The organism is Saccharopolyspora indica (assembly GCF_027853965.1).
Taxonomy (GTDB): domain Bacteria; phylum Actinomycetota; class Actinomycetes; order Mycobacteriales; family Pseudonocardiaceae; genus Saccharopolyspora; species Saccharopolyspora indica.
Map to the genome: position 1 here is coordinate 56447 of NZ_JAQGLB010000006.1, position 56801 is coordinate 113247.

56 protein-coding genes and 1 pseudogene (2 of these 57 running past the window's edge) are annotated in these 56801 nt (G+C 72.0%); 27 read left to right on the forward strand and 30 right to left on the reverse strand.

Annotation, left to right across the window (positions count from 1 at the left end):
• Nucleotides 1–899: the 5' portion of an MFS transporter gene (locus tag OU416_RS15375; protein ID WP_270927638.1), read on the reverse strand. 289 nt of this gene lie to the left of the window's left edge; 899 of the gene's 1188 nt are visible here — the first part of the coding sequence; its start codon is at nt 897–899; its stop codon lies off the left edge, out of view.
• Between the two features lie 86 nt (nt 900–985).
• Here OU416_RS15375 and OU416_RS15380 point away from each other — a divergent pair, with 86 nt between their 5' ends.
• Nucleotides 986–1429, forward strand: a complete 444-nt coding sequence (locus tag OU416_RS15380) for a winged helix-turn-helix transcriptional regulator (protein WP_270927639.1) — start codon at nt 986–988, stop codon at nt 1427–1429.
• Nucleotides 1430–1559: 130 nt separating this feature from the next.
• On the opposite strand, the gene OU416_RS15385 is transcribed toward OU416_RS15380, so the two are convergent.
• The gene (locus OU416_RS15385) at nt 1560–2423 is read right to left on the reverse strand and encodes a class I SAM-dependent methyltransferase (protein ID WP_270927640.1); all 864 of its coding nucleotides are present in this window, start codon (nt 2421–2423) and stop codon (nt 1560–1562) included.
• 156 nt (nt 2424–2579) lie between these two features.
• Complete coding sequence (locus tag OU416_RS15390; protein ID WP_270927641.1) at nt 2580–5570, reverse strand: alpha-mannosidase; 2991 nt, start codon at nt 5568–5570, stop codon at nt 2580–2582.
• 153 nt (nt 5571–5723) lie between these two features.
• On the opposite strand from OU416_RS15390, the gene OU416_RS15395 reads away from it, so the two are divergent.
• The 3 genes from OU416_RS15395 to OU416_RS15405 all read left to right on the forward strand — a co-directional run bounded on the left by OU416_RS15395 (nt 5724) and on the right by OU416_RS15405 (nt 8399).
• Nucleotides 5724–5984, forward strand: coding sequence for a Prokaryotic metallothionein (locus OU416_RS15395; RefSeq protein ID WP_270927642.1), 261 nt, complete (start codon nt 5724–5726; stop codon nt 5982–5984).
• A gap of 703 nt (nt 5985–6687) precedes the next feature.
• The gene (locus OU416_RS15400; protein WP_270927643.1) at nt 6688–7500 is read left to right on the forward strand and encodes a putative protein N(5)-glutamine methyltransferase; all 813 of its coding nucleotides are present in this window, start codon (nt 6688–6690) and stop codon (nt 7498–7500) included.
• Nucleotides 7501–7544: 44 nt separating this feature from the next.
• A complete protein-coding gene (locus tag OU416_RS15405) occupies nt 7545–8399 on the forward strand; it encodes an NAD(P)H-binding protein (protein ID WP_270927644.1) in 855 nt (284 codons plus the stop codon).
• A 119-nt stretch (nt 8400–8518) separates the two neighbouring features.
• On the opposite strand, the gene OU416_RS15410 is transcribed toward OU416_RS15405, so the two are convergent.
• From OU416_RS15410 to OU416_RS15420, 3 genes are all read right to left on the reverse strand, one after another.
• Nucleotides 8519–9655 (reverse strand): hypothetical protein, encoded by a 1137-nt coding sequence (locus OU416_RS15410; protein ID WP_270927645.1) that lies wholly within the window; start codon nt 9653–9655, stop codon nt 8519–8521.
• A gap of 83 nt (nt 9656–9738) precedes the next feature.
• Complete coding sequence (locus OU416_RS15415; protein ID WP_270927646.1) at nt 9739–10977, reverse strand: MFS transporter; 1239 nt, start codon at nt 10975–10977, stop codon at nt 9739–9741.
• Complete coding sequence (locus OU416_RS15420) at nt 10974–11453, reverse strand: MarR family winged helix-turn-helix transcriptional regulator (RefSeq protein WP_270927647.1); 480 nt, start codon at nt 11451–11453, stop codon at nt 10974–10976. Before OU416_RS15420 ends, OU416_RS15415 begins: the two co-directional genes overlap by 4 nt.
• A 137-nt stretch (nt 11454–11590) precedes the next feature.
• Between OU416_RS15420 and OU416_RS15425 the strand changes: the two genes are divergently transcribed.
• Together OU416_RS15425 and OU416_RS15430 are read left to right on the forward strand one after the other, a co-directional pair.
• Nucleotides 11591–12022, forward strand: coding sequence for an Rrf2 family transcriptional regulator (locus OU416_RS15425; RefSeq protein WP_270927648.1), 432 nt, complete (start codon nt 11591–11593; stop codon nt 12020–12022).
• A gap of 87 nt (nt 12023–12109) precedes the next feature.
• Nucleotides 12110–12853: an SDR family NAD(P)-dependent oxidoreductase gene (locus OU416_RS15430; RefSeq protein ID WP_270927649.1), complete on the forward strand. Its 744-nt coding sequence runs from the start codon at nt 12110–12112 to the stop codon at nt 12851–12853.
• A gap of 18 nt (nt 12854–12871) precedes the next feature.
• Here OU416_RS15430 and OU416_RS15435 read toward each other — a convergent pair whose 3' ends face one another.
• The 4 genes from OU416_RS15435 to OU416_RS15450 all read right to left on the reverse strand — a co-directional run bounded on the left by OU416_RS15435 (nt 12872) and on the right by OU416_RS15450 (nt 16645).
• Complete coding sequence (locus OU416_RS15435; protein ID WP_270927650.1) at nt 12872–13915, reverse strand: HD domain-containing protein; 1044 nt, start codon at nt 13913–13915, stop codon at nt 12872–12874.
• 51 nt (nt 13916–13966) lie between these two features.
• The gene (locus OU416_RS15440) at nt 13967–15229 is read right to left on the reverse strand and encodes a carboxylesterase family protein (RefSeq protein ID WP_270927651.1); all 1263 of its coding nucleotides are present in this window, start codon (nt 15227–15229) and stop codon (nt 13967–13969) included.
• Between the two features lie 91 nt (nt 15230–15320).
• A complete protein-coding gene (locus tag OU416_RS15445) occupies nt 15321–15848 on the reverse strand; it encodes a gamma carbonic anhydrase family protein (RefSeq protein ID WP_270927652.1) in 528 nt (175 codons plus the stop codon).
• Nucleotides 15845–16645: a GntR family transcriptional regulator gene (locus OU416_RS15450; RefSeq protein ID WP_270927653.1), complete on the reverse strand. Its 801-nt coding sequence runs from the start codon at nt 16643–16645 to the stop codon at nt 15845–15847. Before OU416_RS15450 ends, OU416_RS15445 begins: the two co-directional genes overlap by 4 nt.
• A gap of 112 nt (nt 16646–16757) precedes the next feature.
• Here OU416_RS15450 and OU416_RS15455 point away from each other — a divergent pair, with 112 nt between their 5' ends.
• The 7 genes from OU416_RS15455 to OU416_RS15485 all read left to right on the forward strand — a co-directional run bounded on the left by OU416_RS15455 (nt 16758) and on the right by OU416_RS15485 (nt 23783).
• Nucleotides 16758–17975: a CaiB/BaiF CoA transferase family protein gene (locus OU416_RS15455; protein ID WP_270927654.1), complete on the forward strand. Its 1218-nt coding sequence runs from the start codon at nt 16758–16760 to the stop codon at nt 17973–17975.
• Between the two features lie 51 nt (nt 17976–18026).
• Nucleotides 18027–19004 (forward strand): tripartite tricarboxylate transporter substrate binding protein, encoded by a 978-nt coding sequence (locus OU416_RS15460; RefSeq protein ID WP_270927655.1) that lies wholly within the window; start codon nt 18027–18029, stop codon nt 19002–19004.
• Complete coding sequence (locus OU416_RS15465; RefSeq protein WP_270927656.1) at nt 19001–19483, forward strand: tripartite tricarboxylate transporter TctB family protein; 483 nt, start codon at nt 19001–19003, stop codon at nt 19481–19483. The genes OU416_RS15460 and OU416_RS15465 overlap by 4 nt, the downstream gene beginning before the upstream one ends.
• A gap of 16 nt (nt 19484–19499) precedes the next feature.
• The gene (locus tag OU416_RS15470) at nt 19500–21002 is read left to right on the forward strand and encodes a tripartite tricarboxylate transporter permease (protein WP_270927657.1); all 1503 of its coding nucleotides are present in this window, start codon (nt 19500–19502) and stop codon (nt 21000–21002) included.
• On the forward strand, nt 20995–21768 hold the full coding sequence (locus tag OU416_RS15475; protein ID WP_270927658.1) for an enoyl-CoA hydratase/isomerase family protein: 774 nt from the start codon (nt 20995–20997) through the stop codon (nt 21766–21768). The genes OU416_RS15470 and OU416_RS15475 overlap by 8 nt, the downstream gene beginning before the upstream one ends.
• Before the next feature lie 108 nt (nt 21769–21876).
• Nucleotides 21877–22788, forward strand: a complete 912-nt coding sequence (locus OU416_RS15480) for an aminoglycoside phosphotransferase family protein (protein ID WP_270927659.1) — start codon at nt 21877–21879, stop codon at nt 22786–22788.
• Nucleotides 22789–22988: 200 nt separating this feature from the next.
• The gene (locus OU416_RS15485; RefSeq protein WP_270927660.1) at nt 22989–23783 is read left to right on the forward strand and encodes an MBL fold metallo-hydrolase; all 795 of its coding nucleotides are present in this window, start codon (nt 22989–22991) and stop codon (nt 23781–23783) included.
• A gap of 232 nt (nt 23784–24015) precedes the next feature.
• On the opposite strand, the gene OU416_RS15490 is transcribed toward OU416_RS15485, so the two are convergent.
• Nucleotides 24016–24618 carry a TetR/AcrR family transcriptional regulator gene (locus tag OU416_RS15490; protein WP_270927661.1) on the reverse strand — a complete coding sequence of 201 codons (603 nt, stop codon included), beginning with the start codon at nt 24616–24618 and terminating at the stop codon, nt 24016–24018.
• Nucleotides 24619–24710: 92 nt separating this feature from the next.
• On the opposite strand from OU416_RS15490, the gene OU416_RS15495 reads away from it, so the two are divergent.
• The gene (locus tag OU416_RS15495; protein ID WP_270927662.1) at nt 24711–25493 is read left to right on the forward strand and encodes an MBL fold metallo-hydrolase; all 783 of its coding nucleotides are present in this window, start codon (nt 24711–24713) and stop codon (nt 25491–25493) included.
• Nucleotides 25494–25536: 43 nt separating this feature from the next.
• Here the strand turns inward: OU416_RS15495 and OU416_RS15500 are convergent, their stop codons facing one another.
• Nucleotides 25537–26100 (reverse strand): TetR/AcrR family transcriptional regulator, encoded by a 564-nt coding sequence (locus OU416_RS15500; protein ID WP_270927663.1) that lies wholly within the window; start codon nt 26098–26100, stop codon nt 25537–25539.
• A gap of 72 nt (nt 26101–26172) precedes the next feature.
• On the opposite strand from OU416_RS15500, the gene OU416_RS15505 reads away from it, so the two are divergent.
• The gene (locus OU416_RS15505) at nt 26173–27036 is read left to right on the forward strand and encodes an SCO6745 family protein (protein ID WP_270927664.1); all 864 of its coding nucleotides are present in this window, start codon (nt 26173–26175) and stop codon (nt 27034–27036) included.
• On the opposite strand, the gene OU416_RS15510 is transcribed toward OU416_RS15505, so the two are convergent.
• A complete protein-coding gene (locus OU416_RS15510; protein ID WP_270927665.1) occupies nt 27037–27495 on the reverse strand; it encodes a dihydrofolate reductase in 459 nt (152 codons plus the stop codon).
• On the reverse strand, nt 27492–28289 hold the full coding sequence (locus tag OU416_RS15515) for a thymidylate synthase (protein WP_270927666.1): 798 nt from the start codon (nt 28287–28289) through the stop codon (nt 27492–27494). The genes OU416_RS15510 and OU416_RS15515 overlap by 4 nt, the downstream gene beginning before the upstream one ends.
• Nucleotides 28290–28432: 143 nt before the next feature.
• Between OU416_RS15515 and OU416_RS15520 the strand changes: the two genes are divergently transcribed.
• Nucleotides 28433–29623: a glycoside hydrolase family 5 protein gene (locus tag OU416_RS15520; RefSeq protein ID WP_270927667.1), complete on the forward strand. Its 1191-nt coding sequence runs from the start codon at nt 28433–28435 to the stop codon at nt 29621–29623.
• On the opposite strand, the gene OU416_RS15525 is transcribed toward OU416_RS15520, so the two are convergent.
• The 4 genes from OU416_RS15525 to OU416_RS15540 form a co-directional block, all read right to left on the reverse strand.
• On the reverse strand, nt 29604–30059 hold the full coding sequence (locus tag OU416_RS15525) for an STAS domain-containing protein (RefSeq protein ID WP_270927668.1): 456 nt from the start codon (nt 30057–30059) through the stop codon (nt 29604–29606). The two genes, OU416_RS15520 and OU416_RS15525, sit on opposite strands and share 20 nt — an antisense overlap.
• Nucleotides 30060–30324: 265 nt before the next feature.
• Nucleotides 30325–32709: an ATP-dependent Clp protease ATP-binding subunit gene (locus tag OU416_RS15530; RefSeq protein ID WP_270927669.1), complete on the reverse strand. Its 2385-nt coding sequence runs from the start codon at nt 32707–32709 to the stop codon at nt 30325–30327.
• A gap of 173 nt (nt 32710–32882) precedes the next feature.
• Entirely contained in the window at nt 32883–33158 is a 276-nt protein-coding gene (locus tag OU416_RS15535; protein ID WP_235863565.1) for a hypothetical protein, read from the reverse strand.
• Nucleotides 33159–33627: 469 nt separating this feature from the next.
• Nucleotides 33628–34281: a phosphoribosyltransferase gene (locus OU416_RS15540; RefSeq protein WP_270927945.1), complete on the reverse strand. Its 654-nt coding sequence runs from the start codon at nt 34279–34281 to the stop codon at nt 33628–33630.
• Nucleotides 34282–34459: 178 nt separating this feature from the next.
• On the opposite strand from OU416_RS15540, the gene OU416_RS15545 reads away from it, so the two are divergent.
• From OU416_RS15545 to OU416_RS15555, 3 genes are read left to right on the forward strand one after another with little or no spacing between them, the layout of a single operon-like run.
• On the forward strand, nt 34460–34891 hold the full coding sequence (locus OU416_RS15545) for an SRPBCC domain-containing protein (protein WP_270927670.1): 432 nt from the start codon (nt 34460–34462) through the stop codon (nt 34889–34891).
• On the forward strand, nt 34881–35234 hold the full coding sequence (locus OU416_RS15550; RefSeq protein ID WP_270927671.1) for an ArsR/SmtB family transcription factor: 354 nt from the start codon (nt 34881–34883) through the stop codon (nt 35232–35234). The genes OU416_RS15545 and OU416_RS15550 overlap by 11 nt, the downstream gene beginning before the upstream one ends.
• Nucleotides 35224–35952, forward strand: coding sequence for a DUF899 family protein (locus OU416_RS15555; protein ID WP_270927672.1), 729 nt, complete (start codon nt 35224–35226; stop codon nt 35950–35952). The genes OU416_RS15550 and OU416_RS15555 overlap by 11 nt, the downstream gene beginning before the upstream one ends.
• On the opposite strand, the gene OU416_RS15560 is transcribed toward OU416_RS15555, so the two are convergent.
• Nucleotides 35953–37704, reverse strand: a complete 1752-nt coding sequence (locus tag OU416_RS15560) for an ABC-ATPase domain-containing protein (protein WP_270927673.1) — start codon at nt 37702–37704, stop codon at nt 35953–35955.
• A 311-nt stretch (nt 37705–38015) separates the two neighbouring features.
• Here OU416_RS15560 and OU416_RS15565 point away from each other — a divergent pair, with 311 nt between their 5' ends.
• Nucleotides 38016–38798 (forward strand): lysozyme, encoded by a 783-nt coding sequence (locus tag OU416_RS15565; RefSeq protein WP_372907204.1) that lies wholly within the window; start codon nt 38016–38018, stop codon nt 38796–38798.
• A 68-nt stretch (nt 38799–38866) separates the two neighbouring features.
• On the opposite strand, the gene OU416_RS15570 is transcribed toward OU416_RS15565, so the two are convergent.
• Nucleotides 38867–40012 carry an LCP family protein gene (locus OU416_RS15570; RefSeq protein WP_270927675.1) on the reverse strand — a complete coding sequence of 382 codons (1146 nt, stop codon included), beginning with the start codon at nt 40010–40012 and terminating at the stop codon, nt 38867–38869.
• 177 nt (nt 40013–40189) lie between these two features.
• Nucleotides 40190–41446 carry an aspartate aminotransferase family protein gene (locus OU416_RS15575; RefSeq protein WP_270927676.1) on the reverse strand — a complete coding sequence of 419 codons (1257 nt, stop codon included), beginning with the start codon at nt 41444–41446 and terminating at the stop codon, nt 40190–40192.
• Nucleotides 41447–41555: 109 nt separating this feature from the next.
• Between OU416_RS15575 and OU416_RS15580 the strand changes: the two genes are divergently transcribed.
• Nucleotides 41556–43037, forward strand: a complete 1482-nt coding sequence (locus tag OU416_RS15580) for an NAD-dependent succinate-semialdehyde dehydrogenase (RefSeq protein ID WP_270927677.1) — start codon at nt 41556–41558, stop codon at nt 43035–43037.
• A gap of 75 nt (nt 43038–43112) precedes the next feature.
• On the opposite strand, the gene OU416_RS15585 is transcribed toward OU416_RS15580, so the two are convergent.
• From OU416_RS15585 to OU416_RS15600, 4 genes are all read right to left on the reverse strand, one after another.
• The gene (locus tag OU416_RS15585; RefSeq protein WP_270927678.1) at nt 43113–43805 is read right to left on the reverse strand and encodes a GntR family transcriptional regulator; all 693 of its coding nucleotides are present in this window, start codon (nt 43803–43805) and stop codon (nt 43113–43115) included.
• A gap of 14 nt (nt 43806–43819) precedes the next feature.
• Complete coding sequence (locus OU416_RS15590; protein WP_456300277.1) at nt 43820–44569, reverse strand: maleate cis-trans isomerase family protein; 750 nt, start codon at nt 44567–44569, stop codon at nt 43820–43822.
• Nucleotides 44570–44712: 143 nt separating this feature from the next.
• Nucleotides 44713–45471 (reverse strand): maleate cis-trans isomerase family protein, encoded by a 759-nt coding sequence (locus tag OU416_RS15595; protein WP_270927680.1) that lies wholly within the window; start codon nt 45469–45471, stop codon nt 44713–44715.
• A gap of 13 nt (nt 45472–45484) precedes the next feature.
• Entirely contained in the window at nt 45485–45979 is a 495-nt protein-coding gene (locus OU416_RS15600) for a DUF3830 family protein (protein ID WP_093353239.1), read from the reverse strand.
• 260 nt (nt 45980–46239) lie between these two features.
• On the opposite strand from OU416_RS15600, the gene OU416_RS15605 reads away from it, so the two are divergent.
• Entirely contained in the window at nt 46240–47217 is a 978-nt protein-coding gene (locus OU416_RS15605; RefSeq protein ID WP_270927681.1) for a D-2-hydroxyacid dehydrogenase, read from the forward strand.
• Between the two features lies 1 nt (nt 47218).
• Nucleotides 47219–48622, forward strand: a complete 1404-nt coding sequence (locus tag OU416_RS15610; protein ID WP_270927682.1) for an amidase — start codon at nt 47219–47221, stop codon at nt 48620–48622.
• 299 nt (nt 48623–48921) lie between these two features.
• Here the strand turns inward: OU416_RS15610 and OU416_RS15615 are convergent, their stop codons facing one another.
• Together OU416_RS15615 and OU416_RS15620 are read right to left on the reverse strand one after the other, a co-directional pair.
• A complete protein-coding gene (locus OU416_RS15615) occupies nt 48922–49182 on the reverse strand; it encodes a hypothetical protein (protein ID WP_270927683.1) in 261 nt (86 codons plus the stop codon).
• A gap of 292 nt (nt 49183–49474) precedes the next feature.
• The gene (locus tag OU416_RS15620; protein ID WP_270927684.1) at nt 49475–50476 is read right to left on the reverse strand and encodes a YeiH family protein; all 1002 of its coding nucleotides are present in this window, start codon (nt 50474–50476) and stop codon (nt 49475–49477) included.
• A 137-nt stretch (nt 50477–50613) separates the two neighbouring features.
• Between OU416_RS15620 and OU416_RS15625 the strand changes: the two genes are divergently transcribed.
• The gene (locus OU416_RS15625) at nt 50614–51549 is read left to right on the forward strand and encodes a LysR family transcriptional regulator (RefSeq protein ID WP_270927685.1); all 936 of its coding nucleotides are present in this window, start codon (nt 50614–50616) and stop codon (nt 51547–51549) included.
• On the opposite strand, the pseudogene OU416_RS15630 reads toward OU416_RS15625, so the two are convergent.
• Both OU416_RS15630 and OU416_RS15635 read right to left on the reverse strand, forming a co-directional pair.
• Nucleotides 51515–52955: pseudogene (locus tag OU416_RS15630) on the reverse strand (aldehyde dehydrogenase family protein). The gene OU416_RS15625 and the pseudogene OU416_RS15630 overlap by 35 nt on opposite strands.
• A 99-nt stretch (nt 52956–53054) precedes the next feature.
• Nucleotides 53055–54326, reverse strand: coding sequence for an MFS transporter (locus OU416_RS15635; RefSeq protein WP_270927686.1), 1272 nt, complete (start codon nt 54324–54326; stop codon nt 53055–53057).
• Between the two features lie 70 nt (nt 54327–54396).
• Between OU416_RS15635 and OU416_RS15640 the strand changes: the two genes are divergently transcribed.
• The 3 genes from OU416_RS15640 (at nt 54397) to OU416_RS15650 (ending at nt 56442) form a co-directional block, all read left to right on the forward strand.
• Nucleotides 54397–55098, forward strand: a complete 702-nt coding sequence (locus OU416_RS15640) for a GntR family transcriptional regulator (RefSeq protein ID WP_270927687.1) — start codon at nt 54397–54399, stop codon at nt 55096–55098.
• A 131-nt stretch (nt 55099–55229) separates the two neighbouring features.
• Nucleotides 55230–56054 carry a helix-turn-helix domain-containing protein gene (locus OU416_RS15645; protein ID WP_270927688.1) on the forward strand — a complete coding sequence of 275 codons (825 nt, stop codon included), beginning with the start codon at nt 55230–55232 and terminating at the stop codon, nt 56052–56054.
• Nucleotides 56055–56058: 4 nt separating this feature from the next.
• Nucleotides 56059–56442, forward strand: coding sequence for a VOC family protein (locus OU416_RS15650; protein ID WP_270927689.1), 384 nt, complete (start codon nt 56059–56061; stop codon nt 56440–56442).
• Nucleotides 56443–56497: 55 nt separating this feature from the next.
• Here the strand turns inward: OU416_RS15650 and OU416_RS15655 are convergent, their stop codons facing one another.
• Nucleotides 56498–56801 carry the 3' portion of an AraC family transcriptional regulator gene (locus OU416_RS15655; RefSeq protein WP_270927690.1) on the reverse strand. It continues 566 nt past the right edge of the window, so only the last 304 of its 870 coding nucleotides appear in the window; its start codon lies off the right edge, out of view; its stop codon occupies nt 56498–56500.

Here is a 56801-nt window from a genome sequence, read left to right on the forward strand (position 1 = left end):
CCGCCTGCCAGCAGCCACAGCGACCACGGCAGCTGTGCGATGGCTGTCCAGGAGGCGAGGAGCAGGGCCAGTGCCAGGCCGGTGACCGGTGTCGCTCGTCCTGAGTCCGCCCACCGTCCGGCGCGGGCGGCGCCGAGCGCGCCGGCGAGCCCGGCGATGCCGAACAGTCCGATCTGGGCTTCTCCGAGGTGCCACGGTGCGGCGGCCAGGGGTAGGGCCATGCCGCTCCACAGGGTTGCGAAGGAGGCGAAGAGGAACAGCGCGATGAGTCCGCGGGTGAGCAGCAGGCGTTGCTGGAGCAGTCCGCCCAGCGATGCGATGACCTGTCGGTAGGTTGCCGGGTTTTCGGTGCGCTGGTCGGCGGGCAGCGCGGCGGGGACGAGGGCTGCGAGGCCGAGTGCGAGCGCGGCGAGGACGAGGTAGACGCTTCGCCAGCCCCACACTTCGGCGAGTGTGCCGGCGAGGATTCGTCCGCCGAGGATGCCCACGACCACGCCGGTGGTCACGCCTCCGATGTTCTTGCCGCGCTCGTCTGGTGCGGAGATCGATGCGGCGTAGGCGACGGTGGTTTGCACGACGACTGCGAACAGCCCGGCCACTGCCAGGCCGGTGAGTGCTGCCCAGGTGTTCGGGGCGGTGGCGGTCAGGAGGGTGCCGGTCGCGGTCAGTGCGAGGTGTGCGGTGATGAGCCGTCGTCGGTCGGCCACATCGCCCAGCGGTACCAGCAGCAGGAGGCCGGCGAGGTAGCCGATCTGGCCGGTGGCCACGAGCCATCCGGTGAGGTCGGCGGGGATGCCGAGGTCGCGGCTCATCGGTTCCAGCACTGGTTGTGCGGTGTAGATGCTGGCCACTGCTACGCCGCAGATCGTCGCGAGCAGCAGTCGTCGCCACGCGTTCATCGCGCGAGCTCCAATCAGTAGCATTTTGCAACTGTTCGGAGGCTAGGGCACAATGGTTTCAATACGCAACTCTTCTTGGGGGTGTGATGACCTCTCCGGACCCGGCCTGGACCGACCCCGACTGCCCGGTCGCCCGCACGCTCGACCTCGTCGGCGACCGGTGGAGCCTGCTGGTGATCCGCGACGCGATGGACGGGGCGCGCTCGTTCACCGAGTTCCAGCGCCGCACCGGCATCGCCCGCAACATCCTCACCGACCGGCTCCGCAAGCTCACCGCCCACGGGCTGCTCGCCCAGCGCACCGCACCCTCGGGCCGGCGCCAGGAGTACGCGCTCACCGACGCCGGACGCGACCTGTTCCCCGTCGTGGTCACCCTGCGCCAGTGGGGAGAACGCCACGCCTTCGCCCCGGACGAAGCCCACTCCACCCTCCTGGACCGCAACGGCGCCCTCGTGCCCGAGCTGCTGCCCACCGCCGCCGACGGCACCGTCCTGGACGTCGACAGCACCCAGGTGCACAAGCTCCGGTAGCCGGGAGGAACAGCCGTTGCGCCGGCCCGCTGGCAATAGGTCGTCGAAAGTCCTTCAGTCGCTGCCGAACGGCTCAGCGCTGCCCCGCCGACTGCCTTCCTCGTGACAGAGGTGGCGCGGCGGGCAATCCTCAGCGGCTCGCGCGCAGTATGCGGATCGCGCGCAGCGCGCTGGGCGGTTCGCCCGCGAACTCCGCGGATCCGTCGAGGTAGCCGGCGATGAGGTCGGGAGCGGAGTGATCTTCGACGCCGGTGAACCCCAGGGCGTGCAGTCGTGCTGCGATGTCGTCGGACGCGAAGTAGCTGAACACGGGTTCGCCGGCGCCTGCCAGCCGGTCGGCACGCGTCCGCTGGTGCGCACGGTCCTCGGCGGTGGCCGCTGGCTGCAGGTAGTCGAAGACCACCTCGACCGGCTGGGCTTGCCCAGCGATGTATTCGAGGGTGGCGTGGGCGGCGTTCGGGGTCAGGTAGAACACGACGCCGAGCCACACGAACACGGCCGGGTCCGTCCGCGTGAACCCGGCGGATTCCAATCCCGCTGACAGCGTTTGGGTTTCGAAGTCGACCGGCACGAAGGTCAGCGTCTCGGGGCGGTCGATCCCGGCCGCAGCAAGGCGTTCGCGTTTCCACGCTTGGGTGGCGGGGTGGTCGACCTCGAAGACGCGCACGTCCGGGCGCGGAGTGCGATAGGCGAAGGTGTCCAGTCCCGCGCCGAGGATCACGACCTGCCGCGCACCAGCGGCGATGGCCGCGGTCGCGGTGTCCTCGGCGAAGCGGGCGCGGGCGGCGAAGAACAGGCGGCGGGGCCGGGCGCTGGCCCCGGCACCGAGGAGATCGGTCGTGGGCGTGCCGAGTTCTGCCAGTTCCTCCGCGGTGACCCCGAGCAGACGTGCCGCCAGGGGGTCGGTGAAGATCGGTGGCCGGTCGGCGATCTGGTGGTAGGCGCGGGCGTAGGCGGTGATGAGCGCTGTCCGGCTGGGTCCGCCGTTCTCCATGTTCGAGAACCTACTCGCGAACGGGGCGCGGGCTCTGTGAACTCACTCACGCCCGCTCCGCGAAGGAGCACGCGAGCACGAGGCGCAGCGGTCGGTCCAGGCACCGCCGCCGCGCGCTCCTCCCCTGCCGTGCCGGGTTTTCCGCCGAGGTCGGTCTCAGGTGGTGCGGGTGAAGCGCAGGGTGCGGATCTCGAAGGGGCGCAGGCGGATGTCGAGGGCGTCGGTGGTGGCGTCGGGTTCGGCCAGCGGCCGCTCCAGCAGATCGGTGCGGGTGACGGCGGTGGCCGGGAAGGAGATCGTCAGCCGTGCGTGGGCGCGGCCGCCTCGGGATTCGTACAGGCGCACGACCAGGTCGCCGCTGCGGTCGTCGGCGAGCTTGACGGCTTCGACGACCACCGCGTCGTTGTCGACGGTGATCAGCGGTGCCACGGTGCGCGAGCCTTGGGTGGTGCGTTCGGGCAGGTTGAGCTGGTAGCCCTCGCGGACGGCGTCGCCGATGTCGGCGCCGACGAGCAGGGCGTAGCGCAGCCGGTGGCGGCCGTGGTCGGTGTCGGGGTCGGGGAAGCGCGGGGCGCGCAGCAGCGAGAGCCGCACGGTGGTGGTGGTGCCTTCGGAGCCGCTGTCGCGGGTGACGTCGTGGCCGTAGGTGGAGTCGTTGATCAGGGCGTGGCCGTAGCCGGGTTCACCGACGTGCAGGTAGCGGTGCGCGCAGATCTCGAACTTGGCGGCGTCCCAGGAGGTGTTGGTGTGGGTGGGGCGCATGACGTGGCCGAACTGGGTTTCGGCGGCGGAGCGGTCGGCGTGGACGTCCAGCGGGAAGGCGGCCTTGAGGATCTTCTCGGTCTCGTGCCAGTCGACGTCGGTGGTGATGTCGATGCGGCGGGCGTGCGCGGGCACGCTGATGCGCTGGTCGATGGTGGACTCGCCGACGCGGCGGCGGATGTGCACGGCGTGCTCGTCGAGGGTGATGTCCTCGGCGTCGGTGAGGTCGTGGACGTGGTGGCGGTAGAACCCGTCGAGGTCCCAGGCGTCCCAGGCGTTGGGGTGGTCGGGGTGCAGTTGCAGCAGGTTGGCGGGTGCGGCGAGCGCTTCGCGTTCGGCGGCGTGGTCGTAGACCGAGATCAGCAGGCCGCGCTGGTCGAGGGTGGCGCGCAGCAGCCCGTTGTCGATGGTGATGGTGCCGTCGGGGTGGCGGGTGGGGCTGGGCGGTGTGGTGTGCTCGCCGGTGGCCGCGCCCAGGGCGGGCACGCCGCCCCGGCCGTGGGGTGCGGCGTTGAAGGTGATCGGGTGCGCGGGCGGGCCGGCCAGGGCCTGCTGGGCCTGGGTGGTGATGGCCTCCAGTTCGCCTGCCACGTGCCGGTAGGTCTCCTGGGCTTCGCGGTGCACCCAGGCGATGGAGGAGCCGGGCAGGATGTCGTGGAACTGGTGCAGCAGCACCTGCTTCCACAGCCGGTCCAGGGCGTCGTAGGGGTAGTCGCGGCCGGTGGCGATGGCGGCGGTGGCGCACCACAGCTCGGCTTCGCGCAGGAGGTGCTCGCTGCGGCGGTTGCCCTGCTTGGTCTTGGCCTGGGAGGTGTAGGTGCCGCGGTGGAACTCCAGGTAGAGCTCGCCGGACCACACGGCGGGGCCGGTGTGGTCGGCTTCGGCGGCGGTGAAGAACTCCGCGGGGGTGTCCAGGCTGACTCGCGGTGAGCCTTCCAGGTCTGCGGTGCGGGCGGCGCGGGCGAGCATCTCGCGGGTGGGGCCTCCCCCGCCGTCGCCGTGCCCGAAGGGCAGCAGCGAGCGGGTGGCGCGGCCGTGCTCGGCGAAGTTGCGCTGGGCGTGGGCGAGTTCGCTGCCGGTGATCTCGGCGTTGTAGGTGTCGGCGGGCGGGAAGTGGGTGAACACCCGGGTGCCGTCGATGCCCTCCCACCAGAAGGTGTGGTGCGGGAAGCGGTTGGTCTGGTTCCAGGAGATCTTCTGGGTGAGGAACCAGCGGGAGCCGGAGGCGGCGATGAGCTGCGGCAGCGCGGCGGAGTAGCCGAAGGAGTCGGGCAGCCACACCTCGCGGGTCTCGATGCCGTACTCCTCCAGGTAGAAGCGCTTGCCGTGGATGAGCTGGCGGGCCAGGGCCTCGCCGCCGGGCATGTTGGTGTCGGATTCCACCCACATGCCGCCGACCGGCACGAACTGCCCGGTGTGGATGAAGGTGCGCACCCGGTCGTGCAGCTGCGGGTGGTGCTGCTTGATCCACGCCAGCTGCTGGGCCTGCGACATCGCGAAGTGGAAGTCGGGGTGGGTGGCCATCAGCGTGGTGACGTTGGCGGTGGTGCGGGCGACCTTGCGGACGGTTTCGCGCAGCGGCCACAGCCAGGCGGAGTCGATGTGGGCGTGGCCGACGGCGGAGAGGGTGTGGGCGCTGGCGTGGGCGGGCCGGGCCAGGACGTCGGCGAGCTCGGCGCGGGCGGCGGGTGCGGTGGTGGCGACGTCGTGCAGGTCGAGGCGGTCGAGCATGCGTTCCAGGGCGCGCAGGATCTCGTGGCGGCGGGGCGAGTCGGTGGGCAGTTCCCGCATCAGCTCGTCGAGGACTTCGGTGTCCTGGACGAGGTTCCAGACGTCTTCGTCGAGGACGGCGGCCTCGGCGCGGCGCAGCACGTACAGCGGCGGGCCGGGTTCGGCGGGGCGTTCGCCGAGTTCGGTGGGCTGGAAGCCGTTGGGGCCCAGGATGATGGGGTTGGCGGCGGCTTCGACGTAGAAGGTGCGGGTCTTGCCCGCGCTGTTGCGGCCCAGCGGCAGGTAGGTGTTGCGGGGGTGCAGGCCTTTGACCGGGGTTCCGTCGGGGGTGTGGGCGAGTCCTTCGCACTGGAATCCGGGGCGGTCGTCGTCGAAGCCGAGGTCGATGAGGACTTCGGCGGTGCGGCCGTCCCACTGCTCGGGGACGGTGGCGGTGATGCGGAACCAGCTGGTGCCCCACGCCGGGCCCCAGGGCTGGCCGACGGTGGTGGGCGTGTAGTCGGCGCGCAGGGCTTCGGTGACGGGCACGGGTTCGCCGGGGACGTGCCAGACGGCGATGTCGCAGGCGGCGGTGTGGCTGTGCTGGGCGGGGCGCAGTCGTTCGGCCAGGACGCGGTCGAGGCGTTGTTCGACGATGTGGCGGTCGTCGTGCATGGCTGCTCCCGGAGGGCTCGCGGGGTGTGACGGTGATCATGTTGGCACACCGGCAGGCGTGGTGGCACCGCCTCGGGCGGGCGCGGTTGCCGAGGTGGCCGCGGGCTCGCATGCTGCCGGTGCCAGAGGCGATTCCCACCGGGAGGCGACGTCATGGGGACCTGTGAAGTCTGCGGCAACGACTACTGGATGACCTTCGAAGTGCGCACCACCGGCGGCGGGGTGCACACCTTCGACAGCTTCGAGTGCGCCGCGCAGCGGCTGGCGCCGGTGTGCGAGCACTGCGGGTGCCGGATTCTCGGGCACGGGGTGGAGGCCAGCGGCCGGTTCTTCTGCTGCGCGCACTGCGCGCGCCACTCGGACGTGGCGGTGGCCGCTGAGCTGCGCGATGCGGTGGGTGCGCATCCGGGGTGATGACGCGGCGTCCGCACGACCCACTCCGATACCCCCTGCCGGGGGACGGGCAACCCATCCGAATCTTCGTTATCGTTCCGTTATGTAGTGGGTGAAACATCGGGACTACCTGCAACGACATGGCGGGTGAGACGGCCGTTGGCGGTCCGGTTCACGTCGGTTGTCGGGAACCGGAGTTGACAACCGGCGACGAGTCGTCGATTCACCCTCTCGGAGTAGTGGAGGACGCCCCGATGGCAGGTCTGGTTCGTTGGCTGGGCAGCATGGCGCGCGAGATGGAGCGGGCCCGCACCGTGATGCGGCACCCGCACACGAGCGTGCACCAGCGCAACGCGCGGGTCTGAACACCCGCTGTCCGCCCGGTGCGCCGGTGCGGGCTTGAGGCAGCAGGCTGGCGGCACTCGCCGCGAGCGCAATACCGGGGCACCAGAACGACAACCGGGGCCTGTTGCCAGGACTTGCAAAGCCCGGGGTCGTGACCAGCTGGTCACGACCCCGGTGCTGTTTTCCGCGCCCGGCGCCCGGTGCGGGCGGGCGCGGTTGCTACTGTCCTCCAGGACCGCGGGAGACGAAGGAGGTGAGACCCATTTCCGCTGTGGCAGAACGGGTGCTCCCCTCCGGCCGCGACCGCTGGTGATCGCGCTGGAGCGCCCGACCGGATCTTCGAAAGGCGCTCACGATTTCTTCGTCGACTTCTCCTGATGTGGTGGCCGAACTGCGTTCGGCCGGTTGCGTTTTCGCCGAGGAGGAAACCGCGCTGCTGCACCGAGCAGCCGGCGATCAGGCCGAGCTGGCCGAGCTGGTGGCCCGCCGCGTCGCCGGGCTTCCGCTGGAGCAGGTGCTGGGCTGGGCCGAGTTCTGCGGGCTGCGCATCTCGATGGCTCCCGGCGTGTTCGTGCCCCGTCGCCGCACCGAATTCCTCGCCGAGCAGGCCATCGCGCTGACCGCTCCCCGCTCGGTGGTGGTGGAACTGTGCTGCGGAGCGGCTGCGGTGGCCGCCGCGGTGGCCACCGCGTGCCCTCAGGCCGAACTGCACGCCGCCGACATCGACCCGGCCGCGGTGGCCTGCGCCGCGGCCAACCTGCCCGCCACGGCCGGGGTCACCGAAGGTGACCTGTACGAGGCGCTGCCGGTGGGGCTGCGGGGCCGCATCGACGTCCTGGTGGCCAACGCCCCCTACGTGCCCACCGGCGAGGTCGGCCTGATGCCACCGGAAGCCCGGCTGCACGAACCGGCGATCGCGCTCGACGGCGGCACCGACGGTCTGGCCATCCAGCGCCGCGTGGCCCAGCAAGCACCGCACTGGCTGGCCCCCGGCGGCGTGGTGCTGATCGAGACCAGCCGCGGCCAAGCCCCGCGCACGGCCGAGATCCTCGCCGCAGCGGGCCTGCTCCCCCGCGTCCTGCACTGCGACGAGCGCGAGGCCACCGTCGTGGCCGCCGCCGCGCCGACCGGTCACCCGCGTCCTCAGTGGACCGACCGGTCGGGCGTCGGGCCGTCCCGGGAGAACCTCTGAAATTAGGTTAGCCTTGCCAACATTCTCTCGATAGTGTGTTGGTCGTGAACAACATTCTGGTGATGGGCGCGACCGGGAAGGTCGGCCGTCATGTGGTCGCTCGGCTGCGGGAGCTGGGGCGACCCGTGCGGGCGGTCTCCCGGTCCAGCCCTGCCCGCTTCGACTGGGCGGACCGTTCCACCTGGCAACCAGCCCTGGCCGAGGTGGACACGGTCTACCTCAACGTGTGGGGCGTGGTCGGTGTGGTGGATCCGGCGGAGTTCACCGCACTGGCGGTGCGGTCGGGAGTCCGCCGGATCGTGGCGCTGTCCGGGCGGGGTGACGACGGCGAGAACTACCTGCTGGACACCCCGTACGGGCCTTGGGCGCAGGCCGTGGCCGACGGTGAGCGCGCTGCCCGCGACAGCGGCGTGGAATGGACGATCGTGCGGCCGTGCTGGTTCGCGCAGACCTTCGAGGAGGACCCCAAGCTCTCCGAGGTGCGCGACGGCGAGGTGGCGATACCCGTCGGCGAGGGCACGGTGCCGTTCGTGGATGCCACCGACATCGCCGCGGTGGCGGTCGCCGCGCTCACCGAGGACGGCCACCAGCACCAGGTCTACGAACTGTCCGGGCCGAGGGCGATGACCTTCGCCGAGGCGGTGGCCGAGATCGCCAGGGCGACCGGCCGGGAGATCAAGCACCTGCCGGTGGGGATGTCCGAGTACGTGCAGCGCCTGATCGATCGGGGCTACGACCGGGACTCGGCGGAAATGCAGGCGGGCCCGTTCCAGTGGCTGCACCGCGGGAAGACCGGTTTCCTCAGCGACGGGGTGCTGCGAGCCACTGGGCGAGAACCGAGGGATTTCGCCGACTACGCCCAGCGGACGGCGGCTACCGGCGTGTGGTCGGCATGGTGATCCGCACGAGATCCCGCATCACCCACGGGCCTCGAGCTGTTCTCTGGTGATCGGCCCGGCGCGGCCGGAGCAGCGCTCGTGCACTACCCCGCCGCCGGAGTCATCGGTGGACCGACCGGTCAGGAGCCGAGCCAACCCGTGCCTGCGACGACCTCCTCGGCGGCCTGCTGCGCGGTGCGGGTGCTGGTGTCCACGCGCAGGTCGCCCAGCCCTGCGCGCTCGAGCACCTCGGCCTGCGCGGCGGCGGCTTCGGCGACCTGGCGCAGGTGCGCGGCCGGGCGTCCGATCAGCGGGTCGCCCGGTTGCGGCCAGCCGTTGCCCTGCCCGCGCAGCATGATCCGGTGTGCCAGCTGATCGGCTCCGGCGTGCAGCCTGCACACCGTGAACACGGCCCCTGACAGAGCTTCGAAGTAGATCTCGACCGCCGCGGTGTCCTCGGCCGGGCCGGTGATGACCAAGCGGCGGGCACCGGCGGCGTGGTAGTTCTCCCACAGAGCGGCGAGGTTGGCGGCTTTGAGCCGGTGATCGCCGGGCGGGCCGCAGAAGGCGAGCTGGTCGAGGTCGACGTAGGCCGCGGTGTGCCCGGCGTGCAGGGTCTGCTGGTAGACCGCGAAGCCCGTGGCCGATTTGCCCACCCCAGCGGCGCCGCACAACCACAGCACCGCCCCGTCCGCAGAGGTCGTGCGCTGGGGTGCTCGCCCCTGCCGGGGCGCCGGGTCGCCGGGCCAGTGCCCGCACTGCTGCCTGACCAGCTCGGCCGTCTCGCCGATGGTGCGACTGGTGGTGTCCACGCACACCTCGGCGATGGCACCGGCGTCGAGGGCGTCGGCTTCCCGCAAAACCTCGGTCACCGGGGCGCTCTGGCCCTGGCGGGCCCGGAAGCGCTGGGCGAGCTCGCCGTGGTCGGCGCGCAGCCGGCACACGCTCAGCCGCGCCTGCGGGATCTCCTCGGCCGCCACACCGCGCGCGGCGTCGACGACACCGGAGACGATCACGCACTGGGCGCCCGCGGTCTGGTGGTGGGCCACCACCGCCCGCAGGTTGGCGGTCTTCATCCGGTACCGCCCGGGATCGCCGGTGGGCTCGGGGAAGCACATGCCCAGCTGGTCGATGTCGGCGAAACCGGCATCGATGCCCTCCCCGATGAGCCGTTCGCGGATCGCCCAGGCCACCGAGGTCTTGCCGACCCCCGGCGGACCGCACACCCACAGCACGGGGATCTGCGCGTGGTCGGTGATGTCCGGGGTGGGGGTCACGGGTGGAATGTTCTCGCGCGCACCATGTCGTGTCGAACGGTTTTCCCGCGCCGGGTCCGGGTTCTGGACGGGACTGCCTCTGCTCAGCTGTGCTGCTGGGGAGTGTCGAAGCGGCGCAGCCCGGTGTTGGTCAGCGCCAGCCACGCGATGCCCGCCGCGCACAGCAGGCCGCCGGTGCACGCGGCGATGGCGGCCGTGGTCGCCTCGGCGACCAGCCCGGCGCGGAAGTTTCCCAGCTCGGGGCCGCCGGCGCCGACGATGTGCTCCACTGCGCTGACCCGGCCGCGGTGGGAGTCGGGGGTGGCCAGCTGCACGATCGCCGCGCGGGTGATCACCGAGGTGGTGTCGGCGGCCCCGGCGATGGCCAGGCAGCACAGCGCCTGCCACGGTTCGGAGGACAGTCCGAGCCCGGCCAGCGCCAGCCCCCACACCGCGGCGGAGCTCAGCAGGACCACGCCGGGGCGCGCGGCGCGGGTGAGGGCGCCGGATGCCGCGCCCGCGGTGATGCCGCCGACGGCCAGGGCGGTGAACAGCAGTCCCAGGGTGCGCGGGTCACCACCGAAGCGCTCCTCGTTGATCAGCGGGAACAGGCCGATGGGCATCGCCAGCAGGGTGGCCAGCGCGTCGGTGAGCAGCGCGCCGCGCAGCACGGGGCTGGCGGCGATGAAGCGCCAGCCGTGCCAGATCGCGCGCGCTCCGGGTCGGCCGGTCTGCCCGTCGGGCCGCATCGAGGGCAGGCGCGCCACCCCGTAGAGCACGGCGGTGAAGCCCGCGGCGTCGAGCAGGTAGCAGGTGCTGACTCCCCACTGCGCGACCAGCACTCCGGCCAGGGCCGGGCCCAGCAGCATCGCGACCTGGAAGTTGAGGTTGAGCAGCGCCACGCCCGCGCGGACCAGGTCGGCGGGCAGCAGGCGGGGTACGAAGGTGCGGCGGGCCGGTGCGCCCAGCCCGCTGCCCGCGGCGTTGAGGGCCACCAGCGCCAGCAGCACCCACTGCGATCCGGCGCCTGCCAGGCCGTGCAGGGCCAGCAGCACCACCGCGCTCAGCTGCAGGGCGTTGGCCACCAGTGCCAGCGTGCGCCGGTCGACGGCGTCGGCGAGGGTGCCGCCGACGAGCCCGGTGATGACCATCGCCAGCGCCTGGCTGAGCCCGACCGCGCCCACCGCCACCGCGCTGCCGGTCAGCTGCCACATCTGGAACAGCACCGCGACGACGGTGAACTGCCCGCCCATCGACACCACGGCCCCGGTCCACCACAGGCGGCGGAAGTCGGTGCTGGTGCGCAGCGGCCGGGTGTCGAGCACCCGGTCGAGGCTGGTCACGACGGCGGGAGGTGGTCGGTGAGGCGGTCGCGGAAGCGGCGCCGCGCCAAGGCTTCCCGCAGGTCGGCGACCGCTCTGCTCAGCGCGTAGGGCGTTTCGGCGTCGAGTTCGCGCAGGGCCGCTTCGCTGGCGCGCCATTCGGCTTCCAGCAGCGGCAGGATCTGCCGGGCGCGATCGGTGAGGGTGATCTGGCGGGTGCGCGCGTCGGATCCGGTCGCGCTGCGCACGAGGTCGTCGCGGCGCAGCGCGGCGACGGTCTGGCTCATGGCCGAGTGGGTGACCTCCAGGGCGTCGGCGAGTTCGCGGATGGTCATGGCGCCGTGGTGGCCGAGCCGGATCAGCGGCCCGACGAACCGCGGTCGCACGTTGGTGATGCCGCGCTGGGCGTAGAACTGGTCGATCTCGTCGTCGAGGTCGGCCAGCAGGCGGCGCAGCGGTCGCCAGACGCTGGTCTCCTCGGTGGGGTCGTGCGTCACCCCTTCAAAGTAACAGCACTTGCACAAGTGCTGTTACTCTTTGATCCAGAACTTCTGGAGCCTCGCGGGGCTTGCCGCCCTTCGTTGTAACAACTAGTGTTACGACTGCGCGTGGAGGCGAGGGAGGTGGGTCCGGCGTGAGCGCCAACAGCAGGCTGACCGTTGCGGCGCACGCCCTGACGTGGATCGGGCTGTACCAGCGGCGCGGCCACGAGGTCGCCACCTCCGAGCAGATCGCGGGGAGCGTCAACACCAACCCGGTGGTGATCCGTCGGCTGCTGGCCGAGCTGCGCAAGGCCGGGCTGGTCGAGTCGCAGCGGGGCGCGGGGGCGGGCTGGATGCTCGCGCGGGACCTGGCGGCGATCACCCTGCTCGACGTCTACCGGGCGATCGAGCCGGGGCCGGTCTTCGCCCTGCACCGCTCGGCACCGAACCCCGAGTGCGTCGTGGGCCACGGCATCGGGCCGGCGATGACCGCCGTGTACGACGAGGTGGAGGCCGCTCTGCGCGGGCAGCTGGCCAAGACCACGCTGGAGGACGTGCTGCGGGACGTCCTGAAGGCCTCCTGACCCCGGATCGCCGGCTTCCCTTCGTCGAGGGAGGTCGCCTCCCGCACCCATTGATGTAACAAAAATAGTTACGACAAGGAGATTCTCATGGGACAGCTCGACGACAAGAGCGCTCTGGTCACCGGCGCCTCCAGCGGGATCGGGCTGGCGATCGCCCGCCGTTTCGCCGCCGAGGGCGCGACCGTCTACCTCACCGGCCGCCGCAAGACCGAGCTGGACGCCGCCGTCGCGCAGGTCGGCGCCCGCGGCATCGCCGTCCAGAGCGATGTCTCGGATCTCGGCGACCTCGACCGGCTCTTCGCCGAGATCGTGAACCGCAGCGGCCGCCTGGACGTCGTGGTCGCCAACGCCGGGGTCGGGGACTACAGCCCGCTCGGCGCGATCACCGAGGAGGAGTACGACCGCACCACCTCGATCAATCTCAAAGGCACCGTCTTCACCGTCCAGAAGGCATTACCGCTGCTGGCCGCCGGTTCCTCGGTCATGCTGCTCTCCTCCAGCGCAGCCCTGCGGGCCGCCCCGGGCCTGGGCGTCTACGCCGCCACCAAGGCCGCCATCCGCAGCCTCGCCCGCACCTGGGCCGCCGAGCTGGCCGACCGCGGAATCCGCGTCAACACCCTCACCCCCGGCGACGTGCAGACCCCGGGCGGAGACGAGCTCCGCGCCGCCTTCCCGCACGGCGATGCGGCTGAGCCCGCCCCGCTGACCCCGCTCGGCCGCATCGGCCGCCCCGACGAGGTCGCCGCCACCGCCCTCTACCTGGCCGGTGACCAAAGCACGTTCACCACCGGCGCGGAACTGCTCGTCGACGGCGGCGCCACACAGCTCTAGGCGCGAGCCACGGCTGCCTCAACACGTCCGGCCAGCCGTCGAGGTGCTGGTGAGTGCGGCTCCGGGCGGGGGCAGGATGCGGCAGCCCCAGGGCATCGCGGGCAGCTCGGCGAAGGCCGGGTGGGTGGCCGCCAGCGGGCGCCCCTCGACCAGCGGCATGTCGAGGTAGAGGCCGGCCACGGTGTAGGCGATGCCCTCGCCGTCGGCGGCGTCGAGTTCCCGGGTCGGCCAGGCCGGGTCGCGGCGCAGCGCGCGGGCCGCTGGGGCGGTGGCCGGATCGGTGAGCAGCAGCGCCCAGAACTCGTCGTCGGTCATGGCCGCGATCTCGCCGCGCCGCGCCGGGCAGGCATCAGCGAGCACAGCGGTGGCGAGGTGGCGCACCACGCCGCTGGGCACGGCGTTGACCGTCGAGCACAACCAGCGGGCTTCCCCGGCGACGAGCTCGGCGAGGTACTGGCCGGTGTCGGAATCGGTGCTCACCGCGCCGTCGACCACCTCCAGCCGCGCCAGGGTCTGCGGCGGTGGCTGCCGGGTCCGTCCGTGGGCGCGGCCGCTGCGCACCAGCGATTCGAGGTGGTCCAGCTTGAGCGCCCCCGAACCCCCGCGCAGAACCGAGGCGCGGCTGCCGGTGTCGACGGCGATCACCTCGTCGGGATCGACACCGTGCGCGGCCAGCACCCCGGCGAGCTCGCCGATGCGCTGCGCACCGAGCTGGTGGTGGTCCAGCCCGGCCACCCCTTCGAAGGTGTGGCTCAGCGGCAAGTGGCCCACGTCGTGCAGCAGCGCCGCGGCCCGGGCGGTGGCGTCGTCCGGGGCGAACCGCGCGGTCAAGGCCAGCAGCCCCAGCGAGTGCTCCAGCCGCGTGTAGGACTGGGTCACCGCGATCGATGCCGCACCGGCGTGGGCGACGAACCCGAGCCGGCGCACCCACCACGAGCGCAGCAGCTCCCGTTCCAGGTCGCTGAGCTCCACCGTCACCCGCCACAGCGGATCCCGGTACACCCCACCGGCGCCCAGCACGTCGGCCACCGCAGGCGCGACATCACCAGATGCAGAATCCATGATCCGACCGTAGCCCGATCTTCGCGGCCTCCCCCGGTGCGAGCACGTCGGTCAGGCGCGGTGGTGGTGCAGCACCCCGGGGATCTCGCCGTGGTCGGCAAGCGGGTGGCCGCGGGCGAACTCGGCCCACAGGTGGCGCAGCGCGGTGGCCGCGGTGGTGATCTCCGCCCAGGTGGCGCCTGCGACGAGTTCGGCGTGCCGCCAGGCCTTCTCGTCGCCGAACAGCAGCGGGAGGTCGATGGTGTGGGCGGCGCCGTTGGGGTTTCCCGGTGCTGCCCAGGTGATGACGTAGCGGTGCGCGCGGCCGCCCGCGCGGGCGTGGCGGCGGGCGAAGTGCTCGGCGGGCCGCCCGTAGACCTTGGTGGTGATCGCCTCGACGGCGCGGCCCAGGATCGCTTCGCCGAGGACGGGCACCGTCGTCAGCCGCTGCAGCGCGGGCACGGTGGCCAGGAACAGGCGCACTTCCTCGGCGGTGTGCCCGATGAGGACGTCGATGTCGCCTGCGACGGCGTCCCACGCGGCGGGCAGGTGCTCTTCCCGCGGCAGCGGGTGGTGGCCGTACTGGGTGCCGAAGGGCATCACCGCTTTGAGGCCGAAGCGCGCGGCGGCCCTGCCGGCGGCGGCTTGGCGGGCGACGACGGCGGTGGCGGGCATGTCGGGGGTGATGTCGCGGGTCGCCTCGGCCATGGCCCGGTTCATCTTCGCGCGGCCGCGGGAGATCCCCAGCGGTGCGCTCTGGATGATGGCCCGGTCGAACAGCCCGGTGGCGCCGGGGGTGGCCATCAGGTGCGCGACGGCGTCACCGCCCGCGGACTGCCCGAAGGCGGTGACGTTGGCGGGGTCGCCGCCGAAGGCGGCGATGTTGCGCCGCACCCAGCGCAGCGCCTCGATCTGGTCGAGCAGGCCCAGGTTGGCGGGCCTGCCGCGGCCGTCGCCGAGGTAGCCGAACAGCCCCAGGCGGTAGGTCACCGACACCACGACGAGGTTCTCCTGGGCCACCAGCGGTGCCGGGTCCATGATCGCCAGGTCACCGGCGCCGGAGGTGTAGGAGCCGCCGTGGATCCACACCATCACCGGCAGGTCGTCGCCGGGGCGGGCACCGGCGGGCAGGGTGACCGACAGGTGCTGGCAGTGCTCGTCCTGGCGGCGGCCGTCGGCGGTGGCGCCGAGGACGCGTTCGAGGAAGGCCACCGGGGCTTGCGGGCAGCCTGGCGACCACTCGGTGGCCGCCAGGGGTGTGCTCCAGTCCTCGACGGGGGCCGGGGCGGTGAAGCGGCGGGCCCGGGCGTAGGGGATGCCGGTGGCGCGCAGCACTTCTCCGTCGGCCCATCCGGTGATGGGCCCGCAGGCAGGTGCGAAGGTGGGCTGGGTGTTCAGGGCGATGTCCTCGTGCGGTGCGGGCGTGTCAGCTCAGGGCGTCGCGGTGCTTGGCGGCCAGCTGGGTGTAGTGCTCGGCGGAGAGCGCGAGGGCCTGCCGTTCCTCCTCGGTCAGCTCGCGGCGCACCTTGGCGGGGGTGCCCGCGACCATCGAGCCGGGTGGCACCTCGGTTCCTTCCAGCACCACCGCTCCGGCCGCCACCAGCGATCCGGCGCCGATGCGGGCGCCGTTGAGCACCACCGCGCCCATCCCGATCAGGCAGCCCCGCTGCACGGTGCAGCCGTGCAGGACCGCTTTGTGCCCGACGGTGACGCCCTCGGCGACCGCGGCGGGGAACCCGGGGTCGGCGTGCACCACGCAGCCGTCCTGGACGTTGCTGCCCGCGCCGATGCTGATGGTCTCCATGTCGCCGCGCAGCACCGCGTTGTACCAGACGCTGGATCCGGCGGCCAGGCTCACGCGTCCGATCAGCGCCGCGCCCGGCGCCACGAAGGCCTCCGGGTCGATCTGCGGGTCGATGCCGTCGACGGCGAGGGTGATGGGGCGCGTGCTCACTGGTCCTCCTGTGCTCGGCGCTGCTGGTGCAGCCACTGCAGCGATTCGTCGGTGTGTCCGTCCACTTTGGTCTCGATGCCGTCGAGGAAGGTGCGGTCGCCGTGCGCGGCGAGTTCGGCCAGCACCGCCGCGGGATCACCGGTGCCGATGATCTCCAGCAGCCGCCGGTGCCGCGCGACGTCCTCGGTCAGGCTCTCCCGATCCTGGCGGGCCTTGCGGTTGAGCGCCATGGACAGCATCAGCTGCAGCTGCAGCGACCGGTAGGCCTCCTCCAGCCGCTGGTGGCCGGACAGGCCGACCACCGAGACGTGGAAGTCGAAGGAGCACTCCAGGAAACCCGCCTGGTCGCCGGCGGTGGCCGCCTCGCTCATTTGCTGCAGCGCCTGCCGGCAGCGCCGCATCCGGGCCGCCTCGCGCACCGGTACGCCCAGCCGCACCGCCAGGGCCTCGAATTCCGCGCGCAGCGTGCAGATCTCGTAGATGTCGTGCAGCGTCAGCGGCGTCACGATGACGCCCTTGCGGGGGACCTGGCGCACCAGGCCTTCGCGTTCGAGCACCCGCAGCGCTTCGCGCAGCGGCGGGCGGCTGATGCCCAGCTCGTGGGTCAGCCGGTTCTCCACGATGCGCTGCCCGCACAGCAGCTCACCACCGATGATCATGCGGCGCAGGGTGGTGGCGGCCAGCTGCACCAGGCTGGGCGGGCCGACGATGCTGGGGGCGCGCGCCGCCGGGGTGTGGTCGACGGATCCGGTCACGGCCGGCGTGGTCTCCTCTCCGGTGCCGGGCGGCTGGTCCACCCGGGGCAACCTCGACGGGAAGAGCTTGTCAGCTCTGATCTGCCTGCTGTAGACAAAATACAGTGATGCCGATCACGGTGTCCGGTCTTTCCCGGATCTCCTGGAGCCGCGCATGAGCACCTCCCCCGCCTCCGGCCCGCTCCCGCTGCACGGCGTGCGCGTGCTGGAGATCGGCGCGTTCATGGCCGCGCCGTTCGCCACGATGCAACTGGCCGACCTCGGCGCCGACGTCGTCAAGGTGGAGAACCCCGCAGGTGGCGACCCGGTGCGCCAGACCGGGCCGTTCCTGGCCGGCCACAGCTCCCCCTTCCTGCGCCTGAACCGCAACAAGCGCTCGGTGGCGCTGGATCTCAAGGATCCCGAAGGGCGGCGGCTGCTGCAGCGGCTGCTCGACGACGCCGACGTGCTGGTGGAGAACCTGCGGCCCGGGGCGCTGGCCGCGCTGGGCCTGGGCCACGAACCGGTGCGGGCCCGCAATCCCCGCCTGGTCTACGTCTCGGCCTCCGGGTGGGGGCAGGACGGGCCGCTGGCCGCCCAGCCGGGGCTGGACATCATGGCCCAGGCCCGCGCCGGGCTGATGAGCATCACCGGCCACCCCGGCGGCCCGCCCACCAAGGTCGGCGTGCCGATGTGCGACCTGGTGTGCGGGCTCTACGCCGCGCTGGGCGCGGTGGCCGCGCTGCGGGCCCGCGAGCACACCGGGCAGGGCCAGCACGTCGACGTCTCGCTGCTGGAGGCCGGGGTGTCCTTCACGGTGTGGGAGGCGGGCGCCTACTTCGCCACCGGCGAGACCGGCCGCGCGCACGGCTCGGCCCACCAGAACAGCGCCCCCTACCAAGCGGTGCGCAGCCGAGACGGGTGGGTGACCGTCGGGGCGACCACCACCAAGACCTGGCCGGCGTTCTGCCACGCCCTGGGCCTGACCGGCCTGCTCGACGACGAGCGCTACGGCAGCTCCTACGACCGCTACCAGCACCGCGACAGCCTCATCCCCGCCATCGAGCACGCCACCGAGCAGCTGGGCACCGCCGAGATCGTCGAGAAGCTCACCGCGGCCGGGGTGCCGTGCGCGCCGATCTCCACCACCGATGAGGTGTTCACCGACGAGCACCTGGCGCAGCGGGACTTCTTCTGGGACTCCGCGCACCCCGAACTCGGGCCGGTGCGCCAGATCGGGTCCCCGGTGCGGTTGTCGGCGAGCACGCCGCGCCGCGAGCACGCCGGGCCCCCGCTGGGAGCCCACACCCGCGAAGTGCTCACCGAAGCGGGCCTGGCCACCGACGAGGTGACCCGGCTGCGTGACCGCGGGGTGCTCGCCACCGGCGAGTGATCACCGCCCGCACTGTCGGTTTTTCCCGCGACGCGAGCTCAAGGAGGAGCGATGCGCGCGTTGTCCTGCGGCCGCCGGGTGCTGGCCGCGTTGAGCACGGTGGTCCTGCTGGGTTCTTGCGCGCTCGGCGAGGGCGGGCAGGAGCAGACCGGGGCGCCGCGCCCGGTGGGGCCGGTGACGATGGTGGTGCCCTTCGCCGCCGGCGGCGGCAGCGACATCTCCGGGCGGGCGGTGGCCGACGGGCTGGCCGCGGCGCGGCCGGGTCTGCGCGTCGACGTCGACAACCGGGAGGGCGGGCAGGGCGCGGTCGGCTACTCCTACCTGCTGTCCAAGGCGGGGTCGCCGAACTACCTGCTGGCCACCGAGACCTCGCTGCTGTCGCTGCCGCTGAGCGTGGAGGTGGCCTTCTCCCACCGCAGCTTCACCCCGGTGATGAAGCTCGGCGAGGACTACACGCTGCTGGTGGCGCTGCCGGGATCGCCGATCACCAGCTGCGCCGATGCCGTCGCCCAGAGCCGCCACCGGCGGGTGCTGGCCGGGATCTCCGGTGCGGTGGGCCCGGACGCGGTGGTGTTCTCCGAGCTGCAGCGCCGCTCGGGCGCCGATTTCGACACCGTGCCCTACGAGGGCGGTGGGGAGACGATGGCCGCGGTGCTGGGCGGGCAGGTCGAGCTGGCCTCGCTCAACCCCAGCGAGGTGATGGGCCAGCTGCGGGCGGGCGAGCTCAAAGCGCTGTGCGTCTTCGCCGAGCAGCGCTACGACTACCCGCAGCTGGCGGGGATACCGACCTCGCTGGAGCAGGGCATTCCGGTGTCCTTCGCCCAGTTCCGGGGTGTGATCGCCCCTGGCGGGCTGTCACCGGAGGCCACCGCTTACTGGATCGACGCCGCCCGCGCTTTCGCCGGATCACCGGCCTACCGCGACTACATCGCCTCGGAGTTCCTGCAGCCGCAGGTGGCCTTCGGTGCGGAGTTCGCCGCCTACCTCGCCGAGGCCGAGACGACTCTGGCCCAGGTGGTGCGGCGGTGAGCGGGCGGCGGGCGCAGGTGGTGCTGTTCGCTTCGCTGGCGCTGCTGGGCGGGGGTTTCGCCGTCACCGCCCCGGCTTACGGGGTGCTGCTGGAGGAGTCGCGCATCGGGCCGGGGTTCCTGCCGCTGGTGGCCGGGCTGGGGCTGGCGCTGTTCTCGGTGCTGCTGCTGGCCGAGCAGCTGCGCGCGCCCCAGCCCGCACCGCCGCAGCGCGGGACCGACGATTTCGGGCGCAGCCCGGCGCAGCGGATGCGGATCCTGCGGCGGGTGTTCGTGCTGCTGCCGGTGACGGTGGCGCTGGTGCCGCTGCTGGGCATGGTGGTGGCCTTCGGGCTGCTGGTGCTGGTGATCTCCACCTGGCTGGAAGGGCGGCGGCTGCTTCCTGCGCTGGGGCTCAGCGCGGGCGCGGCGGTGGTGCTGCACGGGGTGTTCGCGGTGGTGCTGCAGGTGCCGCTGCCGACCGGGGTGTTCGGGTTCTAGGCGGAGGTGAATCGCGTTGCTGGACAACCTGCTGCTGGGCGCCTCGACGGCGTTGAGCCCGGTGAACCTGCTGTGGTGCTTCGCCGGGGTGCTGCTGGGCACCGTGATCGGGTTGCTGCCCGGGCTGGGTTCCAGCACCGGGGTGGCGATCCTGATCCCGCTGACGCTGACCGTGGAGCCGGTCACCGCGCTGATCATGCTCGCCGGCATCTACTACGGCTCGCAGTACGGCGGCACGATCACCTCGGTGCTGCTGTCCACGCCGGGTGAGGCCGCCAGCGTGGTGACCACGCTGGACGGGTACCAGATGGCGCGGCAGGGCCGTGCGGGTGCGGCGCTGGCGATCGCGGCGATCGGCTCGTTCGCCGCCGCGATCGCCTCCCTGGTGCTGCTGGCCGCGGTGGCGCCGCCGCTGGCGTCGGTGGCGTTGCGGTTCGGGCCGCCGGAGAACCTGGCGGTGATGGTGCTGGCACTGGTGACCATGGTGGTGCTGGCCACCGGCTCGAAGCTGCGGGCCGCGGCGATGGCCTGCGCCGGGGTGCTGCTGGCCTGCGTGGGCATCGACGCGGGCACCGGCCAGGCCCGCTACACCTTCGGCAGCGTCGAGCTGCTCTCCGGCATCCCCTACGTCGAGGTCGTCATCGGGCTGTTCGCCGTGGGCGAGGTGCTGCACCAGATCCGCGTCGGCGCGGCCACCCCGATCCGCGCCCGCTTCCGCGACCTGGTCATCCGGGGCCGCGACATCCGCGATTCGGCCGGGGCCATCACCCGCGGCACCGCGGTCGGTTTCGGCCTGGGCGTGCTGCCCGGCGCCGGGTCGACCCTGGCCTCGTTCATGGCCTACGGCCTGGAACGCCGCGTGTCGGCCAACGCCGCGCAGTTCGGCCGCGGCGCGATCCAGGGCGTGGCGGCCCCGGAGAGCGCCAACAACGCCGCGGCCAACGCCAACTTCATCCCCACCCTGACGCTGGGCATCCCGGGCGGGGCGACCACCGCGGTGCTGCTGGGTGCGCTGACCGTCTACGGCATCCAGCCCGGCCCGCTGCTGTTCGACGAGCAGCCCGAGCTGGTGTGGGGGCTGCTGGTGTCGTTCTTCATCGGCAACGTCATCCTGCTGGTGCTCAACCTGCCGCTGGCGCCGGTGTTCGCGCAGCTGCTGCGCATCCCCTACGGCTACCTCTACCCGCTGATCCTGTTCACCAGCTTCGTGGGCGCCTTCGCCATCGACAACAACCTCTTCAGCGTCTGGCTGGTGCTGATCTTCGGCGTCATCGGATTCGGCATGAAGAGCTTCGAGCTGCCGATGGCGCCGCTGGTGGTCGGCGTGGTCATCGGCGCGCTGTTCGAGAAGGCGCTCGTGCAGTCCTCGGCGCTGCTGGACGGCAACCTGTGGCTGCTGGCGACCAAACCCATCGCGGTGGGCGTCCTGGCCGCCGCCGGACTGCTGATCATCGGCCCCGCCCTGGCGCGGCGGCTGCGCACCCGCACCACGTCCCCGTCGGAGGAGAACCATGTCTGAGGAGCTGATCACCACCCGCGAGGGCGCCGTGCTGCAGGTGGTGTTCAACCGGCCCGCGCAGCGCAACGCCATGACCTGGCAGATGTACGACGGGCTGGTGGAGGCCTGCCGCACCGCCGAGGACGATCCCGGGATCCGGGTGCTGGTGCTGCGCGGCGCCGGGCAGGAGGCGTTCGTGGCAGGCACCGACATCGCCCAGTTCACCGAGTTCCGCGACGGCAGCGACGGGGTGGCCTACGAGCGGCGCATGGAGGCGGTGCTCGACGTGCTGGAGTCGGTGCGGGTGCCCACGATCGCGGCGATCTCGGGCTACTGCGTGGGTGCGGGCATCGCGCTGGCGGCGGTGTGCGATCTGCGGGTGTCGACCACGACCGGCCGGTTCGGGGTGCCGGTGGCCCGGACGCTGGGCAACTGCCTGTCGATGAACACCTACTCGCTGCTGGTGTTCCACCTCGGCCCGGCCCGCGCCAAGGACATGCTGCTGCGCGCCCGGTTGTTCGACGCCACCGAGGCGCACGCGGCCGGTTTCCTCACCGAGGTCTGCCGGCCGGACGAGCTGGAGGCGGTGGTGGCCGGGATCGCCGAGCGGCTGAGCGGGCACGCGCCGCTGACGATGTGGGCGGGCAAGGAGGCGGTGCGGCGGCTGCGGCTGGCCGCGCTGCCCGACGGCGAGGACCTGGTGCGCACCGTCTTCGGCAGCCAGGACTTCCACGACGGGGTGCGGGCGTTCCTGGACAAGACCCCGCACCGCTGGCAGGGCCGCTGAGCCCGCGCGGGATCGGCTAGGGTGGCGGCATGCTTTGACGCACCCGAGCCCCACCCCCAGTCCTTCGCCACCCGCACGTGTTCCTCTTGGTGACGAAGGAGTTCTTCCGTGACTGGTCCTGCTGTGGTGATTCCCGCCGAGTACGCGGCCACCCACCACGACATCTTCGGTGACGGCCCTTGGCTGACCGACTTGCCCGCGCTGGCCGAGCAGCGGCTGCAGGCGTGGGACCTGCGCCTGGACGGCGAGCCCCGCCACGGGATGGTGGCGCTGGTGCTGCCGGTGCTGCGCGCCGATGGCACCCCGGCGGTGCTGAAGTTGCAGCCCGTCACCTCCGACACCTCCGGCGAGCCGCTGGTCCTGCGGGCCTGGGACGGCCGTGGTGCGGTGCGGATGCTCGAACACGACCCCGGCTCGGGCAGCATGCTGCTGGAACGCCTGGGCCCGGCACTGTCGAGTGTGGACGATGATGATGCCGCGGTGGGCGTCATCGCCGGGCTGCTCACCCGGCTGCACGCCGTCCCGGCGCCTGCCGGGGTGCGCGCTCTGGGCGATATCGCTTCGGCGATGGTGCGCGAGACCCCGCAGGCCTGCGCGCGGTTGGAGGCCGGTGAGGCGGCGCTGCTGCGGCGCTGCGCCGATGTGGTCACCGACCTGCTCGCCGAGCCCGGTGACCGGCTGCTGCACTGGGATCTGCACTACGACAACGTCCTGGCCGGCGGGCGCGAGCCGTGGCTGGCCATCGACCCGCAGCCGCTGATCGGCGATCCGGGCTTCGACCTGCTGCCCGCGCTGGACAACCGCTGGGAGCAGATGGTGGCCACCGGTGACCTGCCTGCCGCGCTGCGCCGCCGCTTCGCGATCCTCACCGACGTGCTGGGCCTGGACCGGCGCCGGGCGGTGGGCTGGTCGTTGGGGCGGGTGCTGCAGAACTGCCTGTGGGACGTCGAGGACGGCGAAACCCGCCTCAACCCGGTGCAGACCACCATCGCCGAAACCCTGCTGCCGCTGGGCCCGTGAGCCATCACGGCTCTGGCGGTGGTCAGAGCGCGTTGTCCTGATCGAGTTCGACAGCTTCGAGCAGGCGGTCGCCGCGTACGGGAGTGCGACTTCCGCATCGTCGAAGGTCTCGACTGACCGCGGTCCGGTCGGATCTTCGCTGAAGGACTCCGTCGGGAATCCTGAGGCCGGGCAGTCAACGGCGGTGGGATGCTGTGCGGATGCGGCAGATCACGGTGCTCGGCGGTTGCGGTGCCTTCCCGGAGCCGGGGCGCGCGTGCAGCGGTTTCGCGGTGGACTGGGAGGGCTACCGCCTGGTGCTCGATCTCGGCTACGGCACGCTGCCGCGCCTGCTGGTCCACTGGCCCGACGCTGCCGTGGACGCCGTCGTCATCACCCACGAGCACCCTGACCACTGCATCGACCTGCACGGGCTGTTCCGGATGCGGTTCTACGGCGACCCGGACCGACCGCGGCTGCCGTTGTACTGCCCGCCCGGAGTGCTGGACCGGCTCAGCGGCCTGGAGCCCGACGTTGATCTGCGCACGGTCTTCCAGGTCCATCCGCTGCCCGGTTCCTACCGGGTGGGGCCGTTCGACCTGACCGGACTGCGGCTTCCCCACCACGTGCCCAACGCGGGCATCCGCCTGGACGCCGACGGGGTGGTCCTGGCCTACACCGGAGACACCGGCCCGGACCCGCTGCTGGCCGAGCTCGGCGGTGATGCCGACCTGTTCATCGTCGAGGCCACCGACCGCCCCGGCGAGACCCGGCAGAGCAGGCGCAACCTGATGACCTCCCGCGAGGCCGGTCACTGGGCGCGGCGCGCGGGTGCCCGCAGGCTGATGCTCACCCACTTCTGGCCGGGCACCGACCGGGTGACCGCGACGGCCGCCGCGCGCGCGGAGTTCGGCGGTGAGGTGCTCACCGCCGAGGAGGATCTCGTGGTCGCGCTCGGCACCGGTCGAGCTGCCACCTGCGGCGGGCCGGGCGGTGGCGGGTTTCCCGGACGCTGAGCGGGGTGCCGCAGACCCCATCACCCCGGCCCTGGGCGGTCGCACCCGGCGGGGTCGGCTCGTCTCCCTGGTGAGGACGAACGCGCAGGCCGGGACCGGACGCCGAGCGTGCCCGGGCACGGGCTCTCCGGTGTCGTCGTCGAACCCGACCGGGCCCGGCTGGCCGACCTGGCCACGCGGTTGCGGGACGGCCGGCTCAAGCCCGCCATCGGCGCCGTGCCGGGCTGCGCGGTCAGCGCTGCTGCAGGGCTCGTTCGATCGCGCGGCGGGCCCTGCCCGCGGCTGCGTGGTCGTGCTCGAGCTGCATGGCTGCGTTGAGGGCCAGCCCGGCGGCGACGATCTCGAACTGCGCCTGGTCGACGTCGAACCCGGCGGGCAGCTCGCCGCTCGCCACTGCTGCGGTCAGCTCCGCCCGCAGCTGCGCCCGCCAGCGCGACCACACCTCGGCCACCGCGTCGCGGACCCGGCCGGGGCGGCTGTCGTACTCGGTGAGCGCCGCGGTCATCAGGCAACCGCCGGGCAGCAGCGGTTCTTCCAGGTAGTTCACGGAGTTCTCGCACACCGCGCGCAGCCGCCGCAGACCGGGCGGTTGCGCCAGCGCGGGTTCGACCACCCGGTGCCAGAAGTCCACGAAAGCCTTGTCCAACGTGGAGATCTGCAGCGTCTCCTTGGTGCCGAAGTGCTTGTGCACTCCGGACTTGCTCATCTCCATCTCCTCGGCGAGCCGTCCGATGGTGATGCCGTCCAGTCCTTCCTCGGAGGCGATCTCGGCGGCTCGTTCGAGGATCCGGCCTCGGGTGGCCTGCGCCTCGGCGGCGGAGCGTCGCGGTGACATGCGACAAGAATAGCGTACGCACGTTCGCTATTGATTTGGTGAACGCTCGTACGCTAAATTCCGGTGCCGTCACCGAGAGCGAGGAGCGCTGGATGCGGATGCGACGACTGGGCTGGGCCGGACTGGAGATCGAAGCCGACGGCCGGCGGCTGGTGATCGACTACGCGCGGGACCTCTCACCGCTGTTCCCGAAGTGGAAGCCCGGCCAGGCGCTGGCGGTGCCGAGCGGGACGGTCACCGCCGCACTGGTCACCCACCTGCACCGGGACCACGCCGATGCGGCCGCGCTGGCCGACGTGCTGGCGCCGGGGGCGCCGGTGCTGCGGCCGGCACCCGGTCACGGCGACGAGGCCGACAACGTCACGACACTGCCCGCCGAAGGCGAGCTGGCCCGGCACCGGCTGGCCACCGAGGTCGTGGATGCCTGGTCCACCCGTGAGATCGGGCCGTTCCGCATCACCGCGGTCCCCGCCGTCGACGGGCTGGGCGACCCGCAGCTGAACTGGGTGGTGCAGGCCGGCGGGCGGCGGGTCTTCCACGGCGGCGACACGATGTTCCACGGCTACTGGTGGCTCATCGCGCGCCGGTTCGGCCCGTTCGACGCGGCGGTGCTGCCCGCCAACGGCGCGGTGGTCGACGTGCCGCACCTGCAGCCGCCGAGCCCGCTGCCCGCCGCGCTGGACCCGCGGCAGGCAGCTGTGGCCGCGCGGATCCTCGACGCCCGGCACGCGGTGCCGATGCACTACGAGACCGGGCAACCGGACAAGGACACCGGCTACCTCGAATCCCCCGGCCCGGAGGAGGAATTCCGCACCCACGCCGCGGAGCGCGCCCGCGTGCTGGCCGTCGGGGAATGGCTCGACCTGTCCGCATGAGGTGAGAACGCCGCCGCACCAACGGGTTCAGGACGCCGTCGAGTCATCTCGCGCTGCGGGGACCCGGCAGCAAGGAGGCGACCTCGCGGAACAGCTCCGCGGTGTCGCGGCTGCTCGCGGCCGGTGGGAGGGCGTCAGCGAGGGCGAGGGTGGCGAATCCGTGGGCCAGCGACCAGGCGGCGAGGGCGAGGCGCTCGGCGGCGGCCTCGTCCTGGCCCTCCGGCAGTCCGGCGCGCAGCGCTCGTGCCGTGCCGGCTCTGGCCGCGAGCAGGTCCGGATCCTCGGGGTGGCACAGCTCCCGGCGCTGCATCACGTCGAAGTGCACGGGGTGGCGCACCGCGAAGGCGACGTAGCGCACGCCCATCTCGCGCAGGTCGGGGGCGACGGCCAGCAGCTGTTCGGTGAGCAGCCGCTGGCCGTCGGCGGCCAGGGCGGTGAACAGGCCCGCCTTGTCGCCGAAGTGGTGCCGCGGTGCGGCGTGGGAGACCTCGGCGCGGCGCGCCAGGTCGCGCAGGCTCAGCTGCGCCGCGCCGCGTTCGCCGATCATCTCCACGGCGGTGGCCAGCAGCACCGCGCGCAGGTCGCCGTGGTGGTAGGGGCGGTTCACACCCCCGATCTTGCCATTGACAAGTTCACGCGTCGAAGTCAATCTTGTCAGTGACAAGATTGGAGGTGTGCGGTGACCGAGGAGATCGCCGTCGCACGGCGGATGTGGTGGCTGCTGGAACCGGTCCACGCGGTGCTCTACTACGCGCCCGCGGCGTTCGAGCACGCCGGAGAGCTCGGCTACGCAGTCGACGAGCGGTGGCCGAGCTACTTCGCCTGGCGCGCCGCACCGCTGGGTGCCGTTGATGCCGGGACGGTGGCAGAAGCCTTCTGCAGCTTCAGCCCGCGCATGGTCGCCGAGCACGTCCCGGCGGCCTGGGAGATCGCGGCACCGCAGCAGGTCCTGTCCGCGCGGCTGGCCGCGGTCGAGGACTTCTACCGGCCGATGCCCGGTGTCGCGGAGCTGGCCGAGGCCGCCGGTCTCGCGCGCCGGGCCGCGGAGTCCGCCCAGACGCGCGGTCGGGCGCTGGCGGCGGCCAACGCCGCGCTGCCCTGGCCCGATGAGCCGGTGCTCGTGCTGTGGCAGGCCGCGACGATCCTGCGGGAGCACCGCGGCGACGGCCACCTCTCGGCGTTGCGCGAGCACGGCCTGGACCCGGTGGAGTCCCTGGTGTCCTTCGCCTCCGTGCAGGCCGCACCGCCCGAGGTCTTCGCCAGCCGGGGCTGGAGCGACCAGCAGTGGGCCGCCGCGCGCGAACGCCTGCTCACCCGCGGGTTGGTGGCGGAATCGGGGCAGGCCACCGGGCGGGGCCGCGAGGTCCGCGACGCCGTCGAGCGCCGGACCGACGAACTGGCCGCCGAGCCCTGGCGCTCGCTGGGGGACGCAACCAGCACGCTCGCACGGCTGACCCGGCCGGTTCTGGAGTGGGCGGTGGGTTCCGGGGTGCTGCCGGTCAGCAGCACGCTGGGCATCGGGATGCGCTTCGGCGCGGCGTGATCAGCCCCAGGTGAGGAACCGGTAGTGCAGCCCGGTCTCCGACTCCAGCCAGGGCCCGGTCGAGTCCGGTTCGCGGTCGACTTCCGGGGCGTAGGTGTCGCCGTCGAAGCGTTCGCGGATCTCGGTGACCACGATGCGGTCGGCGATGGGCAGCGCCGCCCGGTAGACCGCCGCGCCACCCATCACCCACACGTCACCGCTGGCCGCGGCCAGCGCCTGGGAGAGGTCGGTGAAGGTCTCCGCGCCCTGCTGCGGGGTGCGGGAGAGCACGAGGTTGCGCCTGCCCGGCAGCGGCCGAAACCGCGGCGGCAGCGATTCCCACGTGCGGCGGCCCATGAGCACCGTGGCTCCGGAGGTCACCGACCGGAAGTGCTTGAGGTCTTCGGGCAGGTGCCAGGGCATCGTGCCGTCGCGGCCGATGACCCCGCCCGCCGACTGCGCCCAGATCAGCCCGATCACACCGCCACCGGTGCCTTGATGCCGGGGTGCGGGTCGTAGCCGTCGATGCTGATGTGCTCGTAGGTGTAGTCGAACAGGCTCGGCGCCGGTTTCAGGCTCAGCACCGGGAACGGCCGCGCTTCGCGCGCCAGCTGGGTGCGGACCTGCTGCTCGTGGTTGTCGTAGATGTGGCAGTCGCCGCCGGTCCAGATGAAGTCGCCGACGCCCAGGCCCACCTGCTCGGCGATCATGTGCGTCAGCAGCGCGTAGCTGGCGATGTTGAACGGCACGCCGAGGAACAGATCGGCGCTGCGCTGGTAGAGCTGGCAGGAGAGCTTTCCGTCGGCGACGTAGAACTGGAAGAACGCGTGGCAGGGCGGCAGCGCCATGCGCGGGATGTCGGCGACGTTCCAGGCCGAGACGATGATCCGCCGGGAGTCGGGGTTCTCGCGCAGGGTGCGCAGCACCTGCTCGAGCTGGTCGACGTGCCCGCCGTCGGGGGTGGGCCAGGAGCGCCACTGCGCGCCGTAGACCGGGCCCAGGTCACCGTCGGGTGCGGCCCACTCGTCCCAGATGGTGACTCCGTTGTCCTGCAGCCACGTGACGTTGGAATCGCCGCGCAGGAACCACAGCAGCTCGTAGGCCACCGAGCGGAAGTGGACCTTCTTGGTGGTGATCAGCGGGAAGCCGTCGGCCAGCCGGTAGCGCAGCTGGTGGCCGAAGATCGACCGGGTGCCGGTGCCGGTGCGGTCGTCCTTGCGGGTTCCCGTGTCGAGGACGTGGCGGAGGAGGTCTTCGTACTGCGTGTCCGGCATGCCACGAGCCTAGACGAGCGGGGCGCGGCGCCCGGAGGGCCGTGGGTGGCCGGGGTTGTGCTGGTCACGTGGTTGGTCCGACCGACTCAACCATTCATGAATTATCTTCACATTCTGTGGTGGTTCCATTACCGTCGCCGTCCATGACCCTCCGGCGCTTGACCACCGCCCTGGCCGCGCTCGCCCTCACCCTGACCGCGACCACCACCGCCCACGCCGCCGACAACCCCCCTCCGCTGACCGACCTCGACGGCAACCCGCTCATCCCGCACGGCTTCAACAACGGGCACAGCTCCAAGGACTCCCCCGACGCGATGCCCTGGACCACCCCCGCCGACATCGCCGCCGAAGCCGGCAAGATCGGCTCCAATTCGGTGCGCCTGCTCATCTACTGGTCCAAAGTGGAACCCGAACCCGGCCGCTACGACGAGGCCTACCTCGACGAGGTCACCGATCTCGTCGGCGCCTACGACCGCGCGGGCATGCACGTCGTGCTCGACATGCACCAGGACCTGTGGGGACCGGCGGTCACCGGCACCGGCCGCAACGGCGGCGCCCCCGCCTGGGCCTCGCACTTCGACGGCCTGCCCGCCAGCCTCCAGGACCCCTGGCCGCTGACCTACCTGCAGCCCGGCGTCATGCGCGCCTTCGACCACTTCTGGGGCACCACCGGCAAGCACCCCGAACTCGCCGAGCACTTCACCGCCGCCTGGGCCCACGTCGCCCAGCGCTTCGCCGACGACGACCGCGTGCTGGGCTACGACCTGTTCAACGAGCCGTGGGGCGGCAGCGTCCCGTGGCCGTTCTTCGAGAAGGACTTCCTCGGCCCGCTCTACCAGCGCACCATCGACGCCATCCGCGAGGTCGACCCGGCCCACTGGATCTTCGTCGAGCCCCAGGCCTTCGGCGTCAACCAGGCGCTGATCGCCTCCTCGCTGCCCGAGCTCACCGACCCGCGCCCCGGCCCGCCGCGCCTGGCCTACGCCCCGCACCTGTACCCGCTGCTGCTGGACACCGGCCAGGCCTACACCGGCGTGACCCGGGCGATCACCCAGGACACCATGCGCAAGTGGTTCGCCGACAACACCGCCACCGCACGGCGGCTGGGCATGCCGATGGTCATCGGTGAGTTCGGCCTGGACGCCACCAGGGAGGGCTCGCTGGACTACGTCGACGACGTGCTGGCCATGGCCGATCAGGCCGGTGCGGGCTGGTGGTACTGGTCCAACGACCCCGGCGGCTGGGGCCCCTACAACCCCGACGGCACCTGGGCGCCGCTGGCCGACCACCTGGCCGCGGGCACCCGCTGCGCGCTCAGCTGCGCGCCTCGCTGACCGCCTCGGCGGCGCTGTCGCGGCAGGTGAACCGCTCCGCCAGCCCGGCGATCACCAGCAGCCGCGCCACGACCTCGCCGGTGACCACCAGCAGCCCGACGCCACGGTGCTCGGCACGCCGCTGCACGTGCAGCAGCAGCTCCACCGCGGCGCTGCTGGCGAAGGTCACCGCCGAGAGGTCCAGCACCACCGTCTGCAGCGCCGCCGCGGTCAGCCGCTGCCGGATCAGCTCCGCCAGCCTGGGCACCGTGGCCACGTCGATCTCGCCGCCGATGCGCACCACCACGATGCCCGGCGCGGGCCACTCCACCGCCAGCCGCAACGCCGCCGGGCAACCGTGCCCGAGCGGCGGATCGCTGGGCGCCCGCGGCGCGACGATCGCGGGACCGCTGCCGGTCCAGGCGACCTGGCGCATACCGGATCTGGAGACGATCACGCTACCTCCCCCTGAATTCGCGTATCGACGGTCCGACTTCGGCCACGGGCCCAGAACTCGTCGCTGCGCTTCACGCAAGAGGTGCGCCGTGGCGGCTGCTCAACCGCAACCCCCACCGTAAGAGCCACCGGCCAGCCCAACAAGGCTCACCACGTTCGTGTGACAACCGGGGTCGGAGTCGCCACCACCAGCGACGCACAACCCCCACTCAAGGACACTCGCACCCCGAACGCGGCACCGCCGCCGGCCGCGCAGCGTGACGGGCTCAGCCCAGCACGCTGTGCCGCTGAACGGTGTCGGGCACCACCTCGACCGGCTCGCTCGGCGCGGCGTGCCGCCCGCCCGAGACCGGTTCCCACAACGTGGAGACCGTCAGCGACAGCTCCCCGTCGACCACGTCCACCGACACCTGGTCCCCCGCCGACACCGAGGCGCCCAGCACCATCGACGCCAGCCGGTTGTCCAGCTCGCGCGCGATCACCCGCCGCAGCGGCCGCGCCCCGAACTCCGGCTGGTACCCGCGCTCGACCAGCCAGTCCAGCCCGGCGTCGGAGACCACCAGCCGCACTCCCTTGGCCGAGAGCTGCTCGGCGGTGCGCTCCAGCAGCAGCGAGGCGATGCGCCGCAGCTGCACGCCGCCCAGCGCCCGGAACACCACCACGTCGTCGATGCGGTTGATGAACTCCGGGCGGAAGAAGGTCCGCAGCTCCTCCAGCACCACCAGCGCCGTCTCCGAGGCATCCGCGCCGGCGTCGATGATGCGGTCCGCGCCGATGTTGGAGGTCATGATCACCACGACGTTGCGGAAGTCCACCAGGCGGCCCTGCGAGTCGGTCAGCCGGCCCGCGTCGAGCACCTGCAGCAGCGTGTTGAACACATCGGGGTGGGCCTTCTCCACCTCGTCGAGCAGCACCACCGAGTAGGGCTGCCGCCGCACCCGGTCGGTCAGCTGCCCGGCCTCGCCGTAGCCGACGTATCCCGGTGGTGCGCCCACCAGCCGCGAGACCGTGTGCTTCTCCTGGAACTCCCCCATGTCCAGCCGCAGCAGCCGCTGCACGTCGCCGAACAGCGCGTGCGCCAGCGCCCGCGCCAGCTCCGTCTTGCCCACGCCGGTGGGTCCCAGGAACAGGAAGCTGCCGATCGGGCGGTCCGGGTCGGCCAGCCCGGCCCGCGCCCGGCGCACCGCCTCGGCCACCGAGGCCACCGCCGCGTCCTGGCCCACCACGCGCGAGCGCAGCTGCTCTTCCAGGCCCAGCAGCCGTTCCACGTCGGCGGCGCTGACGTCGGCCACCGGGATGCCGGTGCGCGAGGCCACCACGTCGGCCACGTCGTCGGCGACCACCGTCGGCTCGAACACCGCCGATTCCCGCACCTCGCCACCGCGCCGCAACCGCACCCGCGAGCACGCCTGGTCCAGCAGGTCCACCGCCTTGTCCGGCAGGAACCGGTCGGCGATGTAGCGCTGCGAAAGCTCCGCGGCCGCCGACAGCGCCGAGGCGTCGATGCGCACCCGGTGGTGCCGCTGGTAGCGCTCCCGCAGCCCTTCCAGCACCACGATGGTGTCGGCGACCGAGGGCTCGTCGACCATGATCGGCGCGAACCGGCGCTCCAGCGCCGGGTCCTTCTCCACGTGCTTGCGGTACTCCTCGACGGTGGTGGCCCCGATCAGCCGCAGCTCACCGCGCGCCAGCGCGGGTTTGAGCATGGTGCCGGCATCCATCGAGCCCTCGCCGGCACCGGCGCCGACGATGCTGTGCACCTCGTCGATGAACACCAGCACGCTGTCGCGGTTGGCGCGGATCTCGGCCATCACGTCGCGGAAGCGCTGCTCGAACTCGCCGCGGTACTTCGCCCCGGCCACCATCCCCGCCAGGTCCAGCGAGATCACCCGCACGTCGGCCAGCGACCACGGCACCGCTCCGTCGACGATGCGCCGGGCCAGGCCCTCCACGATCGCCGTCTTGCCCACTCCCGGATCACCCACGAACACCGGGTTGTTCTTCGACCGGCGGCCCAGCACCTCGATCGCCTGCTCGATCTCGGTGTCGCGGCCCACCACCGGATCCAGCCGGCCGGCCCGGGCCAGCTCGGTGAGGTCCAACCCGAACTCGTCCAGCCGCGGCGTCACGCTCAGCACCGACCCAGCCCCACCCCGATCACCCAACTCGATCGCCCGCGCCAACGCCCGGCCCGCCACCGAATCCGCGTCCGCGGCCAGTCCCAGCACCACGTGCCGCGCCCCGACCACGTCGGCACCCTCGCCCAGCGCCTGCTGGTACGCGCCCAGCAGCGCGCGCCGCGCCGCCGGGGACAGCACCGGCCGGCCCGCGCCCGACAACTCCTGCCCGCCCACCGCCGAGCGCACCGCGGCGGCCAGGTCCTCCACCCGGACTCCAGAGGACACCAGCAGCTGCGCGGTCGCCGGGACCTGAGTCACCGCCCACAGCAGGTGCGCGCTGTCCAGCTCGCGGCTGCCCCAGTCCACAGTGGCCCGGACCGCCTTCGACACCACTTCGTGCGCCTGCTCGTCGAGCAACGAGCCCAACGTGAACGAGCCCTCCGCGGCCGTCGCCCCGGCCGAACCGGCGAACACCTCGCTGAACAGCGAATCGAAGGCGGCAGAGGAATCTCCGACACTGCCGCGAACCACAGGGGCCACCTCCACACCCACACGCACCAGCCCCGCCCGCGCACCCCCGGCACCGGAGGGCGGCGGACCAGCACAACCCGATCACCGCAGCCGCGATGCAAGCACCAACATACTGAGCAGCCCGGCCGCGCCGAGCACGACCACCCCGCTGCGCCGCGCCGGCGGCGCGGGACTCAGCTCGCCCGCTTCTGCGCCTGCTCGATGGCCTCGGCCAACCGGGTCAGTTCCTTGCCGATGTGCGAGAGCCGCTCGGCCATCACGCTCGCGTGCCCCGACAGCGGGCCGACGTGCCCGGCCGCCCGCAACCACTCGGTCACCCCGCCCACCCCGGCGGACATGCCTTCCACGGTCAGCGAGAACCCGCGCATGACCTTCTCGATCTCCGGCACGTTGTGCGGTACCGAGGGGTCCCGCAGCCGCTCGCCCAGCGCCACCGTCGCCTCGCCCACCTGCCAGGCGACCTCGGCCGAGTAACCCTGCTCGCCGGATTCCTCACCCCGTCTCGTCCCTGAGCGCCGAGGTGGTGTGTGCCTGCCCGCCTGCGACGGCGTGCTCTCGGAATGTCCAGCGGAAGTCATAGCGACCCAATCAACCCGAAACCGATGCCCAACTCCACCCCGACGCGCCCGAAGCCCCCCGACCGGTGGCCGCTGACCACCCGATCCCCAGGGCCTCCGCGACGCAGGAGCAGGTGCAGCTGAGGTTATCGCGTCGGGGCCCGGGTTGGTGCGACCTGATCCGCAGGATTTGTTTCGACCCGCACTGAAACGTGAGAAACAATCAAATTCAGTTCTTCTCCGCAGCGCACCCACCGTGCGCCCACCAGCGCAAGATCGTTCCCGACCCCCACCGGAGCCCTTCGGCGACAACCGGCCCGGAAGGGCTCGCCCGCCCGCGTCCTCCGGCGAGTCGGACCGCTCAGCCGGACTCGGCGAGGATGTCGTGGATCTCCTGGTCGGTGGTGGCCCGGAAGTCGCGGTACCACTGCCCCACCGCGGCGAAGCCGACCGGTTGCAGGACGCAGAGCACCTCGTCGGCCTCCTGGCGCAGCGCGGCCACCGCGTCCGGCGAGCCCACCGGTACCGCGAGCACGATGCTGCGCGGTGCGGACTCGCGCAGCATCCGCACCGCGGCCCTGGCGGTGGCGCCGGTGGCCAGGCCGTCGTCGACGAGCACCACGTCGCGGCCGGCCAGCGGCACCGGCTCGCCGCGCTGGAACAGCCGCTCCCGGCGACGGGCTTCGGCGCGTTCGCGCTCGCAGGCGGCGTGCAGGGTGCGCTCGTCGAGGTGGAACGAGCGCACCAGGTGCGGGTCGTAGCTGGCCGGGCCCTCGGCGGTGACCGCCCCGACGGCCAGTTCCGGCTGGCTCGGTGCGCCGATCTTGCGCGCCACGCACACCCGCAGCGGTGCCTTGAGCGCGCGTGCGACCTCGGCGGCCACCGGCACTCCCCCGCGGGCCAGGCCGAGCACGACGGGGTCGGTCAGCTCCAGTCCGCTCATCCGGCGGGCCAGCACCCGGCCGGCGTGCCTGCGGTCGGCGTAGCCGGCGGTGGTCCGGTCCGGGAAAGCCATGCGAGGCATCACCGCCTCCCGTCCGCCGCGCCCGGTGCGCGGCAGCGTTCCGGGCGAATCCGCTCCTCTCGATGATGCGCGCCCGGGGCCGCCGGGCGAAACCCCGCGCGGCGTTGTAGCAACCACTTGATTGCTATATAGTCGCAACTGACTGGTTGCTACTTAGTGGAGTTCCGCCATGGGTTTCCCCGACCGCATCGAACGCACCGTGCAGCTCGACCGGGCGCCGCAGGAGGTGTGGGCCGCGCTCACCACCGCCGAGGGGCTCAGCTCCTGGTTCGGCGACGAAGCCGAGATCCAGCTGCACCCCGGCGGTGCCGGACGGCTGATCTGGCACGGCGAACCGGCCACCCACCTGCGCGTGGAGCGGGTCGAGGAGCCGTCGGTGTTCGGGTTCACCTGGCAGATCTCCGAGCTGCCCGGCCAGGACCCGCGCCGCACCTACGTCGAGTTCACCCTCGAACCGGCGGGCTCGGGAACCCGGCTGACGGTGGTCGAGACCGGTTTCGCGCAGCTGCCCGACGAGCACTACCGCGAGGTCTACGACAGCCACACCGAGGGCTGGGCGCGCGAGCTCGGCGAGCTGGCCGAGCACCTCGATGCGGCCTGACGCCGAGGCGATCGCCGAACAGGTCTTCACCGCCCTGGCCGACCCCAGCAGGCGCACCATCCTCGCCGAGCTGGCCTCGGCGGGACCGGCCACCGCCACGGACCTGGCGGCCCGGCTGCCCATCACCCGGCAGGCGATCGCCAAGCACCTCGCCCTGCTCGCCCAGGCCGGGCTGGTCGCCTCCGAGCACGGGGAGCGGCGCCGCGTCCGCTACCGGCTGCGATCCGGCCCGATGCAGGTCGCGCAGCAGTTCCTGGCCGCGCTCGCCCGCGACTGGGACAGCTCGCTCAACGCGTTGAAGCACCACCTGGAACGCAACGAAGGAGACGACGATGAACGCTGATCCCACCACCGGACCCGGGATGCCCGCCGTGGTCGACCGCGCGACCTGGCTGGCCGAGGTGGAGGCGCTGCGGGTCCAGGAGAAGGCCCACACCCGCCGCGGAGACGCGATCGCCGCGGCCCGCAGGCGGCTGCCCATGGTCGAGGTGGACGCGGCCACCCCGCTGACCGGCCCGGACGGGCCCACCACGCTGCTGGCCGCCTTCGAGGGCCGCACGCAGCTGATCGCCTACTTCCACATGTGGCACGACGGGCACAGCGCCGCCGAGCAGTGCGAGGGCTGCACCTACTTCAACGGCCAGGTCCGGGAGCTGTCCCACTTCCACGCCCACGACGTCACCTACGCGACGCTGTGCCAGGGCCCCTACGACGAGAGCGTCGCCTACCGCGACTTCATGGGCTGGGAGGTGCCCTGGTACTCGGCGCAGGAGTCCATGGACGTCCTGCGCGCCGGGCGCACCGCGTCGTTCCTGCTGGTGTGCTACCTGCGCCGCGGTGAGCGGGTGTTCGAGACCTACTGGACCACCGGCCGGGGCGTGGAGATCATGGCGCCCTCCTACGGGCTGCTGGACATCACCGCCTACGGCAGGCAGGAGGACTGGGAGGACTCACCGGCGGGCTGGCCGGCCGGCGGTGGGCGCATGCGCACCGACGGCCGCCCCACCGCCCAGTGGTCCCGGCTGCGCGCGGGCCGCAGCGACGACCTCACCGGCGGCTGATCAGCTCCGGAACCCGGAGATCCGCAGCGCGCGCAGCCGGTTGAGGGCCGCGGCCAGGTCCAGGGGCCGCGGGACCGCGAAGTCCCCGACGTGGCGGTCGTCGACGGCGGCGATGCCGCGCTCGGCGACGTCGGCGGCGAAGGCCGCCAGCACCTCGGCCACCGTCCGGCTGCCGTCGAGGACGCCGCGGCGGGCGCAGCTGACCAGCGCCAGGCCGATGCCGGTGACCTGCGCGGGGTCGACCAGCTGCTCCACCCCGCGCAGCTCCACAGTGGACTCCCCCAGGGTGAGCGCGTCCACGCCGCGGGCGCGGACCTTGGGCCGGTCGGTGGGGATGGAGCGCGGATCGACCACGCGGTGGCGCACCGGCGGGAAGGTCTCGGCCTCGCGGTGGCGGCCGGTGGGCTGGGCGGCCAGCTGCCGGGCGCGGGCGGTGACGTCGTGGGCGTGGTAGTCCTCGAGCATCACCACCTGGTCGGCGACGTCCACGTAGTCCCCGGAGCCGCCCATCACCAGCACCGTGGACACCGCGTGCGCGGCGCGCAGCGGGCGGATGAGGTCCACGAACGGGGTCAGCGGTTCGGCGGACTTGGCCACCAGCGCCTGCATCCGGGCATCCCGGATCATCAGGTTGGTGGCCGCGGTGTCCTCGTCGACCAGCAGCGCCGTGGCACCGGCTTCCACCGCTTCCACGATCGCCGCGGCCTGCGAGGTCGAACCGGAGGCGTTGTCGGTGGAGAAGTCGGTGGTGTCGGCGCCGGTGGGCAGGTGGCTGACGAACGGGCTGACGTCCACGCGGTGCACCCGCCTGCCGTCCTCGGCGCGGATCTTGACGGTCTCGGCGCGGCAGGCCACCAGTTCCCGGCCGTCGCCGGGCACGTGGTCGTAGACGCCGAACTCCAGCGCGCGCAGCAGCGTGGACTTGCCGTGGAAGCCGCCGCCGACGATCAGCGTGATCCCCTCGGGCACGCCCATCCCGCTCACCCGGCCGCGGTTGGGCAGCTCGACGCTCACCCGCATCGACTCCGGGGAGCGGAAGGGCACGCCGCCGGGCAACGGGCGTTCGTCGACGCCGCTGCGCCGCGGCAGCACCGAGCCGTCGGCGACGAAGGCGATGAGCCCGAGGCCGGGCAGCTGGCGGCGCAGCGCGTCGGTGTCCTCCACCGACGCCACGAACTCCCGCACCCGCGGCTGGTCGGCGGTGGCCCAGCGCAGCGCGGTCTCCACGACCTCCGGCAGCTCGTCGCACAGCGCCCGTTCGGCCTGGCGGCCGTCGATGGTGCGGCCGCGTCCCGGCAGGTCGATGCCCAGCCGCAGCACCACCTCGCCGCCGTGCAGCTGGCAGGCCGAGCGGTCCAGGACCTGCTGGCCGCCGGCGTCGACGCGCAGCCTGCTGTCGCCGAGGTGGCGGTGCGCAGCCCGCACGAGGTAGCCGGCCAGGGCCCGGGCCCGCACCGGTGACCGCCGCAGCTGCTCGGGGAAACCGGCCGTCTCGCCGGTGACGCGGACCTCGCAGCGGCTGGCGGGGGCGAACGGGTCGGGCTGCACGCGCTGGATCTGCAGGGTGAAGCCCGGGAAGCGCCACTGGCCGCGCAGCGACTTGTAGCGGCCGTAGCTGGCGCCGTGCATGGCGCGCAGTTGCTGCCGCAGCGCCTGCTCGTCGCCGCGGTCACCGCCGGTGGGTTCGCGATCGTCGGTTCGTCTCCGGTATCCGTGCCGCCCCGCCGCGCGGCCACCCGCTCGTTGTGCCATGCCCGAGACCTACCCGATGGCGCCGGGATTCTCCAATCGCCGAGATCTGCGTCACCGGCGCACCACTGTGGACTGGCCGTACCGGGCGAACCCGGCGAATCGGCGCGTCGGTGCCCGGCGGTGCCCGGGGTGCCGGGTTATTCTCCGATCGCCAGAAGATCCTCATTCCCCGCCGGGCAGCTGCCCCGGCTCCGCTCGGCGACGGATTCCGCGTCGGTGAGGAGGCGAGCTCAGTGCGACGTTCGTTCAACGACAACCACCGGCGTTCCCGGCCCGGCCGTCCACGTAGGACGGCGGGGCTGCTGGCCGCGCTGGTCGCGGCGGCCACTGTGGTCACCGGTGCCGCCCATGCCGAAACCACCACCAGTGCCCGCAGCGCGCCGCTGCTCGACCCGCAGGACCCCAACGGGGCGTGGGCCGGTTACAGCCTTCCGGCCGACCGCAGCGCCCAGCCGCCGGAGCTGCCCGCCGGTGTGGTGTCCGGAATGGACGTCAGCGGCCACCAGGGCAATGTGGACTGGCCGCGGGCCTGGGCCGACGGGGCGCGTTTCGCCTACGTCAAGGCCACCGAGGGATCGGGGTTCCGCAACACCAGCTTCGCCCAGCAGTACGACGGATCGCACGCGGTGGGCATGGTCCGCGGCGCCTACCACTTCGCGCTGCCCGACCGCTCCAGCGGCGCTCAGCAAGCGCACTTCTTCGTCGACAGCGGTGGCGGCTGGCACCGCGACGGCCGAACCCTGCCGGGGGCGCTGGACATCGAGTACAACCCCTACGGCGACGGCTGCTACGGGCTGGACCCGGCCGCGATGTCGCGGTGGATCGCCGATTTCTCCAACACCTACCACGCCCGCACCGGCCGGTTCCCGGCCATCTACACCACCACCGACTGGTGGAACCGCTGCACCGGCGCCAACCCGGACTTCGCGGCGAACAACCCGCTGTGGATCGCCCGCTACGCGCCGCAGATCGGTGAGCTGCCCGCGGGCTGGGACTACCAGAGCATCTGGCAGCACGGTGATGCGGGGCCGCTGCCGGGCGGGCAGGACAGCTTCAACGGCAACACCAAGCAGTTGCGGCGCTTCGCCTCCTGATCGTCCCTCCCAACGGCGATGCGGGCCGCTCCCGGGTCTTTCCGGGGGCGGCCCGCATCGTGTCGGGGTCACTTCTCCAGCAGGTCCGGTGGGATCGGCCGGTCGTTGGCGATCGCGTCGAACATGCGGGAGGCGCCGTCGGAGTCCCAGATGATGACCGAGCCGCCGTTGGCGTCGCGGCCGAAGCGGCCGAAGGGCACGCTGGTGGTCACCCCTTCGCCGCCGCTGATGTCGCCCAGCGCCAGCGCCAGCGACGCCAGGTGCCACAGGTGGTCGCCGTCGTCGACCAGGAACGTCTTGCTCGCGCCCGAGGCCAGCGGGAACAGCCGGAACGGGTTGATCAGGGTGGTCGGGGTGGTGGCCTGCTTGACCAGGGCGCCCAGCAGCTTGCGCTGGTTCTCGGCGCGTTCGAGGTCGCCGCCTGCCAGGGAGTAGCGGGCCCGCACGAAGCCCAGCGCGTTGCGCCCGTCCAGCGTCTGGCAGCCCTGCGGCAGGTCGATGTCGGCCTTCTCGTCCTTCATCGGCTTGTCCAGGCACATCTCGACCCCGCCGACGGCGTCGACGAGGTCGGCGAACCCGCCGAAGCCGATCTCGGCGTAGTGGTCGATGTGCACTCCGGTGGCCTGCTCGACGGTCTGGGCGAGCAGTTGCGGGCCGCCGAAGGCGAAGGCCGAGTTGAGCTTGGTCTTGCCGTGGCCGGGGATGGAGACGTAGGAGTCCCGCGGCAGGCTGATCATGGCCGGCTGCCCGCCGCCGCTGGGGATGTGCACCAGCATCATGCTGTCGGTGCGGCGCCCGCCCGCGTCACCGGCGGAGAGCTCTTCGCGGCGGGCGTCGTCGAGGCCTTCGCGGCTGTCGGATCCGACCAGCAGCCAGTTGGTGCCGGAGGAGTCCGGGGCCGGGCCCTCGAAGTCCAGGGCCGCGGTGCGCTGCAGGGTGCTGTCGAAGTAGATCACCAGGCCGCCCAGCAGCACCAGCAGCACCAGTGCGGTGATGCCGATGCGCCGGCCCCAGCGCTTCTTGCGGCGTGGCCCGCGGGGCGGCGGTCGGTCATCGTCCACCGGCGGCCGGTGGCCGCCGCGCGGGGGCGGCGGACGACGCCCTGGCGGTGGCGGTGGTCCGTCCGGGCCGCGGGAGCCGCGGTAGTAGTCGTAACCGCCGCCTTGGGGCCTGCGGCCTCTCGGCTGTCGACCAGCCGACCAGTCGTCGCTCATGCTCACACCTGCGTAGGTTCCAATGCGGGTGCGTCCCGCACGCGTCGATCGTCGGCGTGCAGCATTCCAGACGACCGGGCCGCGTACAGCCCCTGCTATCGAACGGTGACCAGGTGCGTTCGTTTCGGCTGGTGGTGGGTGCGAGGCCCAGATCACACCCACCACCGGTACCGCTGGTCAGCCGGTCACCGCCGCCTCGACGGCCTCGCCCCACAGCCGGAGGGCTTCGTCGATCTGGTCGCCGGTGACGATCAGCGGCGGGATCATGCGCACCACGTTGCCGTGCGGGCCGCAGGTCAGCAGCAGCAGGCCGCGCTCGGCCGCGGCGGCGTGCGCGCGGGCCGCGGTCGCGGCGTCCGGGGTGCCGTCGGCTGCGGTGAACTCGTTGGCCACCATCAGCCCGAGCCCGCGGACCTCGCCGATGAGCGGCTGGCCCGCGGCGATGGCGCGCAGTCCGTCGCGCAGCCGCTGGCCCTGCTCGGCGGCGTTGTCGACGAGCTTCTCGTCGCGCACCACATCGAGGGTGGCGATCGCGGCGGCGGCGGCCACCGCGTTGCCGCCGTAGGTGCCGCCCTGCGAGCCCGGCCAGGCTTGGCTCATCAGCGCCTCGGGCGCGGCGATGGCCGAGATCGGGAAGCCGCTGGCCAGGCCTTTGGCGGTGATGAGGATGTCGGGGCGGATGCCGGCGTGGTCGTGGCCCCAGAACCGGCCGGTGCGCCCGACGCCGGTCTGCACCTCGTCGACGATGAGCAGGATGCCGTGCCGGTCGGCGCGCTCGCGCAGGCCGGTGAGGAACTCCGGTGGTGCCGGCAGGTAGCCGCCTTCGCCGAGGACCGGTTCGACGATGATCGCCGCGGTGTCGCGCGGGGCGCTGGTGGTGACCAGGAGCTGGTCGAACTCGGCCAGGGCGAAGCGGACGGCCTCGGCTTCGGCGCAGCGGTGCCGGTAGGGCTCGGGGAACGGGGTGAACACCACGCCGGGCATCATCGGGCCGATCCCGGCGCGCACCTTGGTGCCGGAGGTGGTCAGCGCGCCGGCGCCCATGGTGCGGCCGTGGAAGCCGCCCTGCAGGGCCACGATGTTCTGCCTGCCGGTGGCCTGCCGCGCCAGCCGCACCGCGGCCTCGACCGCTTCGCTGCCGGAGTTGACGTAGAACAGCCGGTCCAGGCCGGCCGGCAGCACTTCGCCGAGCCGGTCGGTCAGCTCGAGCAGCGGGCGGTGCATGACTGTCGTGTACTGGCCGTGGATGAGGGTGGCGACCTGGCGCTGCGCGGCTTCGACCACGCGCGGGTGGCAGTGGCCGGTGCTGGTGACGCCGATGCCGGCGGTGAAGTCCAGGTATCGCCGGTCCTGCTCGTCGTAGAGGTAGATCCCTTCGCCGCGGGCGGCCAGGACCGGCGTGGCCTGCTTGAGTGCCGGCGAGAGCTCAGCCATGATCGACTCCAAGCGTTGTGAAAATGTAGGATTGTCGACAATCTCGCGTGTCATGCAACCATCACGGAGCGTCGCTGTCCACCGTCCGAGCCGGAAGGGTTCGCCTGCCATGACCATTTCAGTCCACCAGCACCCCCGAGAGGCCACCGTCGTCGACGCCGCACCCAAGCAGCTGTTCATCGGCGGCGCGTGGCGCCCGGCCACCGGCGAGCGCAGCTACGAGGTGGAAGACCCCTCCACCGGCCGGGCGCTGTGCTCGGTGGCCGACGCCTCCCCCGACGACGGCCTGGCCGCGCTGGCCGCCGCCTCCGAAGCGCAGGAGAGCTGGGCCAAGCACCCGCCCCGCGAGCGCGGGGAGATCCTGCGCCGCGCCTACGAGCTGATCATGTCCCGGCACGAGGACCTGGCGCTGCTGATGACCCTGGAGATGGGCAAGCCGCTGACCGAGTCGCGCGGCGAGATCACCTACGCCGCGGAGTTCTTCCGCTGGTTCGCCGAGGAGGCGGTGCGCATCGGCGGTGACTACGCGGTGGCGCCCAACGGTTCGGGCCGGTTCCTGGTGATGCGCCAGCCGGTGGGCCCGGCGCTGCTGATCACCCCGTGGAACTTCCCGATGGCGATGGGCACCCGCAAGATCGGCCCGGCCATCGCCGCCGGCTGCACCTCGGTGATCAAACCGGCCCACCAGACGCCGCTGTCGATGCTGGCGCTGGCCGGGATCCTGCAGGAGGCCGGGCTGCCCGACGGGGTGCTCAACGTGGTCACCTCGCGCAGCGCGGGCCGGCTGATGGAACCGATGATCCGCGACGGCCGGGCCCGCAAGCTGTCGTTCACCGGTTCGACCGCGGTGGGCCGCAAGCTCATCGAGCAGTCCGCCGAGCAGGTGCTGCGGGTGTCGATGGAGCTGGGCGGCAACGCCCCGTTCCTCGTGTTCGCCGACGCCGATCTCGACGCCGCCGTCGAGGGCGCGATGCTGGCCAAGATGCGCAACGGCGGCGAGGCCTGCACCGCGGCCAACCGGTTCTACGTGCACGCCGAGGTCGCCGGGGAGTTCTCCCGCCGGCTGGCCGAGCGGATGTCCGGGCTGCGGGTGGGCCGCGGTGTCAGCGAAGAGGTGCAGGTGGGGCCGCTGATCGACGACACCCAGCTGGGCAAGGTGCGCGACCTGGTGGCCGATGCGGTGCAGCAGGGCGCCGAGGTCGTCACCGGCGGTTCGGTCGCCGACGGTGACGGCTACTTCTACCGGCCCACGGTGCTCTCCGGGGTGCCGCTGCAGGCGCGGATGAGCCGGGAGGAGATCTTCGGGCCGGTCGCACCGATCACCACCTTCACCGACGAACAGGAGGTCATCGCCCAGGCCAACGACACCGAGTACGGCCTGGTCAGCTACCTCTACACCCGTGATCTGCAGCGCGCGCTGCGGGTGTCGGAAGCGCTGGAGAGCGGCATGGTCGGCCTCAACCAGGGCATCGTGTCCAACCCGGCGGCCCCCTTCGGCGGCGTCAAGCACTCGGGGCTGGGCCGGGAAGGCGGCAAGGTCGGCATCGAGGAGTTCCTGGAGACCAAGTACATCGCCGTCGGCGGCCTGTGACGCTTCACGGCGCGGCCTCGGCGACTCCTGCGAGGAGTCGCCGAGGCCGCGCCGTGAGCCCGGAGGCGCTCGTGATCAGCCGGCCATAGAACCGTTGAGGCGCTCCAGCGCGTCGGTCATGTGGGCCTGCAGGCGGGCCAGCAGCAGTTCCTCGTCGCCCGCCTCGATCGCGTCCACCAGGCCCTTGTGCTCGTCGACCAGCGCCTGCACGTCGGCGTGGTACTTGTCCTGCAGAGCGGTCAGGCACATCCGCTTCTCCACCAGCAGGGTCTGCGCCATGCGCTGCAGCCGGGCGCTGCCGGAGACCCGCACCAGGGTTTCGTGGAACTCCTGGTCGGCATCGGCGAGCTCGATCGGGTCGCCCTTGCCCGCGGCGGCGACCATCCGGCTCTGGGCCGCGGTCAGCTCGGCCACCGCCTCCACCCGGTGATGGCGCACGATCTGCTCGCACGCGGCGCGCTCGACGGCCAGCCGCGCCAGGTAGATGTCCTGGACGTCGGCGGTGTCGAGGTCCATCACGAACAACCCGCGGTGCGGCTCGCTGCGCAGCAGCCCTTCGGCGACCAGCCGCTGCATCGCCTCCCGCAGCGGCCCCCGGCTCACGCCCAGCCGGGCGGCCAGCTCGGCCTCGCCCAGCTGGCTGCCCGGCGGCAGCGACCCGTACATGATCGCCGCGCGCAGCTGGTCGGCCACGATCGCGGCGGTCGACTTGCGCTGCACCGGCTCTAACTCACCCGGCTGCTGGTTCTGCTCGTCGGTCCCGAGCACCTGACACCATCTCCTCAATCCGGGGAGCCACTGCGCTCCCCGCCTGTTCCGCTGCGGAACAGCTCTCCCAATCCGTCGCGCGCCTGCTGCGCACCGGCCAGCCGCAACGCCTCCCAGGCGCTGACCTGGTTGGCGGTGAGCACCGGTTTGCCGAGCTGCTCCTCCAGCTCCTCCAGCCACGCCGCGGTGTGCAGCGCGGTGTCCGGCATCAGCAGCGCATCGGCCCGGTCGTCGTCGTTGGCCGCGGCGAAGGCCAGCACCTCCTCGCGCCCCAGCGTGCCGACCTCGGCGGCGGTGATGATGCCCCGGCTGGACAACCGCACCACCTCCAGCCCGTCGGCCTGCAAGAACTCCACGAACTTCGCGGCCACGTCGGCCGGGTAGGTCGCGGCCACCGCGACCCGCCGCAGCCCCAGCCGCGCCGCGGCGCGCACGAACGCGAAGGACGTGCTGGAGGTGGGCAGGCCGGTGACGGCCTGCAGCTTCTCCACCTGCTCCCGCGCGCCCTGCCTGCCGAAGACGAAGCTGCCCGAGGTGCACGCCCAGATCACCGACTGCACGTCGTGGGCCAGCAGCTCGCGGGCACCGTCGGCCAGCACCTGCTCGGAGCCGATGTCCAGCAGCGCGTCGACGCGGTGGGCGTCCTCGCGCATCAGGGTGTGCACCAGCGGCAGGCGCACGTCGTCGCCGAGCAGGCGTTGCAGGGTCGGGTAGTCGTCTTCGGCGCTGTAGCCGGGGTAGAGAATTCCTGCGGTGTGCGGCACCGGGTGCTCCATCCTCGCTCGACGTCGGACTGCCACCGCCGCGTACCTTCAGGCGACCGGTCGATTGTTGACAATGTTATCGCACGGTTCGCGGCGGCCTGGTGCTCGTAATCGGATCTTGCGCTTTTCGAAGCCGGGCCGCGCTACGCCGCAGGCTCCTCCAGGGCCTGCAGCAGCCGCTGCTGGGAGGCCACCGCCTGCAGCCCCATCGAGCGCAGCGCGGCCCAGAGGGTGACCTGGTTGGCGGTCAGCACCGGTTTGCCCAGCTCCTGCTCCAGCGGGCCGATGATGTCGTAGGTGGGCAGGTTGGTGCAGCTGACGAACATCGCCTCGGCCTCCGGGCGGTCGGCCGAACGCACGATCTCCACCACCTGCCGGTAGTCGACCTTCCAGATCTGGCCGAGCAGCCCCAGCCCGACGCTGGCCACCACCTCGATGCCGTACTCGTCGAGGAACTCGCGCAGCCGGTCGGTCACGGCGGCCACGTACGGCGTGGCCACCGCGATCCGGTCGATGCCCAGCAGCTGCAACGCCTGCACCAGCGCACCCGAGGCGGTCACCGCCGCCGGGGCACCGGCCTGCAGCATCACCTCGACCAGCCGGCGCTCCCCGGTGGCACCGTTGACGAAGCTGCCCGAGGTGCAGGCGTAGGCCACCACCTCCGGCTCGGGGACCAGCAGGTCGCGGGTCGCCCCGTGCACCGCCGCCTCGTCGGAGACCAGGTTGGCCTGCTCGACGGTCACCGGTACCGGCACGAACGCGGTGCGCGTGAGGTACAGCGACACCTCCCCCGGCGCCCACCGCCACAGCTCGCGGTCCAGCGCCAGGTCGAACGGAGCGATCACGCCCACGCCGCGCTGCGGCTGCGGGCCCGGCACCGCCCCGAGGAAGTCAGGCGGCATGGCGGCGCTCCCGTCAACTCTCGTAGCGGTCGTAGCGCAGGGTTTCGCCGACGCTGCCCGAGCGCCACACGTCGTGGCAGGCCTCGGCCATCCGGTCCAGGCCCTCGACGATGGTGGCGTAGACGTTGCCCGGCACCCAGCCGACATCACCGTTGAGCAGCAGGTTGTTGCGGCCGTAGAAGATCGCCAGGTCGATCACCCCGGGCAGCGCCTCGATGCCCTTCTCCTCCTTGAAGGCGCGGTCGAGCATGCCGCCGGGGAAGGAGAAGTAGACGACGTCGCCCGGGATCGGGGTGACGGTGGGGTTCTCCTGGCCGGGTTCGTCCGCGGCGAAGCGCGGCACCATCGTGTAGATCTCGTTGCGGGCGTACTTGGCGTGGTGCACCGGCCCGACCTGCGGGAGCGCTTGCCACACCGCCTCGCAGGTCCGGGGGGCGTCCTTGTCCAGCAGCTCGGCCACACAGGACACACCGCGCTTCTCCAGCGTGATCGACAGGTACCTGGGCATCGGGATCTCCCGTTCGCAAGGAGTGGGGACGTTGACTCATCTCCTCCGGACCCGCGCGCCCCGGGGCCGGGCGGGAATCACCTCGTCCGTCGAGGGTACCCGTGGATTGTTGACAATCCTACGAGCGCTTCCTAGCGTGTCAATGCCTCCGGCCGAGTGTGTTTTCCCAGGCCTGCGGCGGGAAAAGCCACCCCCGCCGCGCCACGCCCGCGACGCCGCGCAACCACCACCCGGACCCACGAGCACCTAAGGTCGGCCACATGATCAACCGCACGCCCACCGTCGTGCTCCTGCACGACGGCACCCCGCCCGCCGAGCTCGAGCGCATCGGGGCCAGCGCCGAACTCCGCTACGCCCAAGCCCACGAGCTGCCCACCGCGGTGGCCGGCGCGGACGTGCTGCTGGTCTGGGCCTTCCGCTCCGAGGCCATCGCCGACGCCTGGCCGCACGCTGAATCGCTGCGATGGGTGCACGCCTGCAGCGCCGGGGTGGACCGGCTGCTGTTCCCCGCCCTGCGCGAGTCCGACGTCGTGCTGACCAACTCCCGCGGCGTCTTCGACGGCCCCATGGCCGAATACGTCCTGGGCACCGTGCTCACCTTCGCCAAGGACATGCACACCACGCTGCGGCTGCAGGACCGCAAGCAGTGGCAGCACCGCGTCACCGAACGCATCGCGGGCAAATCCGCGCTCATCGTGGGCACCGGACCGATCGGCCGCGCCATCGCCGGACAGCTCACCGCCGCGGGCCTGCGCGTCGCCGGCGCCGGCCGCACCGCGCGCTCCGGCGATCCCGACTTCGGCGACGTGCACGCCTCCGCCGATCTCGCCCACCTCATCGGCGCCTTCGACTACGTGGTGCTGGCCGCACCGCTGACCGAGCAGACCAAGGGCCTCATCGACGCCGACGTCCTCGCCCGCTGCCGCCCCACCGCCCGCCTGATCAACGTCGGCCGCGGCGAACTCGTCGTCGAACCCGACCTCATCGCCGCACTGCGCGCCGGGCAGCTGGCCGGGGCCGCGCTCGACGTCTTCGACACCGAGCCGCTGCCCGCCGACTCGCCGCTGTGGGAGATGCCGAACGTGCTGGTCTCCCCGCACATGTCCGGCGACACCGCCGGCTGGGTCGACGAGCTCGTCGACCTGTTCCTCACCAACCTGCGCGCCTACACCGAAGGCGCGCCGCTGACCAACGTCGTGGACAAGCAGCGCGGATACATCAGCGGAACGGAGAACTGACTTGGCCGACACCCAGCCCGCCGACCTCACCGCTCCCGAGCTGCTCGCCGCCTACGCAAGCGGCGAGCTGTCCCCGGTGGAGGCCACCGAGGCCGTCCTGCAGCGCATCACCGAAGCCGACCCCGCCGTCAACGCCTACTGCCTCGTCGACGGCGAACGCGCGCTGCAGCAGGCCCGCGCCTCCGAACAGCGCTGGCAGCGCGGCCAACCCGAGGGACGGCTGGACGGGGTGCCGACCTCGATCAAGGACATCTTCCTCACCCGGGACTGGCCGACGCTGCGCGGCTCGCGCACCATCGACCCGCACCAGCGCTGGGACGCCGACGCGCCCTCCGTGGCCCGCCTGCGGGAGCACAACGCGGTCTTCGTCGGCAAGACCACCACCCCGGAACTGGCGTGGAAGGGCGTCACCGACAGCCCGCTGACCGGCATCACCCGCAACCCGTGGGACCCCACCCGCACCGCGGGCGGCTCCAGCGGCGGAGCGGCCGCGGCCGTCGCACTGGGCATGGCGCCGCTGGCCATCGGCACCGACGGCGGCGGCTCCGTGCGCATCCCCGCCTCCTTCTGCGGCATCGTCGCGCTCAAAGCGACCTACGGCCGCATCCCCCACTACCCCGCCAGCCCCTACGGCACGCTCGCCCACGCCGGACCGATGACCACCACCGTCACCGAGACCGCGCTGATGCTCGACGTGCTCTCCGAGCCCGACGTCCGCGACTGGTCCGCGCTGGAACCACCCACCACGTCCTTCACCGACGGTCTGGACGCCGGCGTGCGCGGGCTGCGCATCGCCGTCAGCCTCGACCTCGGATTCGGCACCGACGTGCACCCCGAGATCGCCCGCGCCGTCACCAACGCCGCGCGGACCTTCGAAGAACTCGGCGCCGCGGTGGAAGAAACCGACCCGCCGGGCATCAGCGACCCCGTCACCGACTTCCACGTCCTGTGGTTCTCCGGCGCCGCCAAGTCCACCGAGCACCTCACCACCGAACAACGCAACCTGCTCGACCCCGGACTGCACGAGATCTGCCGGCAGGGCCTGACCTACTCCGCCCAGGACTACCTGGAAGCCACCAACACCCGCATGCTCCTCGGCCAGCGCATGGGCGCCTTCCACCAGACCTACGACCTGCTGCTGACCCCGACCGTGCCCATCCCGGCGTTCGAAGCAGGCCACGAAGCACCCCCCGGCTCGGCCGGGCAGCGCTGGACCAGCTGGACCCCGCTGACCTACCCCTTCAACATGACCCAGCAACCGGCCGCCAGCATCCCCTGCGGCCACACCACCGAAGGCCTGCCCATCGGCCTGCAGATCATCGGTCCCCGCCACGCCGACGCCACCGTCCTGCGCGCCGCCCGAGCCTTCGAACAAGCCCGCCCCTGGACCCGCGCTCCCCGCTGAGCAATGACGAAACCCGGAAATCGCCGCTAATTCACCACACCGGCCACCGGACATGACGAATGGCCACCATCCGCCGACGAGAAATGGAAAGCACGCTTTCCATAACCCGGGCGGACGGTGGCGCGGCGATCAACCCCAGCCACCAGCGGACGCAAATTAAGGAACACCCTCGCAGGCGAACTGGAAATGCTGCTTCAGCTCGCGATTCCGCAGAGCTGTTTCCCACGCGACGAGAGAACGTGCCGACCGGCCGTGCAGCCGGTCGGCACACTTCTCAGAGCCGAATCTCCGAACCCAGGTCAGTTGCCTGCGAAGGACGAAGCGTCGCCGCCCTGTCCCAAGCCGCCGCTGCCCGCGGAGGCGTTGCCGCCGTCACCGCTGGACAGAGCGCTGATACCACTGGCGAGGTTCACACCGACGCCGCCGTTGCCGCCGGCACCGCTGCCGCCGTAAGCCCCTGAGGACGCGTGGTCGCCCCCACCGGCGAAGGCGGGCGAGCCGATGGCCAGCGCCGCGGCGCAAGCAGCGGTGACACCGATAAGGCGAAGCGAAGTGCGCATTGCTTGAACTCCCATCCACGTTGTGATCGTCACCGAATCGGCACCAGCTGTCCCGGAGTTCCGGAATCCGGGGGCCACCGACCGGCAGGACCCACGTTGCATCACTGCAACCCCGCCCGCTTTGGCTGCCACACCAAAGGGAATCACGACCACTCGCGCGAGCGATCACGCGGCATCTCCGGACAGTTTCCGCAGGCAAGGTGAAACGCGCTCAAAACCCTTTCCCCCACACCCCACTAAGATCAACAATTAGCCATTGTTCAAAATGGTTTTCGCACCAACCTGGACCTGCTCAAGCCAATGACAACATAGCGGCAATCCCGACAGCGGTGACCAGGACCGTCGAACAGGCACCCAGCGCGAAGGCCTTCGGACCGTTGCGCAGCAACGCCCTGATCCGCACGCTGAAACCGAGCGCGAACAACGCACCCGCCAGCAACAACGTCGTCAGCTGCTTGGCCACATCCAGCACCACCACCGGCAGCACACCAGTGCTGCGCAACGCCACCGCCAGCAGAAAACCCAGCACGAACAGCGGCATGACCGGCGGACGCGGCCCCGCCCCAGCGCTGCGGCGCCGCTCCAGCAAACTCACCACCGCCACCACCGGCGCCAGCAGCACCACCCGGCTCAGCTTGACCACCACCGCGATCGCCACCGCCGCCGCACCCACCGGCGACGCCGCCGCCACCACCTGAGCCACCTCGTGCACGCTGCCCCCGGCGATCCTCCCCGCCTCCTCCGCCGACAACCCCCACGCCGAGAACAACACCGGCAAACCCAGCATCGACACCGTGCCGAACACCGTCACCATCGCCACGCTCGTGGCCACATCCTCATCATCGCGCTCCACCACCCCCTCCACCGCCGCCACCGCAGAAGCACCACAAATCGAGAACCCCGTCGCCACCAACAACGACAAACCCCGCGACACACCCAACAACCGCCCCAGCAGCACCGTGCCCGCAAACGTCACCACCACCACCAGCAGCACCGCCACCACCGTGCCCGCACCCAACCCCAGCACCTGCCCCACCGACAACTGCAACCCCAGCAACACCACACCAGAACGCAACAACTTCTTCGCCGACCACGCCACACCCGCACGCGCCGCCACCGGAAACCCCGGCACATTGCCCGCCACCACACCCAGCACCACCGCCACCGTCAACGCACTCACCGCAGGCACCACACCCGCGACCGCCATCGACACCACGACCGCCGCCACCGTCACCGCCAGCCCCGGCCACAACACCGCAAAACCCGCCCGCGCACCGCTCACCGTCTTCGTCACGACCACCAGACTCGCCGCAACCAGCGCCCCGCAGTAGCCACGAACCGCACAGGACGTCATAACCTCACGGAATGCCCGAACAGCACCACAACCCCATCCACCGCGGAAACACCCCCACAACCACCTACCCTGACGACATGACCCCGCCCGACACCGAATCGCTGCGCCTGCTCGTCGGCGTCGCCGACCTCGGCAGCATCGGCGCCGCCGCGGCCGAACTCCAGATCAGCCAACCCGCCGCCAGCAAACGACTCAGCCGCCTCGAACGACAACTCGGCCTGCCCCTGCTCCAACGCACCCGCCAGGGCTGCACCCTCACCCCCGCCGGAACCATGGTCCGCGACTGGGCCCGCCAAGTCCTCGCCCACATCGACGGCCTCATGAGCGGCGTCCGCGCCCTCCGCGCCCAGCAGAAAGCCACCCTGCGCGTCGCCGCCAGCATGACCATCGCCGAATACCTCGTCCCCCGCTGGCTCAGCCAACTCCGCACCGCACTACCCGACGTCCACCTCGAACTCGACGTCACCAACTCCGCCGCCGTCGCCGAAGCCGTCCGCCACGACAACGCCGACATCGGCTTCATCGAAACCCCGCAACCACCCGACGGCGTCTCCGTCCGCTACGTCACCCGCGACCACATGATCGTCGTCGCCCCACCCGGACACCCCTGGACCCGCCTGCGCCGCCCACTGACCCCCACCGAACTCGCCGCCACCCCGCTCATCGTCCGCGAACACGGCTCCGGCACCCGCGAAACCCTGCACCGCGCCCTCACCGACACCGGCACCGAACCCGTCACCCCACTGCTCGAACTCCGCTCCACCACCGCAGTCCGCAACTCCGTCGTCGCAGGCGCAGGACCCGCCGCCCTCAGCGTCCTGGCCGTGGCCACCGACCTCGCCGAACACCGCCTCGTCGAAATCCCCGTCACCGACCTCGACCTGCGCCGCCCCCTGCACGCCGTCTGGCGAGCCGGACTCCGCCTCACCGGCTCCGCCGCCGCCCTGCTCGCCATCGCCACCCGCGACCAGCAGCAGATCAGCCCTCCTCCCACGCCGACATCACGTGCTTGATCCGGCTGTACTCCGCCAACCCGTAACGCCCGAAATCCCGCGCCGAAGCCGAATGCTTGAACCCGCTGTGCGGCATCTCCGCCACCAGCGGATGGTGCGCGTTCACCCACACCGTGCCCGCCTGCAAACCACGCGACACCCGCATCGCCCGCCCGTGATCACGCGTCCACACACTCGCCGCCAACCCATAACGCACCCCGTTGGCCAGCTCCACCGCCTCCCGCTCACCCTCGAAGCGCTGCACCGTCACCACCGGCCCCAACACCTCGTTCTGCACCAGCTCATCGTCCTGCACCACACCGGCCACCACCGTCGCCTCGTGGAAGAACCCCCGCTCACCCCGACGACCACCACCCACCAGCACCCGCGCATGCGCGGGCAACCGCGCCAAATGCGCCTGCACCAGCTCCAGCTGACCAAGACTGTTCAACGGCCCGAACGCCGCATCCGGATCCTGCGGCGGCCCCGGCCGCATCACCCCGGCCCACCGCACCAACTCCGCCACCAGCTCCTCGTACACCCCCGCACCCACCAGCACCCGGCTCGCCGCCGTGCAGCTCTGCCCCGCATTGCCGAACGCCGCCACCGCGATCCCCCGCGCCGCCCGCCCCACATCCGCATCCTCGAACACCACCGCAGGCGCCTTACCACCCAACTGCAGGTGCACGCGCTTGAGATCAGCAGCCGCCGAACCCGCCACCTCCATCCCCGACCGCACCGTCCCCCGTGATCGAGAACATCCCCGGCACCTCGTGCGCCACCATCGCCCGGCCGCTGTCCCGATCACCGCAGATCAAGTTCAGCACCCCCGCCGGCAACCGCTCACCCGCGATCTCCACCAGCAACGCCGAACTCACCGGCGTCGTCTCCGCCGGCTTGAGCACCACCGCGTTGCCCGCCGCCAACGCCGGAGCCAACTTCGCCACCGCCAGCAACAACGGATGCGTCCACGACGTCACCTGCGCGCACACCCCGATCGGCTCACGCCGCGAGAACGACGTCAGCCCCGGCTCGTACTCACCACCCGAACCGTCCTCCTGCACCCGCGCCGCCCCCGCGTAGAAGCGAATCAGATCCACCGCCCGCGGCAGCTCCTCGTCACGCACCACCGACCACGGCTTGCCGGTGTTGCGGCACTCCGCCAGCACCAGCTCCTCCGCGCGCTCCTCCACCGCATCGGCCACCTCCAGCAGCACCTGCTGCCGCTGCCGCGGCGTGCTCTGCGACCACGACCCGAAGGCCTCGGCCGCCACCGACATCACCGCGTCCACGTCCATCCAGCGGGTCAGCGGACTGGTGCCGTACTCCTCACCGGTGCTCGGATCCACCAGCGGCAACGTCTCCCCCGCCAGCGTCCCCACCGGCTCGCCGCCGACGTAGTTGTGCAGTTCCAGCGCCGCGGTCAACAACAACCTCCATCGCTGGGCCGACCGCCCACGGCCGACCGGGTCCGCCGCCCGACCCTAACCGCACCACCGCGCCCGTGGGGAGTGCGACACCGCGCGCTACCGCCGCTCCCGCAACCACCACTGCGCCGCGGTACCCACCGCCAGCAGCACCAGCACCGGCGCGAACGCCCACCGGTAGGCCTGCGCCGCAGGCAGGAACGACACGAACTGCAGCACTCCGCCCACCAGCAGCTGGATCAGCACCGCCGCGCTGAAACCACCCATGTTGACCACACCCGAAGCGGTCCCCGACCGGTGCTCGGCATTGGCCATCCGCGCCCCGTCGAAGGCCAGCATCGCCGCACCACCACCGACACCGATGATCACCAGCGCCACCACCAGCACCGGCATCGGCAGCACACCCGGCCAGCCCACCAGCAGCGCCCACACCGCCACCACCGCGCACGACAACCCCAGGCCGAACCGGTCGCGGCGCACCGGGTTGCCGGAGATGAACTGCCCCGAGAACCAGGAACCCGCGATGAAACCGACCACGCTGATCAGCAGCAACGACCCGACCTCGGCCTGACCGTGCCCCTGCGACTCGGTCAGCCACGGCCCGCCCCACAACGTCGTCACCGCGACGAACTGCGCCATCAGCACGAAGTGCACCCAGAAGGAGTGCTTGGTGCCCCGCTGCGCGATGACGTGCCGCAGCGTGTGCGCGATCCGCTCCGGCTCCGGGGCCGGAGCGCTGGAGACCACGGCGTGATCCGGCCGGTCGCGGATCGCCAGCGCCGCGACCACCGCCAGGCCCGCGGTCAGCACCGCAGCGCCGGCGAAGGTGGGCACCCAGCCGATGCTGTGCAGCGCCAGCCCCAGCGGCAGCGTGGACACGATCTGCCCCAGCCCACCGGCCAGGCCGGTGATCGCCGCGACCTTGCCGAACTTGTGCGGCGGGAACCAGTGCGCGGCCAGCCGCAGCACGTTGGTGAACATGAACGCGTCACCGAAACCGATCAGCATCCGACCGGCGATGCCGCCGACGATCGACCCGCTCACCGCGAACACCGCCGATCCCGCGGCCAGCGCCACCATGCCGCCGGTGATCACCTTCCGCGGCCCCAGCCGGTCGGCCAGCAGCCCGGACGGCACCTGCAGCGCCAGGTAGATGCCCAGCTGCAGGGCCGAGAACAGCGACAGCATCGCCGGACCGATCGCGAATCGCTGCAACGCCTCCGGCGCGGCGACGCCCAGGCTCGCTCGGTGGAACAGTGCCGCGCAGTAGCAGATCGCGCCGATCCCCCACACCAGCCACGCCGTGCGCGTGGAAGTGCTGTGATCGGCCCGCCTGCGAGCGGGGTGCGGGGCCGTGGCCGTGCCGGACAACTCGGAACTCCTCTCCCGGAAAAACTTGTATCCACCATAGATACAAGTTGGGTGGAAGTACGATGACCTCGTGTCGAGCGCAACACCACGCGAAACCGTGTCCTCCACCACTCCCGAGGCGCCCGCCGCCGACCGCGCCTACCAGCACGTCAAGGCCGGCCTCCTGGACGGCAGCTACCCGGACGGCGAACTGCTCTCCGAAGGCGAAGTGGCCGGTGCCCTGCAGATGTCCCGCACACCGGTGCGCGAGGCCTTCCTGCGCCTGCAGACCGAGGGGTTCCTGCGGCTCTACCCGAAACGCGGCGCACTGGTCGTACCGGTCACCGCACCCGAAGCGCGCGCGGTGGTGGAAGCCCGCCTGGCCCTGGAGAGCTTCGCCATCGACAAGCTCGCCGCGCAGGGCCCGGACGCCATGACCGCCGTCGGCGACGAGCTGGCCGCACACCCGGCCTGCGACACCGCCGAGCTCAGCGACGCAGACATGCACGAAGCCGACCGCGCCTTCCACGCCACGCTGGTCGCCGCCGCCGGGAACTCCGTGGTCGCCGACCTCTACAACGCCCTGCGCGACAAGCAGATGCGCATCACCGCCACCGCCCGCACCCACACCGCCCGACCTCGCATCACCCACCAGCACGCCCAGCTCGCGGCAGCACTGCGGGACGGCGACGCGGACCTGGCCAAAGCCCGGTTGCGCGAGCACCTGCTCGGCACCGTCCGCGCCTTCGGCATCGCCGGCGGCCCCTACCTCGACCCGGACTCCGAGCTCTGAAGCTGTCTTTCGACGGTCGCAGTGGTCGACGTGCGGGTTGGAAGTTTAATTTCATTCAGCACTGAAATGACCGACACTACAAAACTGCGTTCCCGGCGACGCATGTCGGCGGGAACGCCTAACCTCTGGTCGTGGCTCCGTCGCAGTACGTCCAGACAACCCCGCCACCCCGCCTGCGGGCGCTGATCAGCGACATCAGCGGATACCGGGTGCACTCCGCGCCCGGCGTGCACCACGGCATGCCCTCCGCCAGCCTGACCGTGATCATCACGCTGGCCGAGACCGTGGACGTCACCTTCGACACCGGCCACCAGGTGTCCTGCACAACGCTGGTCGGCGGGCTGCACCGCAAACCCGCGCAGATCGAGCACGGCGGGTTCCAGCACGGCATCCAGCTCGGCCTCACCCCGCTCGGCGCACGAGCACTGCTGGGCGTGCCCGCGGGCGAACTCGCCGACACCGGCACCCACCTGGAAGACCTGCTCGGCCCGGCCGCCGCGGAGCTCACCGAAAGACTGCGAGCGGCCAGCACCTGGAGCCAGCGCTTCGAGCTGCTCTGCGACACGCTCCACCGGCTCGCCGCCCCGGTGTCCCTGCCCTCCCCCGAACTGGACTGGGCCTGGCGGCGGATGACCGACACCGACGGGCACATCCCCATCGCGGAACTCGCCGGCGAAGTCGGCTGGAGCCGCCAGCACCTCGGCGCCCGGTTCCGCCGCGAGTTCGGCCCCTCCCCCAAGCTCCTCGGCCGCGTGCTGCGCTTCCAAGCCGCCCGCCGACGGCTCGTCACCGGGCGGTCGAACGGCCTGGCCGACCTCGCGGCCGACTGCGGCTACACCGACCAGGCCCACTTCAACCGCGACTGGCGGGAGTTCGCCGGGACGACCCCATCGCGGTGGATCGCCGAAGAACTTCCATTCGTCCAAGGCGCGCAGCACCTCGGCACCGCATCCTGAGGCCATGACGACGACCGGAATCTGGCCCCTGATCCCCTACGCCGACAAGAAGGCGGGCATCCGCTTCCTGGTCGAGGCGTTCGGCTTCGAAGAAACCCTGATCGTGCCCGGCGACAACGGCGAGATCGTGCACGCCGAACTCCGCTGGCCGCACGGCGGCGGCATCATGCTCGGCACCTGCGACCCGGAAAGCCCGTTCGCCCAGCAGAAGGGCTCCGCGAGCAACTACGTGGTCACCGACGACATCGACGCGCTCTACGAACGCGCACTGGCCGCGGGCGCCGAATCGGTCTACGCACCCCACGACCAGGACTACGGCTCACGCGACTTCGTGGTGCGCGACCCCGAAGGCAACCTCTGGAGCTTCGGCACCTACGCGGGAAGCTGAGGAGCTCGTCCGCGCCCGGCCCACCTCACCGCCGGAGGTTGACCGGGCCGGGCGTTCACGCCGGTTCGACGGGCAGCCACAGCTCGCAGGTCGCGGTGCTGAAGTCAGCCGCGCGCTCGAGGACTGCAACGATCGAAGGGCCCGGCCGCAGCCGCCACGGGTTGGACGGGAACCACTCGGTGGCGGTCGCGGCCCAAGCGTCCTGCAGGGCCTGCGGATGGGGCCCGGAGGTGCGGAAGACCGCCCACCTGCCGGCCGGTACCTCGATCACGTCGAGGTCACCGGGAGCCGGAGTGCTCCGGGAAACAGCGACCCCGTGCAAGTAGGTCAGCTCGCTGCCCTCGGTGCCATCGGGATCG

Coding starts and splice junctions, on each gene's coding strand:
- OU416_RS15475 (WP_270927658.1), top strand. CDS start 20,995: ATGTCTGAGGAGCTGATCACCACCCGCGAGGGCGCCGTGCTGCAGGTG.
- OU416_RS15435 (WP_270927650.1), bottom strand. CDS start 13,915: ATGGATTCTGCATCTGGTGATGTCGCGCCTGCGGTGGCCGACGTGCTG.
- OU416_RS15615 (WP_270927683.1), bottom strand. CDS start 49,182: ATGCGCACTTCGCTTCGCCTTATCGGTGTCACCGCTGCTTGCGCCGCG.
- OU416_RS15515 (WP_270927666.1), bottom strand. CDS start 28,289: ATGCCGGACACGCAGTACGAAGACCTCCTCCGCCACGTCCTCGACACG.
- OU416_RS15490 (WP_270927661.1), bottom strand. CDS start 24,618: ATGTCACCGCGACGCTCCGCCGCCGAGGCGCAGGCCACCCGAGGCCGG.
- OU416_RS15560 (WP_270927673.1), bottom strand. CDS start 37,704: ATGGCACAACGAGCGGGTGGCCGCGCGGCGGGGCGGCACGGATACCGG.
- OU416_RS15395 (WP_270927642.1), top strand. CDS start 5,724: ATGGGGACCTGTGAAGTCTGCGGCAACGACTACTGGATGACCTTCGAA.
- OU416_RS15545 (WP_270927670.1), top strand. CDS start 34,460: ATGGGTTTCCCCGACCGCATCGAACGCACCGTGCAGCTCGACCGGGCG.
- OU416_RS15460 (WP_270927655.1), top strand. CDS start 18,027: ATGCGCGCGTTGTCCTGCGGCCGCCGGGTGCTGGCCGCGTTGAGCACG.
- OU416_RS15650 (WP_270927689.1), top strand. CDS start 56,059: ATGACGACGACCGGAATCTGGCCCCTGATCCCCTACGCCGACAAGAAG.
- OU416_RS15520 (WP_270927667.1), top strand. CDS start 28,433: ATGACCCTCCGGCGCTTGACCACCGCCCTGGCCGCGCTCGCCCTCACC.
- OU416_RS15390 (WP_270927641.1), bottom strand. CDS start 5,570: ATGCACGACGACCGCCACATCGTCGAACAACGCCTCGACCGCGTCCTG.
- OU416_RS15595 (WP_270927680.1), bottom strand. CDS start 45,471: ATGCCGCCTGACTTCCTCGGGGCGGTGCCGGGCCCGCAGCCGCAGCGC.
- OU416_RS15580 (WP_270927677.1), top strand. CDS start 41,556: ATGACCATTTCAGTCCACCAGCACCCCCGAGAGGCCACCGTCGTCGAC.
- OU416_RS15570 (WP_270927675.1), bottom strand. CDS start 40,012: ATGAGCGACGACTGGTCGGCTGGTCGACAGCCGAGAGGCCGCAGGCCC.
- OU416_RS15600 (WP_093353239.1), bottom strand. CDS start 45,979: ATGCCCAGGTACCTGTCGATCACGCTGGAGAAGCGCGGTGTGTCCTGT.
- OU416_RS15540 (WP_270927945.1), bottom strand. CDS start 34,281: ATGGCTTTCCCGGACCGGACCACCGCCGGCTACGCCGACCGCAGGCAC.
- OU416_RS15485 (WP_270927660.1), top strand. CDS start 22,989: ATGCGGCAGATCACGGTGCTCGGCGGTTGCGGTGCCTTCCCGGAGCCG.
- OU416_RS15380 (WP_270927639.1), top strand. CDS start 986: ATGACCTCTCCGGACCCGGCCTGGACCGACCCCGACTGCCCGGTCGCC.
- OU416_RS15575 (WP_270927676.1), bottom strand. CDS start 41,446: ATGGCTGAGCTCTCGCCGGCACTCAAGCAGGCCACGCCGGTCCTGGCC.
- OU416_RS15455 (WP_270927654.1), top strand. CDS start 16,758: ATGAGCACCTCCCCCGCCTCCGGCCCGCTCCCGCTGCACGGCGTGCGC.
- OU416_RS15550 (WP_270927671.1), top strand. CDS start 34,881: ATGCGGCCTGACGCCGAGGCGATCGCCGAACAGGTCTTCACCGCCCTG.
- OU416_RS15625 (WP_270927685.1), top strand. CDS start 50,614: ATGACCCCGCCCGACACCGAATCGCTGCGCCTGCTCGTCGGCGTCGCC.
- OU416_RS15430 (WP_270927649.1), top strand. CDS start 12,110: ATGGGACAGCTCGACGACAAGAGCGCTCTGGTCACCGGCGCCTCCAGC.
- OU416_RS15385 (WP_270927640.1), bottom strand. CDS start 2,423: ATGGAGAACGGCGGACCCAGCCGGACAGCGCTCATCACCGCCTACGCC.
- OU416_RS15555 (WP_270927672.1), top strand. CDS start 35,224: ATGAACGCTGATCCCACCACCGGACCCGGGATGCCCGCCGTGGTCGAC.
- OU416_RS15605 (WP_270927681.1), top strand. CDS start 46,240: ATGATCAACCGCACGCCCACCGTCGTGCTCCTGCACGACGGCACCCCG.
- OU416_RS15495 (WP_270927662.1), top strand. CDS start 24,711: ATGCGGATGCGACGACTGGGCTGGGCCGGACTGGAGATCGAAGCCGAC.